We start from the raw sequence: 56,494 nt of genomic DNA, 5'->3' as shown, positions 1-56,494 counted from the left end.
ATGTCGAAGCGGTTCTTCAGCGTCCCGCTCAAGCTCTTGTTGACGCCATAGACGCCGCTGGCATCAATTTCCTGCGCGTTGTGGCTGAGCTGGAATTCGGGGTTCCAGATGCCGGTTGCCTGCGTGTTCCGGTAGGAGAAGGTGTAGGAGGTGCGTCGTGACAGCGCCTCGATCAGCGTGCTGTTGGTGCCGTTGACGCCCCAGAAATCCGGGCGGGTGAAGAACAGGCCACCCGGTCCCGGCTGCGCAGCCCGCAACCCCGTATCCTCGGTGCGCGAGGCGGCAAATTCGAACCGGTGCCCCTCAAGGCTTTCATAGGCGAACTTGCCCACATAGTCGGTCAGGTCGGCGCGGGTGCCGGTCACGGTGTTGCCGTCGCCATCCTTGTAGTCATCGCTGGTGCGGCGGGTGTGGCTCAGCACGTATTCAAACCCGCCTTCGATTCCGTAGATGGTCAGCGACCCTTCGCGGCTGTTGGCATTGCTGTCGGTTGACAGGCGCAGGCGGCCGCCAAAATTGTCACCGGCATCCAGCAGATCGCTCGCGTCCTTGGTCTCGTAGGCGACCGAACCGGCCAGGGCGCCCGCACCGGCATCCGCGGGGGCCAGACCTTTGCTGATCTCGACCTGTTTCAGCACCTCCGGATCCAGCAGCACATTGCCGGTGTGGTGAAAGGCGGATTTGTTCTGCCGCGCGCCGTCGATGGTGACGGAGAGCAGGCTTTCCTCGATCCCGTTCACATAGACCTTCTGCGCGATCGCTGCGCCGCCCCCGGTGGTGACTGCGCTCTCTCCGACAAAGACATCCTTTGTGGAAGAGGGGTTGCGCGCGGCGATTTCCTCTTCGGTGATTTCGTCGTTGCCCAGCAGCGCCTGTGCGTCCGGTGCTTCGACGCGAATGTCGTCGAGCATGAAGGCGTCGGTCAGATCCTGCGCCCCCGCCGCCGATGCAAGCGGTATGGCGGTGCCAAGCAGAAGGGTGGCGATGTTCCTCGAAGTGATGCGATGCATCATGATGTGTCCCTCACGGTTTTGTGGTCGCGGGGGAGGACGTCGGGGGACATCTTGCCTGGCTGATTATTGCACCCTCCCCTTACCCAGAGACGCAGGCGATGGCAACGCATGCGCCAGGGGAACATCGCCGCAAGTGCCAAAGGAAACGCCCGCTCCTGAGCAGGGCGGGCGTTCCTGATTGACAATGCTGAGGGCGTCTTAGCGACGGATGCCCAGCTTCTTGATCAGGTCAAGATAGCGTGCTTCTTCTTTCCCTTTCAGGTAGTCCAGCAATTTGCGGCGCTGGGCGACCATCTTCAGAAGACCACGGCGGCCGTGGTTGTCCTTCTTGTGGGTCTTGAAGTGCTCGGTCAGGGTGTTGATGCGCGAGGTCAGGATTGCAACCTGGACTTCCGGGGAACCGGTGTCGCCGTCTTTGGTTGCGAATTCTTTCATCAAGCGTGTTTTTTCTTCGGCAGTAATCGACATCGGGGTCTCCTTCATAAGATGTGTGTGGATGGCTCTGGCCGGGATGTCGTCCAGCACAGGCCCATGGAGTGCTCCACCCGGGATCACCATGTGATTCCGCAGCGGATGCGGGTGCCTACGGGATTTCACCGCGATTTGCAAAGGAAAAGGACGCGGCCTGCCTGGCAACCCGCGCTGCGAGGCGATCATGTCAGGGACCGGCCCGACACCTGAGATCCTGGGCGGGCGAAAGAAGTTGCCACCAAACGTTCCCGGTCTTGTTGTGACGTCATCGCCAGGCCGGTGACTGGCGGGACAGGGCGATGAACCGGTGCAAGGCGCCATTGGTTGCATGCCGGACCAGATCCCATGGTGAGGCGCTGTGCACCGGCAGTGCGGCTCCGCACAACGCCCTGCGCATCACAAGGCCATGGGCCGACACACGGCGGGGCCAGCCCAGCACCTGTCTTTGGAGCATGCCTGACACTGCGGTGCCGTGCAAACCGGCCCTGTGTTCCGAAGGAAATCCGTCACGGTATCGGAGCCGGCGCGGCGCAGGCCAGAAAGGCCTGCGCCGCGCCGGTCGCTTCGGGCAAAGCCCGAAGCGAAACACCTGTGAAACGGACTGCTGAAAACAGACTGCGCAAGCAGTGCTGAGAAGCGAGCCTGCCGTGGGCATGCCGGCGTTGTCACTCGGGCAGCGGGAGATAGGCGACATCCTCATCGCTGGCCTCGACCAACAGGATATCTTCGGCGCTCAGGTCTTCGGCGCCGGTGAGCCGCATGGCCTCCTCGCCGTCAAGTCGTATGATCCGCTGATCCGGATTGTCCGGGTCGTCGTCGACGTCCACGCTGGGCTCCCCCAGGGCACCATCATAGATCAGCAGCAACTGGTCTTCCGCGCTGTCGAAATCGATCAGGTCGACCTGTCCGCCGGCAATCCAGTCGCCCAACAGGATCTGATCGGCGCCATCTCCCGCTGTAACGACGTCGTAGGCGCCTGCGATCAGCGTATCAGCCCCGTCGCCGCCGTTCAGGAAATCGGCGGTGTCGCCATCATCGGCCCCATTGAGGGTGTCATTGCCTTGCCCACCGAAAAGCACGTCCTGTCCGGCCCCACCAGCCAGGACATCATCCCCGTCGTTGCCATGCAGGGCATCTGCGCCGGCCTGCCCCGTCAGCGTGTCCTGACCGACCCCGCCGTGCAGCGAATCCGCACCGGTTCCGCCGGTCATCCGGTCGTCGCCAAATCCCCCATACAGCGTGTCGTCGCCCTCGCCGCCGTCGAGCGTATCCGTGCCATCTTCGCCGTGCAGCGTATCATCGCCGCTGCCGCCGAGCAGGCTATCGCTGCCCTCGCCGCCAAAGATCTGATCCCGGCCATCGCCACCATCAAGGGAATCGTTGCCGCCATATCCGTGGATCTGGTCGTCCCCGTCGAGCCCCAAGACCGCCTCGTCAGCGGCGGTGCCGGAAAGGTGGTCGAGATCGGACGTCCCGGTCATCACCGCGTTCGCGCCATCATCCTGGGGCGTGTCGGTGTCTGGCTCATCATCGCCGCTTGCGCCGGACAGAAACACATCAGGGGACACGATCGTGCTCCCCCCCGCTTCGCTGCCTGCGTCGGGGGCATTGCTGTCATCTTCGTCATCCTCATCGGATTCGAAGTCGATCATGACCGCGCTGCCAACAGCAACGATCCCGAGAATACTGGCTAACCACAACACTGTACTGGTCCACTTCGTTCCAGCTACGACACCAGTTTCGAGTGTGACACACCCCGTTGCCCATCTCAAAACAAAACAGGAACATGGGTTAACAATCTCCTTATCGCGTGGACTGGTCCGGCCAAAGCAACGGCGTCTGCGCATAGGGAATATAGAGCGGGTGTTTGGGATGGCCGGCTTTGCTCAGGCCCAGGTGGTGCAGAGGGCGGCCCGTGGCACGCAGGCGAGTGGCAACCTCGGGACCTTGATTGCGATGCGCGCCATGGGTGCCCCACGCACAGATCACCATGTCCGCCCAATCCACCCCGGCAAGCAGCACCGACATATTCTCCGGTCCTTCGGGATCGGGGGCCGCACGCATGTCGCGGGGATCGGTGGCGCGATAGGCAAAGATATTGGTGGCCTGAAACCCGCCAAACCCTAAGGCCCGTGCGCGCCTTTCGCAGCGCTCGATGGTGGGGTCGTTCTGCACCTCGGTGGCTTTGGATGGGTTGAGCATCACAAACATCACCTTTTGCCCATGAGGCTCCCAGACGCGTGTCAGGCTGTAGCGATAGGTTTCGCAGTCCGAATAAAGGGCGGTGGAGGGCGCGTCGCCCTTGATGTGATGGCGGGTGATCATGGTGAGGGTTTTGGCGTATCGCTGCGCGCTGCGCAATTCCCTATGGAAATGGCCTGATCTCGCGGTCGCATTGCGGCATTTGTAGGTCAACGCATATGACCCATTGTTTCGCGTGCGAAACAATGGGTCAGCGTTTTTTTCCTATCATTTACATGATGTTAACGGATGTGCCGCGGAGGTGATGCGCCTGCGTGATGGCGTGTCACTCCTGATTGAACACCCGCGATGGATGCAATTCACCTGCCTTGTAGATCCCGACGGCAACCGCTTTGCCCTCAAGCGACGCCCATGCCTCGTCGCCGTACTCCACGTCCGATGCGATCACCATGCCGGGGTTGCCGTTTCTGAGCCGGGTTGCGCCCTGTGGCGTGCATTTCAGTTCCGGCAGATCCGCAAGCCCTTCTTCGAGCGGCCGCAGGAACTGATCGATCTCGGGCGACTTTGCCAGATCGTCAATCTGTTCCAGCGTGACGCCGTCCTCGGCATCAAACGGGCCGGACCAGATCCGACGCAGTTCCTGAACATGGCCGAGGCAACCGAGTTTCTCGCCCAGATCTCGGGCAATGGACCGCACATAGCCGCCCTTGCCGCAGGTCATCTCCAGCACCACGTGGTCCGCGTCGGGGCGGTCCAGCATCACCAATTCCTCAACCCAGAGCGGGCGGGAGGACAGCTCGACCTCTTCGCCATCCCGGGCGAGTTTGTAGGCGCGCTGGCCGTCGACTTTCACGGCTGAAAACTTCGGCGGTACCTGCTGGATTTCGCCAATGAATCCAAGCAACGCCTCTTTGATGTCTTCATCCGAGGGACGCTCGGCAGAGGTTGCAATTACCTCGCCCTCGGCGTCATCTGTGTTGGTCGCGGCCCCCAGCGTCACCGTGAACGTATAGGCTTTCATGGCGTCGGTGATGAAGGGAACGGTCTTGGTGGCCTCGCCCAGAGCGACGGCCAGAACGCCGGTGGCGTCGGGGTCGAGTGTGCCGGCGTGACCGGCCTTCTTGGCGTCAAACGCCCAGCGGACCTTGTTGACCACAGCGGTCGACGTGAGGCCTGCGGGTTTGTCCACCACCAGCCAGCCGGAAATGTCGCGTCCCTTGCGTTTGCGTCCCATGAATGTCCCCAGAAATGTCGGATAAGGCGCGCGAGGTAGCGCAGCGCGGGCAGGCTGTCAATTCTGCAGCGTGCCTGCGTCGTCCTCTGCGAGATCCTCCACCACGCCAACCACAGGCCCCATCATGAACCCCGCATCAGAGCGGTTGAGGTCGGGGGCGTGCAATCGCGAGATATTGCCATCAAAATAGAGCGCCTGCGGCAGGTCTAGATGATCGCGAAACAGGCTGGCAAAGTCGTGGAAGTTCACCGTGTTGCGCGAGATCGCAAAAACCACGCGGCGGCCATCGGCGCTGGTGCCGACCCCGTTGCGGATATAGCGGGAATCGCTGTCTTTCAGAAATCTCGGATGCAGCTCTCCGTCGATAACCAGCATCGGCCCGGATTGGGTGGCGCTGGTGCAGCTGGGCGTGCTGGCCTCGAAGGCAAGCGTTTCGATCACATCGGCGCGGCCTTCGCGCAGGCAGAACACGCCATTGGGCACGAGCCCGAAATTGCCGGGGCCGGGATTGGTGACCAGCCGCATTTCCTCGTTGCCATCCTCGACATAAAGCCCGACCGGGGAGCGATCCGTGTGATACATCCCCGCATTGGTGGCAAAGGTGAGGGTCTTGTTCTCGGCCGCGAGGCGGTCTTCGATGGTGGAGAAATGCCCCATGACCGCGCCGGTGTCATCACGCAGGAACAGGCGCAGGTCTTCGCGGCTGGCATCCACTTCGCACAGGGAATAGCGATTGCCCTGATAGCTCTCGTCGCGGCACTCGACCGCCGCGCCCTGTCCCGCCCAGAGGGCCAGACCCAGAAGCAGGCTCAGCGACCGGCGCACGCGCATCGCTTCAGTCCTCGATGTCGCGGCGCACCGCATCCTGATTGAACAGGCGCCGGGTGTCATCCATCCGATCAAAGGTCTCGTCGATCTGGAACCGCAGGTCCGGGGTGAATTTCAGCCCGGTCTTCTTGCCGATCATGCGCCGCAGTTCGCTCTTGTTGCGGGCGAGCAGTTGCAACACGTCCTCCTGACCCTTGCCGCCCAGGGGCAGCACATAGGCGGTGGCAATCTTCAGATCCGGCGAGGTGCGCACCTCGCCGACGGTGATGGACAGACGGTTCAGGTCCGGGTCGTGAATGTCGCCGCGCGCCAGCACCTCGGAGAGGGTGCGGCGGATCACTTCGCCGACGCGAAGCTGACGCTGGGAGGGGCCGGGGCCGTCGTGGAATTTGTTCTTAGCCATGAGACTCGATCTATGCCGAAAGCCGCCCTTTGCCAAGCGGTCCTCGTCAGGGTAGGAGGAATCCAGCGGATAGTCCAATCAGAGAGTAAAGCCATGACGGATAAACCAGGGATCGTGATCACCGGCGCTTCAGGGCGCATGGGGCAAATGTTGATCAAGACGGTGCTGGAGAGCGACAAGGCGGAGCTTGCCGGCGTGGTGGAACGTCCAGGTCACGATTGGGTCGGTCAGGACATTGGCATCGCCATGGGCGGCGCGGCGCTTGGCGTGGCGGTCACCGACGATGCGCTTGGAGCCTTCTCTGCGGCGCAGGCGGTGATCGATTTCACCGCACCAGAGGCCACTATCGCCTTTTCCAAGCTGGCCGCGCAGGCAGGCTGCGTCCATGTGATTGGCACCACCGGCATGAGTGATGAGCAGATCGCAGCATTGGACCCTGCCGCCCGCGACACCGTGCTGGTGCGTGCGGGCAATATGTCGCTTGGGGTGAACCTTCTGGTGCAATTGACCAAAAAGGTTGCGGCGGCCCTGGATGAGGAATTCGATATTGAGGTCATTGAGGCGCATCACCATCACAAGGTCGATGCGCCCTCAGGTACGGCCTTGATGCTGGGCGAAGCAGCGGCCGAGGGCCGGGGTGTCAAACTATCCGATGTCGCGGACCGGGGCCGGGACGGCATCACCGGGGCGCGCAAGAAAGGCGACATCGGCTTCACCGCCATTCGCGGCGGCGACATTGTGGGCGAACATGATGTGCTGTTTGCGGCGGCTGGCGAACGGATCGTCCTGCGCCATATGGCCACCGACCGTGCGATATTTGCACGTGGCGCGCTCAAGGCCGCGCTTTGGGGACAGGGCAAAGCGGCCGGTGCCTATGATATGATCGACGTGCTTGGCTTGTGAGGATCATGGGCCGCCCTTGCGGGCGGCTGCCTCCGGCGGGGATATTTAGAAGAAGATGAAGGGCTTATCGTTCTTCTAACCTGAATTGTCCCGGCGTGAGCGCCCCTGAGGCGCCAAACTCAAAAATCAATCGCAATGCCTTTTTTCTCCCAATCGCCATAGCGCGCTGGGTCAGGGCCATCGCGGCCTCCCAGTTCGGTTGGCTGGGGGGGGTGCGCCTCACGGGCTTTGCGGCGTTCCTCGGCCTCGGCAAGGGCGCGCTGGGCGGCTGCGGGCAGATCCTTTGCCCGTTGGGATTCGGGGGCGTCACTCATGGGGGCTTCTCCGCAGGGTGGGTTTCTTTATCCTGACACCATGATATACGCCCGCGTCCGCTATGGACAAGCCGATCCCCGATCAGGAGCCATCCGCCATGACCGACCGCCCCACATCTGCCTCTGACGCACGCCGTGCGGCTGTAACGCTTCTTGATAAGGTTCTGGGCGAGGGGCTGTTGCTTGCAGAGTGTCAAGCGCAGGTGCTGGAGCGGCTGGAGCCTGCGGATCGCGCGCGCGCGCAGCGATTGGCGCTGGACGTGTTGCGATCCCTCGAACGCGCGGATCGGGTGTTGGCGAAACATCTGCGCAAGCCCCCCGCGCTTCATGTCAGAAACGCATTGCGTCTGGGAACAGTCGAACTGTGTTCTGGCGGGGCTGCACATGGGGTGGTGAATGATATCGTCAATCTGGTGGCGCGTCATCGCCGTCACGCCCAGCTCAAGGGGCTGGTCAACGCGGTTCTGCGTAAAGTGGCGACAGATGGCCCGACCGAGTGGGTCAAGCTGCGCGTGCCACGATTGCCGAAATGGCTGCGCAGCCCATTGGCGCAAGCCTGGGGCAGTGACGCTATGCTGGCCATCGAGGCTGCGCATTTGAAGGGCGCGCCGCTTGATCTGAGCTTTAAACCAGGCGCAGATCTCTCGGCGTTGGGGGGTAAGCCAATTCCGACAGGTAGTTTGAGATTGGACGACGCGGGGCAGGTCTCGGCGTTGCCGGGCTATGCGCAAGGCGATTGGTGGGTGCAGGACGCAGCCGCAGCCCTGCCTGCCCGTTTGATCCATGCGCAGGCAGGTGAACGGGTGCTTGATCTCTGTGCAGCACCGGGGGGCAAGACGTTGCAGATGGCTGCGGCGGGGGCCGATGTGACAGCGCTTGATATTTCCGAGAGCCGTCTGGCGCGTCTGCAGGAGAACCTGACCCGCACGGGGCTCTCGGCGAATGTGATCGCGGGGGATGTGCTTGCGCAAAAGGGGCAATACGATGCGGTTCTGCTGGATGCGCCCTGTTCCGCGACGGGCACCATCCGCCGCCACCCGGATCTGCCCCACGCCAAGGACGGGGCCGGTTTTGGCGCCTTGATCGAGTTGCAGGCGCAGATGCTGGCGCATGCGTGGACATTGGTGCGGCCCGGCGGGCGGCTGGTCTATTGCACCTGTTCTTTGTTGCCGGATGAGGGCGAGTGCCAGATCGAGGATGCATTGGAGATGTTCCCTGAGGCCCGGATCGGCGACAGGGTTCAGGCACTCGAAGGCATTGAGCCGGCTTGGATCACCGAGGAAGGCGGCCTGCGTCTTCGGCCGGATTATTGGCCCGAGATCGGCGGCATGGACGGGTTCTACATGGCGGAACTCGTCAAGGCCGAGCACTGATCACAACGCTCAGAAATGCCACCGCCTGCGCCCGAAGGGCGCCGGGCCCAACGGGAGCGGATCATCTCTGCATGATCCGGCGACGGGCGGGAGAGTTTGCCGTGATGCCCTACAGAGGGCAGAGAGCGCATGACACCCGGCGGCAGGCGCGTTATCCTCTGGCCAAAACGCCAAAGGCGTGTGAGGCAAGAGTGCATGTCCAGATATGATCGAATGGCCAGTCGCGGCACGCGGCTGCTGAACCATTATACCGCCTGGAAGGCGCGCAAGCAGCCTGCGGCCACGGGGTTTGTGTCCCAGCCGGAGCCGCGCACCATTGGCAGTTTTGCCCGCGGGCGGCAGCTTGTGGCGGGCAACCTGTTGTTTGCGGGCTATCTGGTCGAAAGCGCCACCACCGGGCTCTGGGATGTGGATTCACCTGATTTTGCATTCGAGGCAGAGCGGCAGGGCTGCACCTGGCTGGACGATCTGGCCGCCGTGGGGGACATCAAGGCGCGCAAGAAGGCGCAGCATTGGGTCTGGGGCTGGATCGATGAATTTGGCAATGGCACAGGGCCGGGCTGGTCGCCGGATTTGACCGGGCGGCGGGTGATTCGATGGATCAACCACGCGCTGTTCCTGTTGAGTGGTCAGGACAAGGCTGCCTCTGATGCCTTTTACCGCTCGCTGTCGCAGCAAACCTGGTTCCTCGCACAGCGCTGGAAGGGGGCATCCCCCGGCTTGCCACGGTTCGAGGCGCTGACAGGGCTGATTTACGCCGGGCTTGCGCTCAAGGGCTGCGAGGAACTGGCGGATCCGGCGGTCAAGGCGCTTGCTCAGGATTGCGCGATCCAGATCAATGCCGACGGGGGCCTGCCGACCCGCAACCCCGAAGAGCTGCTGGATGTGTTCACCCTGCTGACCTGGGCGGCGGCGGCGCTGCATGAGGCGGGGCGATCGGTGCCGCGCGAGCATCATGCAGCCCTCGACAGGATCGCGCCGACCCTGCGCGCCCTGCGCCACAGTGATGGCGCATTGGCGCGGTTTCATGGCGGTGGACGCGGACAGGAGGGCTGGCTTGATCATGCGCTGGCGGCTTCGCAAGTGCCTGCGCGCCCCTTTGAAGGCCTTGCGATGGGGTTTGCCCGACTGTCTGCCCGGCGCACCTCGATCATTGTCGATGCCACAGTGCCCCCGGTTGGCAAGGCGTCGTATAATGCGCATGCCTCCACATTGGCGTTTGAGCTGACCTCGGGGCGGCGTCCCTTGATCGTCAGCTGCGGCGCGGGGGAGAATTTCGGTCTGGAGTGGCGTCGGGCCGGGCGGGCGACGCCATCGCATTCGGCGCTCTGTGTCGAGGGGCATTCCAGCGCGCGGCTGGCCTCGCCACAGAAGGGCACCGGCCATGAGTTCCTGATCGAGCCGCCCACCGAGGTGCCGATCGAGCGGGATGACCTGGATGACGGGTATCGTTTCCAGGGCGCCCATGATGGCTATGCCAGACATTTTGGCGTGACGGCGGCCCGCTCGCTGGAATTGTCGGTGGATGGGCGCATGCTCTCGGGCGAGGATATGTTGCTGGCGCTGGATGGCGCGGCCAAGAAACGCTTTGACAAGGCGCTGGATGCGGGCGGCCTGAAGGGCATCGGCTTTGATTTGCGGTTCCATTTGCACCCGGATGTGGACGCAGCCCTTGACTTGGGCGGCGCGGCAGTATCCATGGCGCTCAAGAGTGGGGAAATCTGGGTATTCCGTCACGACGGTCAATGCGATCTGAAGCTGGAAACCAGCGTCTACCTGGAAAAGACCCGCTTGAAGCCGCGTCAATCGCTGCAAATTGTCCTGTCGGGCCGGGCCATTCAATACGCGACCCAGATCCGCTGGACCCTCAGCAAGGCGCAGGAAACGGCCGTGGCCGTGCGCGATCTGGCCCGCGACGAACCCATGGCTTACGAAGAGTGAACCTGAACAAGGATTCTGACACCGATGACCGACCTCCACCCCGTCCGCCGCGCCCTTCTGTCCGTCTCTGACAAAACCGGGCTGATCGAGCTGGGCAAATCCCTCGCTGAGCGCGGGGTTGAACTGCTCTCGACCGGTGGCACTGCAAAAGCGCTGCGTGATGCGGGTCTCTCCGTGAAAGATGTGTCGGAGGTCACCGGCTTCCCGGAAATGATGGACGGTCGTGTGAAGACCCTGCACCCGATGGTGCATGGCGGCCTGCTGGCGCTGCGCGACAATGACGCCCATGTGGCGGCGATGACCGAGCATGGCATCGGCGAGATCGACCTGTTGGTGGTGAACCTTTACCCGTTTGAAGCGGCGCTGAAGCGGGGTGCGGCCTATGACGAGATGATCGAAAACATCGACATCGGCGGCCCGGCGATGATCCGCGCGGCGGCCAAGAACCACGCGTTTGTCAACACCGTGGTGGATGTCGAAGATTACGGCGTACTGCTGGAAGAGCTGGACCAGAATGATGGCCAGACCTCCTTTGCCTTCCGTCAGTGGCTGGCCCAGAACGCCTATGCGCGCACCGCCGCCTATGATGCCGCCGTATCAAACTGGATGGCCGGTGCGATCGGTCTGGAAGCGCCGCGCCGTCGGGCCTTTGCCGGTCAGATCGCCCAGACGCTGCGCTATGGCGAGAACCCGCATCAGGAGGCGGCCTTCTACACCGATGGCACCGAGCGGGCAGGCGTGGCGACCGCGCAGCAGCTGCAGGGCAAGGAACTCTCCTACAACAACATCAATGACACCGATGCGGCTTTTGAACTGGTGAGTGAGTTCGCGCCTGCCGACGGCCCGGCGGTGGCGATCATCAAACACGCCAACCCCTGCGGTGTGGCGCGCGGCACAACCCTGCTGGACGCCTATAACAAGGCGTTCGACTGCGACCGCACCTCTGCCTTTGGCGGTATTGTGGCGCTCAACATGCCGCTTGACGCGGAAACCGCCGAGGCGATCACCCAGATCTTTACCGAAGTGGTGATTGCGCCGGGTGCCTCTGATGAGGCCAAGGCGATCTTTGCGGCGAAGAAAAACCTGCGCCTGCTGATCACTGAGGGTCTGCCCAACCCACAGGACGCAGGCCTGACCACCCGTCAGGTCTCTGGCGGCATGCTGGTGCAGGACAAGGACGTTGGCCACCGCGCCATGGATGACCTCAAGGTGGTGACCGAAAAAGCGCCGACCGATGAGCAAATGGCGGATCTTCTGTTTGCGTGGAAAGTCGCCAAACATGTGAAATCCAACGCGATCGTTTATGTGAAGGACGGCCAGACCGTCGGCGTGGGCGCCGGCCAGATGAGCCGTCTGGACTCGGCCACCATCGCCGGCGTCAAGGCGCAGCGGATGGCGGATGCGATGGAGCTGCCGGAGAGCCTTGCCAAAGGCTCTGCCGTGGCATCCGATGCGTTCTTCCCCTTTGCGGATGGTCTGATGGAAGCGGCGTCCAATGGCGCGACCTGCGTCATTCAGCCCGGCGGGTCGATGCGCGATGACGAGGTCATCAAGGCCGCCAATGAGGCCGGTCTGGCGATGGTCTTCACCGGCATGCGCCACTTCCGTCACTGATCCCGGAGTCTGATCTGATATGCGGAGCTACGCGCTTATTCTCGCAGCCATTTTTGCGCTGATCGTGGACCAGGCGACCAAGATCGCGGTCGTGTTCGGCCTTGATCTGGTGACCCGGCTGCGGATCGACGTGGCTCCGCCGCTCCTGACCTTTCGCTACGGCGAAAACCGGGGCATCAACTTTGGCCTGTTCGATGGCCAGAGCGACGCCAGTCGCTGGATCCTGATCGTGATTTCACTGGTGATCTGCGCAGCGGTGATCCTGTGGGTACGTCGCAGCCATGGCCAAAGCCGGATCATGCAGGTCTGTGCGGGGCTGGTGGTCGGCGGGGCCCTGGGCAATGTGCTGGATCGGGGTCTGTACGGCTATGTGCTTGATTTCCTGAACATGTCCTGTTGCGGTATTCAGAACCCCTTTGTTTTCAATGTTGCGGATGTGTTCATTTTTGCCGGGGCGGCGGGGTTGATCCTGTTCGAAGGCCGCGCGAAAAAGCCCGCGTGACCTCCTGCGCGATTTGCGCTAGAGGTGAGCGAAACGTCGAAGAGGACCGCGCCCCATGCGCTTTGTGACCGCACCTATCATCCTGGGTTCCGTACTGCTGCTGACCGCCTGTGGTGACAAGCCGCTGCATGATCTCGATGCGCGGCGCAACAGCCCTGACGAATTCCTGGTGTTGCCGAGCAAACCACTGGAAGCGCCGGAAAACTATGCCGCATTGCCGGAGCCCACGCCCGGGGGCAGCAATCGGACGGATCGCGACCCCAATGCCGAGGCCATCGTCGCATTGGGCGGGCGCCCGTCCGGCACCGGTATCCCTGCCGGAGACGGGGCGCTGGTGACGGCAGCCAGTCGCTATGGCGTGGAAGGCGACATTCGCGAAAGCCTGTCTGCCGACGATGAGCAACGGCGCAAGCGGGCAAAGATCTTTGCCAACATCAAGCTGTTCCCGGTCGACCGCTACGCGGAAACCTATGAGCGTCAGGCGCTGGACCCGCAGGATGTCAGCACCGCCTATCGCCGTGCCGGGGTCCCGACCCCCTCCGCGCCGCCAGAGGGCGAATAATCCTTCACAATTTCGGCAAACCGGCTTGTGGCTGACGGCAGGCGCCGTAACTTGAGCTTTGGCAGACATATGTGACTCTGCCCCGGGGCACGCACCGCCTGCGCCCGGGTGATGGAATTGGAGGATTGGAACTATGACGTCTATGGCAGCGATTCCGTCCGGGGTTCGGACCTGCTGGCGGGCTGCGCTCTGTGCCCTGATGCTCTCGACGGCAGGTCTTGGTGTGCCTGTGGTGTCCGCACAGGAGATTGCTGCCAGCGACAGCCAGACCAGCGCCGAGAGCGGGGTGGACATGGTGACCACCTTTACGCTGGACAACGGCATGATGGTGGTGGTGGTCGAGGACCACCGCGCCCCGGTGGTGCAGCATATGGTCTGGTACCGCGCGGGCTCGGCGGATGAGCCTGTCGGCCAGAGCGGTGTGGCGCATTTCCTCGAACATCTGCTGTTCAAGGGCACCGATACGCTGGAGCCCGGAGAGTTGTCCGCCACGGTTGCGCGCAATGGTGGCCGCGACAATGCTTTCACCAGCTACGATTACACGGCCTATTTTCAGCGTGTTGCCGCCGACCGGCTAGAGCTGATGATGCAGATGGAAGCGGATCGGATGCGCAATCTGCGCCTGACCGAGACCGACATCGTCACCGAGCGCGAGGTGATCCTGGAAGAGCGCAACCAGCGCACCGACAATGATCCCAGCGCCCTGTTCCGCGAACAGATGCGGGCGGTGCAGTATCTCAACCATCGCTACGGGCAGCCGGTGATTGGCTGGCGCCACGAGATGGAAACCCTGTCGATGGAGGACGCGCTGTCCTACTACGGCACCTACTACGCGCCCAACAATGCGATCCTCGTGGTGTCAGGTGACGTGCAACCGGATGCGGTGCGCGAACTGGCGGACACCTATTATGGCGTGATCCCGGCCAACCCGGAGCTGCCGGAGCGGCTGCGCAGCGAGGAGCCGCCGCAAACCGCGGCGCGGCGTCTGACGTTCGCCGATGCGCGCGTCTCGCAACCCTATGTGCAGCGGTCCTATCTGGCGCCGGAACGCGACAGCGGCAGTCAGGAGAAAGCGGCGGCGCTCTATCTGTTGTCACAGTTGCTGGGCGGTGGCAGCACGTCGTATCTGGCCAATGCCTTGCAGTTCGAACAGCAGGTGGCGGTCTATACGGCGGCCTTCTATTCCGGGGTATCGCTGGATGATACCACATTTGATTTTGTGATCGTGCCCGCCGACGGCGTGACGCTTGAGGACGCCGAGGCCGCGCTCGACCGGACCGTGCAGCAGTTTCTGGCCACCGGTGTCGACAGTCAGCAGCTGGAGCGGATCAAACTGCAACTGCGGGCGTCGGAAATCTATGCCCGCGACGATGTGGACCGCATCGCCAACCGCTACGGTCGCGCCCTTACGTCGGGGCTGACGGTCGAGGATGTGCAGGACTGGCCGCGCGTGCTGCAATCCATCACGGAGGATGAGATTATTGCCGTCGCACGCGAAGTTTTGCGCCCCGAGGCCTCTGTCACCGGTTACCTGATCCAAAGCCAGCAGGAGGCTGACCAATGAGCCGGACCACAACATCCGCCCGTGTGCGCGCCCTTGATCTGCAACCGCTGAAACGTGCCCTTTTGGCGCTGGTGATCGGTGTCGCACTGCTGTTTGCCGCGCAGGTGGCGCGGGCTGAGATCGACATCAAGGAAGTCACCTCGCCCGGCGGGATCAAGGCGTGGCTGGTCGAGGACCACAGCATTCCTTTCTCCGCGCTGGAGCTGCGGTTTCGCGGCGGCACGTCGCTGGATGCGCCCGGCAAACGCGGGGCCGTGCATCTGATGGGCGGCCTGTTGGAAGAGGGAGCAGGAGAGCTGCGCGCGCAGGACTACGCCCGTGCGGTCGAGGCTCTGGCGGCCAATTTTTCCTATGATGCCGACAAGGACATGGTCGCGATCTCCGCCAGTTTCCTGACCGAAAACCGCGATGAGGTGATGGAGCTTCTGCGCCAGACCATTCAGGAGCCACGTTTCGATCAGGATGCGCTGGACCGGGTGCGGGCCCAGGTGCTGGTGGGGCTGCGCTCTGACCAGACCGATCCCAATGCGATTGCCGGCAAGACCTTTGCCAAGCTGGCGTTTGGCGACCACCCCTACGGCAGCAGCGGCAAGGGCACGGTTGAGAGTGTTTCGGAGCTGACGCGGCAGGACATGTTCGCCGCGCATGAGGCGGTGTTTGCCCGTGACAGGCTCTATGTCAGCGCTGTGGGGGATATCACCCCCGAAGAGCTGGGGACGATCCTGGACGATCTTCTGGGGGCACTGCCCGCCGAGGGCGCGCCGATGCCCGGCCCGGCGGAGGTGCTGCTGACCGGTGGCACCACGGTGGTGCCCTTTGCCACGCCGCAGTCGGTGGCGCTTTTTGGTCAAGAGGGTATCGACCGGCACGATCCGGATTTCTTTGCCGCTTATGTGCTGAACCAGATCCTCGGCGGTGGGTCTTTTGAGACGCGCCTGATGCAGGAAGTGCGCACCAAACGCGGCCTCACCTATGGCGCCTACAGCTATCTGGTGCCGCGTGATCTGGCCTCGACCTATATGGGGTCCTTTGCCTCTGCCAATGAGAAGATGGCCGAAGCGGTCGGTGTGGTGCGCGACCAGTGGCAGGCCCTGGTCGAGGGCGGTGTGACCGAAGCGGAACTGCAGGACGCCAAGACCTATCTGACCGGTGCCTACCCCTTGCGGTTCAATGGCAACAGCCAGATCGCCTCGATCCTGGTATCGATGCAGATGGATGATCTGCCCACGGATTATGTGGTCACCCGCAACGACAAGGTCGAGGCGGTGACACTGGAGGATGTGAACCGGGTGGCCAAGGAACTGCTTGATCCCGAGGGGCTGCGGTTTGTTGTGGTCGGAGAGCCCGAGGGGCTGAGGTCCACCGATTAAAACCCGTGGCTCTGCGCCCGTGCTTTGGTCCGGGCGGGCGCCAGTCAATAAACAAAAACGGCGCGGTTCCACATCGGAGCCGCGCCGTTTTTCTGTGTCAGGGGGAATGAGTTACTCGCCGTAGGGAATCCAGACGGTTTTCACCTCGGTCGCCGCCTGCAAGAACCGTTTGGAGTGGTCGCGCGACCAGTCAAAGGCGCAGGCATTGTTGACCCAGGTTCGCTTGAGGTTGCCGGCGGAGGCGGCCTCGATCGTCTTCGACAGGTCGGTGGAGGAGAAGCTCCAGACCGCGTCGATGTCGAGGTGCTTGGCCATGGTGTCGCCGAGATCCTTGTGTGCGCCGGTGAGGATGTTCACCACACCCGCAGGCACGTCAGAGGTCTCAAGCACCTGATAGAGATCCGTGGCCGCCAGCGGGAAGGCCTGGGACGCCGCCAGCACCACCCGGTTGCCCATGGCAATGGCCGGGGCCATGGCAGAGATCAGACCCAGAAGCGGCGCTTCATCGGCACAGAGGATGCCGATGGTGCCCACGGGCTCCTTCATGCCAAGCGCCACGCCCCGGATCGGCACGCCATGCGCCAGCCCGTCGTATTTGTCCGCCCAGGCGGCAGCAGAGAACAGCCGTTGCAGCGAGGCTTCGACCTCCGCGGCACCGTCGCCCTTGCCCGTCATCGCATCGATGCGCGCGGCAAATTCCCCGGCGCGGGCGGCGAGGTTCTCGGCCAGGTAATACAGGATCTGCGCGCGCAGGTGGCCTGTGGTCTTGGCCCAGCCTTTGGCGGCATTGGCGGCTTCGACCGCGTTGCGCACATCCTTGCGGCTGCCTGCGCCCACGTGGCCCAGCAGGTCGCCTTTGGGGCCATACACGGCGCGCGCATAGCCGCTGTCGGGGCGGGCCTGCTTGCCGCCGATGTACATCTTGGCCGTGCGGTCGATACCGGTCGGGGCAGCCCTCTTGTCGCTGCCTTCAAACGCCGCGACAGGTTTCAGCGGATCTGTGTCGCCGATGGGTTTGGTATAGGCCATGAGCCCCTCCACCCCACCTTCGCGGCCAAAGCCGCTTTCGCGCACGCCGCCAAAGGGGGCGGCGGCGTCGAACATGTTGGTGCCATTGACCCAGACCACGCCCGCGACCAGCTTGGGTGCGATATCCAGCGCCAGGTTGACGTTCTCGGTCCAGAGCGTCGCGGCCAGCCCGTAGCGGGTGTTGTTGGCCAGCTCCACCGCCTCGGATGGCGTGCGGAACGTCGTGGAGACCAACACCGGGCCAAAGATCTCTTCCTGCATCAGCGGGTCGGCAGGCGACAGCCCCTCGATCAGGGTGGGCGGGAAGAAGCAGCCCGTGGCCGGCATGTTGATGGCGGACTGGTGCACGGTGCAGTTCTTGGCGGTTGCGACCAGCCGGGTGATTTCGGCATGTTGCACCGGGTCCACCACGGCGCCCACATCGATACATTTGTCGAGCGGGTCGCCCAGCCGCAGCGTTTTCATCCGTGCGCGCAGTTTCTTGTGAAACTGCTCGGCGACGCTTTCCTGCACCAGCAGGCGCGAGCCCGCGCAGCAGACCTGGCCCTGATTGAACCAGATCGCGTCCACCAGACCCTCGATCGCGCTGTCCTGATCGGCGTCGTCAAACACGATGTAGGGGCTCTTGCCGCCCAGCTCTAGGGTTAGGGCCTTGCCGGTGCCCGCGGTGGCTTCGCGGATTTTGCGCCCCACCGAGGTGGAGCCGGTGAAGGCGATCTTGTCCACGTCGGCCTTGACGATCATCTCGCCCACGGCGCCATCGCCGGTGACGATGTTCACGACCCCTTTGGGCAGGCCGGCCTGGCGGCAGATGTCGGCAAACAGCAGCGCGGTCAGCGAGGTGTACTCCGCCGGTTTCAGCACCACCGTGTTGCCCATCGCAAGCGCGGGCGCCACTTTCCAGGCCAGCATCAGCAGCGGGAAATTCCACGGAATGATCTGGCCGCAGACCCCGAGCGGCTCGCGGTCCGTCATTTCCGCGTCCATCAGCTGGGCATGGCCCGCGTGGTGATAGAAATGCCGCTGCACAAGCGGAATGTCGATGTCGCGGCTCTCGCGGATCGGCTTGCCGTTGTCCAGCGTTTCCAGCACCGCAAACAGGCGGCTGTGTTTCTGCAACAGGCGGGCAATGGCATAGAGGTAGGTTGCCCGACCAGAGCCCCCCATCGCGGCCCAGTCATCCTGGGCGGCGCGGGCGGCTTTGACCGCGGCATCCACGTCTTTCTTGGTGGCCTGGGTCAGCTCTGCCAGCACCTCTCCGGTTGCGGGGTTCTTGCTCTCGAACCCTTTGCCCGGGGCGGTGAACTCCCCGTTGATGAAATGGCCGAAGCGGCTGCCCTGGTCGACCAGCCAGGCATAGACATCAGCGGCGCTTTCGGGGGCGGAGCCATATTCCATGGTGTCGAAGATCTCTTTGATTGTCATCGGTTCTTCCTCACGCCATCGGGTGGCGGTAGCCAGCGGAATAGGCGCCGGTCACGTGGTGTTCGAGCTGGCGTTCGATATCGCCAAGCAGGCTGGACGCGCCAAAGCGGAACAGGTCGGGCTGCACCCAGCGCTTGCCCAGCTCTTCTTTCATGAGCGCAAGATAGACCAGCGCATCCTTGGCCTTGGAAATGCCGCCAGCGGGTTTGTAGCCGACATGAAAGCCGGTGCGCTCGTAATAGTCGCGAATGGCGCGGATCATCACCAGAGACACGGGCAGGGTGGCATTCACCCCTTCCTTGCCGGTGGAGGTCTTGATGAAGTCGGCGCCCGCCATCATGCAGATCATCGAGGCCCGGGCGACGTTGCGCAGGGTGCCGAGTTCGCCGGTGGCCAGGATCGCCTTGACGTGGGCGTCACCACAGGCGGCACGAAAGGCTTTCATCTCGTCATAGAGCGCCTGCCAGTTGCCCGAAAGCACATGGCGGCGGGAAATCACGATGTCGATCTCGGTGGCCCCGGCCTTGACGCTTTCCTTGATCTCTTCCAGTCGCAGGTGAAAGGGCGACAGACCGGCCGGAAACCCGGTGGAGACCGCAGCGACCGGAATCTGGGTGCCATGCAGGGCGCGGACCGCGGCCGGGATCATGTCGTGGTAGACGCAGACCGCGCCGGTGGTGATCTCTGGCATGCCAAGCTGCGACAGGATGTCGGCGCGGACCGGTTGGCGAGCCTTGGCACATAGGCGGCGGACCCGCGCTTCGGTGTCATCGCCGGCCAGGGTCGTCAGATCGATGCAGGTGACGGCCTTCAGAAGCCACGCGGCCTGATGGTCCTTCTTGACCGTGCGGCGGCCGGGCAGGCTGGCACAGCGGCGTTCGATGGCGGAGGTATTGGCCTCCAGCCCCAGCGCCCAGTCCAGATCGAGTGCGACACCGGGATTGCGGGGCAGGGCGCTGTCGGAGCCGTGACCGGAGGTCGGTGCAGCGGCTTTGGCGGCAGAGGCTTCTGCGATTTGGCTGTCCATGTGCGGGAGTCCTCAAAAGATTTGCAGATAAAATCGCACGTCCACCCCCGCGATTGCAAGCTTGCGAAGCAGGATCTGCGATAAAATTTGACCAAAAGGACAAAAAAGGGGTTGGTGTGCAGGGTGTTCCGGGGCGCCCGTACGCCGATGTTGATAGGGTCATCGCAGGATCTGCTATGCTCGCGTCACTATCGGCGTGGCAGGAGGCGTGTGGGCGCATCCCGCATCGCCAGCGGACAGGGCCGGACGGCGGCGATGCGCCGAGGGGCCGGTTCCCGTTGCCAGCTGCGTCCGATACGCGTATTCCGGGTGGCAGAATCGTGCGCTCACATGCTAAATCTTGGGTCATGGCTACGATCGACCCCCAAATCAGCGAAAACCCTGTCTCCCAAGCGATAGAGACCCACCGGCCTGTCATTCGCCAGCTGGACGACAGCGCCATCAACCGCATCGCTGCGGGTGAGGTGGTCGAACGCCCGGCCTCCGCCGTCAAGGAGCTGGTGGAGAACGCCATCGACGCCGGGGCGACCCGCATCACGGTCGAGATCGCAGATGGCGGCAAGACGCTGATCCGGGTGACCGACAATGGCTGTGGCATGTCGCCTGAAGATCTGCCGCTTGCCCTGTCGCGTCATGCGACGTCCAAGATCGACGGCTCGGATCTGCTCAATATCCACACATTCGGGTTTCGTGGCGAGGCCCTGCCCAGTTTGGGCGCGGTTGGCCGTCTCACCATCACCAGCCGGGCGGAGGGCCATGACGCGGCCCAACTCCGCGTCGCGGGCGGACATATGGAGCCAGTGAAACCTGCCGCGCTGCGTCAGGGCACCATCGTGGAGCTGCGCGATCTGTTCTTTGCCACGCCTGCACGGCTGAAGTTCATGCGCACCGACCGCGCAGAAACGCAGGCGATTTCCGACACCGTGAAGCGACTGGCGATGGCGGAACCTGCCGTGGGCTTCACCTTGCGGGATGTTTCCGGCGGCGGTGAGGGACGTGTGACATTCCGCGCCGACCCCATGAGCGGCGATCTCTTTGATGCGCTGCATGGCCGGCTTGCGCATGTGATTGGTCGCGAATTTGCAGAGAACGCGCTGAAGATCGACGCGACGCGCGAGGGCATCCGCCTTTATGGCTATGCAGCGCTGCCGACCTATTCGCGCGGGGCTGCGGTGACGCAGTTCCTGTTCGTGAACACCCGGCCGGTGAAGGACAAGATGCTCACCGGCGCGCTGCGGGCGGCCTATATGGATTTCCTCAGCCGCGATCGACATCCGGCGGCAGCCTTGTTCATCGATTGCGATCCGACGCTGGTGGATGTGAACGTCCACCCGGCAAAATCCGAGGTGCGGTTTCGCGATCCCGGACTGGCGCGCGGGCTGATTGTCTCCGCGTTGCGCCATGCGCTGGCGGACGCTGGCCACCGTGCCTCCAGCACTGTGGCGGGGGCGACGTTGGGCGCGATGCGGCCCGAGCAACCCACCGCGACGGGAGCGCCGAGGGTCTATCAGATGGATCGGCCGTCCCTGGGCGCACGCAACAGTTCTTATGCGGCGCAAGCCCCCGGTCAGCCGCCCGCACCGTCCTGGCCTGCGCCGCCACCGGCGGAACCTGCCGGCTTTGCCGAGATGTCCGGCGCCTACAGTGGCCGTCTGGTCGAAGACGCCGCAGCAGAGCCAGAAACGCACCCGGTCGAGGATCTGCCCTTGGGCGCGGCGCGCGGGCAGGTGCATGAAAACTACATCATTGCCCAGACCCGCGACGGTATGGTGATCGTCGACCAACATGCCGCGCATGAACGGCTGGTCTATGAAAAACTCAAACACCAGATGGCCGAGAGTGGCGTTGCCACCCAGGGGCTGCTGATCCCGGAGATTGTCGAGCTCTCGGATGGCGATTGCGCGCGTCTGCTGGACGTGGCCGATGATCTGGCAAAATTCGGCCTCGGGATCGAAGCCTTCGGCGGCAGTGCCGTGGCCGTGCGCGAAACTCCGGCCATTCTGGGCGAGGTCAATGCCGAGGCGATGATCCGCGACATTCTGGATGAACTGGCCGATCAGGGCGACAGCCAGTTGGTACAGGCGCGGTTGGAGGCGATCCTGTCGCGTGTGGCCTGCCATGGCTCGATCCGCTCCGGGCGGCGGATGCGCGGCGAGGAGATGAACGCGCTTCTGCGCGAGATGGAAGAGACGCCTCACTCCGGCCAGTGCAACCATGGCCGCCCAACCTATGTGGAACTCAAACTCGCTGACATCGAACGCCTGTTCGGTCGCAGCTGAAGGAATATCTGATGCAAGGCATGGACTCCGCCATCGCCAATATGGACTCGCTGGGAATGATCCTGCTCGGGGCTGCCGTGGGGGTGGTCCTGCTGTTTGTTCTATTGATCCAGTCGATGCGCAATTCCGCACGGGCGGCGCGCGCCATCGAGCCGCTGACCCAGCAGATGAGCACGCTTGGACAGGTGGCGCAGCAGTTGTCCTCCGGGCAGGAGGCGCTGCGCGGCAATTTGCAGACCGTGTCGGATACCCAGGCCAATGCCCAGTTGCAGATCCTTCAGACCATGGAGGCCCGGCTGGGCGACGTGCAGCAGCGCATGAACGACCGGCTGGCCGAGAATGCCATGAAACAAGCCCGCGCCATGACCGATATGCAGGAGCGCATGACCGAGAGCCTGCACGGCAACGCCAAGCGCACCGCCACCTCGCTGACGCAATTGCAGGAACGGCTCGCGGTGATCGACAAGGCGCAGGACAATATCACCAAACTGTCAGGCGATGTGTTGTCGTTGCAGGACATCCTGTCGAACAAGCAGACCCGCGGGGCGTTCGGAGAAATCCAGCTCAATGACATCGTGTCAAAGGCGCTTCCCAGCGATGCCTATGCGTTTCAGTACACGCTGTCGAACGGCAAGCGGGCGGACTGCCTGATCCATCTGCCCAACCCGCCGGGACCGATCGTGATCGACAGCAAGTTCCCGTTGGAACCCTATGAGGCGCTGCGCAATGCCGAGACGCAGGAGGAGCGGGCGCAGGCGGCGCGGCTTCTGAAGGGCGCGCTGCGCAAGCATATCCGGGACATCTCGGAGAAATACATCCTGGATGGCGAAACCGCCGACGGGGCGCTGCTGTTCCTGCCGTCCGAGGCGGTCTATGCGGAATTGCACGCGAATTTCTCCGACGTGGTGCGCGAGGGGTTCTCGCTCAAGGTCTGGATCGTGTCGCCCACCACCTGCATGGCGACCCTCAACACCATGCGTGCGATCCTGAAAGACGCACGCATGCGCGAACAGGCCGGCGCGATCCGCAAGGAACTGGGCCTGCTGCACAAGGATGTGGAGCGCCTCGGCGACCGGGTCGGCAATCTCGACCGGCATTTCAACCAGGCGCAGAAGGATATCGCCGACATCAAGATCAGCGCCGACAAGGCCGGGCGGCGGGCGCAGCGGCTCGACAACTTTGACTTTGAAGAGCTGAACCCCGAGAGCGTGTCGCAGGTGGTGGCGCTGGAGCGCCCGGGCGAATGATGCGGCTGCCACGTCGCCGGATAGCGCCGGATGCGGCGCTGCTGCGCGAAGCGGAACTGCGGGCGGAAAAGGTCGTTTCGATCCTGCGGATCTTTGTGGCGCTGGGCTTGATGGTGGTGTTCTTCCTTGCGGTCGGGGAACCCCCGGAGGAAATCGCCGATTTCCTGCGCAGGCAGTGGATCTTTGCGGTCCTGTCGATGGTCTTGTATCTGGCCCTCGGGGTGTTCAGCCTGTGGCTGGCCCGCAGCGGACGGTTTCGCCGCTGGATGGTCTGGCCGGTTGTGACGCTCGATTGCCTGTTCATGCTGGTGAATGCCTGGGTGGGGCTGGAGAATGTCTCCATGCCCGGAGCGCTGACATTCCTGTTGCCACCTACATGGCTGGTGCCGGTGGTGCTGGCCTTTGCGGTGCTGCGGTTCAATCCCTACCTTCAGGCCTATTGCGTGGCCCTGATCGTCGGCGGGCTGGGCTATCTGAGCTTTGTCAGCGAGGTGACGGTCTCGCCCGATATCGCCGATCGGGTGAAACACCTGGTGTCGGTGCCGCCCAATATCGTGCGGCTGACGATGATCCTGCTGGCGGGTGTGGTTCTGGTGGTGGCCGCGGCGGCGCTGCGGGATCTGTTGCATCGCGCGCTGATCGAGACGGAGAAACGCCTGCTGCTGACGCGCTATTTGCCAGCACGGCTGGCAGATCGGGTGCAGGGCGAGAACCTGGACGACATGCGTCAGGAACAGCGGCAGGACATGGGGGTGATGTTCGTGGACATTCGCGGCTTTACCTCCTGGGCCGAAGGGCGCGATCCGGCGGAGGTTGGCGCCTTTGTCACGGAGTACCGTACACGCGTCCAGCGCGCCGCGCGCGAGACCGGTGGCATGGTGGACAAGTTCATCGGGGATGGTGCGATGTTGTTGTTTGACGGCGAGGGCGCACCGGACCGGGCATTGAACTGCGCGCGGCGTCTCTCGGATGAAATGCACGATTGGTCCGATGCGCGGCTGCAAGACGGACGCAGCGCCGTGCATGTGGGGATCGGGCTGCATTGGGGTGAGGTGTTTTCCGGCGTGGTCGGTGATGAGGACCGGCTGGAGTACACCGCCCTTGGCGACACGGTGAACATCGCGGCGCGGCTGGAGCAGATGACCAAGACCTGTGAGATGGAGATCATCGTATCGGGCGCGGTGCTTGAGGCGGCAGCGGAGCCCGCGCGCGAGGGCTGGATTGCGCTGGAACCGGCGCCCTTGCGCGGGCGCAGCCAGCCGCTTGCCCTCTTTGGACGTCAGGCGCGCATGCGTGAGGCCGGTATGGCCTGATTTGCTGTAGATCAAGGTCGCGGCCTGCCATGGGTGTCACTGTTGCAGCACCCGATAGCTTCATGGAAGGACGCGCAGGATGGTCGAGATTGCAAGCAACAAGGCGGAACAGGTCGCGCTGATGGCGCGCGAAATCGAGCGTGCGGAACCTGAGCTGCGCGCCTTCATTGCCGATATGAACGAGGACGAGCAGGCGGAGCTTGTGGCTCTGGTCTGGGTGGGGCGCGGTGTATTTGAGGCGGAGGAGTTTGGTCAGGCGGTGGCCACGGCGCGCGCCGAGAAAACCACGCCAACCGAGGATTATCTCCTCGCGACCCCGAACCTTGCCTACGACATCGAGGCGGGATTGGAAGCGCTGGGCGTTGATGTGACAGCCGCCGCCGAGGATGTCATGGGGCGGTAACTAACATAAGAAAGCCCCGCCAGATTTCTCTGACGGGGCTCTTTTTATCTCACCGATCTCAGGAGCGGTGTGACACCACCTGAAGGTGCTGGGCCAGCGCGCCGATGCGCCCCATCCAGCTGTCCACAAGCGCCGGATCACTCGGCGCGGCGCTGACGCCGGGGGCGATCTTGCCGTTCATCGCGGCCTCGATCGCGAAGGACACCGGATAGGACACCAGACGCGCCATGGCGCTGCCGCGCTCGTCGCCCCATGCGTCCATCACATAGGTCTTATGCCATTTGGTCTGGCCGTCTTTTTCCGCCTTGAGGTCCACGCAGAGCACCACGCGGTCCGGCTCGCCCTCGTCATAGGCGTTCTCATCCCAGAACTGGTCGGACATTTCCTTGAGCCGGGCATCGCCTTCGGGGCCTTCAAGCGTCTCAACCTCTTTGAAGACATCCGCCCAGGCCTTGGTCCAGCCATCCAGACGCAGCGTGCCGCGCACGAAGGTTTTGACCTTCCAGTCCTTGTCGAAGTGGTATTGCGCCATGAAGGGCAGGCTGTCGCGGTTGGGATAGACCTCAAAGCTCTCTGGCGTGGCCAGAGGCGCGTCATAGGTGGAGATTGCATCCCAAGGGCGTGCCACGTCCAGGACCTCAAAATCGCGGATCGAGCGGGAGGGGGACCGCAGTGCCTTGAGCACGCCCAGTGGCGACCAGCTGAACTTGTAGCGGAAAGGGTTCGGTGTTTTGGGGATGCCGCCGCAATAAGACAGAAAGCTGATCTCATTGTCGGGGTCGAAGGCGGGAGATTCCGCATATTCGGCGACCAGGGCATGTGCCATCAGGTGATCAATGCCCGGATCAAGCCCGACCTCATTGACCAGCGCGACGCCTGCGTCCTTGGCTTTCTGATCCAGCGCCCGCATCTCTGGCGAGATATAGGAGGAGGACACAAAATGCGCGCCATTGTTGATGGCGAGCTCTGCCAGTTCGACATGCCAGTCGCCGGGCAGCATCGAGACCACCACGTCAGCGGGGCTGAGGAGTTCCGACAGACGCGCGATGGAAAACTTGTGGATGTTGGTGGTGAGGTCGCCAACGGCCTCGGCGGCTTTTTCCGGTGTGCGGTTCCAGACGGCCACGTCGTGACCCGCTTCGAGCAGGCGACGCAGGCCGGGGATGGCGGAGAGGCCAGTGCCGCACCAGTGAATAGTCATAGTTGTTCTCCTTCGTCCGGGCAGGCTGGTTAGCCCGCCACATGTTCGTCAAAGACTGCCTTGGCCCGGCTCCAGACACCCGCATCCAGATCGGACAGGGTCAAGAGGCTGGCCAGCAGCTGGTCTGCATAATCCTCGGAGCTCTCGGCGGGCAGCATCGAGGGCAGGTTGTCGATGGCCATCACATCCAGCACCGGGGCGTTGGCAACACGCAGCACAGGTGCGTCCCACGTGGTGGCACGGGAGTAGACCGGAACCGGATTGTAGTCGCTGTCGGGGTCGCAGGCCACATCGCCAATTGCGGTCAGTTTGCGGTCGGCCTGAAGCGCGTCTTGCGGCACAAAAACGGGTGTGCCGGGGCGGGCAAAGATGCAGTTCAGGAACAGATCGTGGTTCAGGATCTCGGGAAACGGCCCGCCGCTGGCGGTCTCTTTCATATCCCATTTGGTGACTGTGACGCCCATCGCCTCGCAGAGGTCCGCCGCGCCGGTGCCCACGCGCCCCAGGGCGCCGATGACAATGGCGGTGGGACGCTCAGCGCCGGATGCATCCAGCTCCTCTCCCAGATCAGAGAGCAGAGCGTCCTTGTCTTTGTAGACACCAACCGGGCCACAGACTTCACCGCGTTGTTGCGCAGCCCAGGCCTTGAGTGTCACGGCAGCCCCCGCATAACCCGCCCAATAGCCAAAGGCGGCAACCCGGCGTCCGGTTTCGTCCACAAGATATTCCAGATCATACAGCGTCCCGCCACCCTCGCGGAACCGTCGCAAAAGCTCCTTGCCGGAGTGCTGGCCCTTGAAGGCATGGCCGAACATGATGTGGCGATGGGGCAGGGGGGTGCCGTCCTCGGGCAGTTCTTTCAGGCCAAAGATGATCGCGTCGCGCGGCGCGTCGGGCCAGGAGTTTTCTGCCGCAATCTCGCAGCCTGCGTCGATGTAGCCTTGCAGCGGGATGGCGCGGCTGCGGCTCTTTTCGACGGTGACGCGAATGCCTGCGTCCAACAGGGCCTTTGCCCCCGCAGGCGTCAGGCCCACGCGATCCTCGTTCGGGCGTTGCTCGGCCCGGACCCAGAGATGTGTCATAGTCTTGTCCTTCAAAGCATATCTTTGGCGCGTACAGTCTTGACGCTGTCGCGGGCTTCCATCGCGTCCATAAAGGCTCTGATCTTGGGAAAGCGATCAACCTTGACGCCATCCCCCTCGAGCCAGGTGCAGACCACGTAGAGGTAACAATCCGCGAGGCTGAGCGTTTCCCCGAGCACAAATGGGCCGCGCAGGCCGTGGTTGCAGATGTAGTCGCAGGAGGCGGCCATGGTTTCGGGCGCCTTGCGTTTCATGTCCTTGAATGACGCCGGATTGGAGGCCCAGCGGTGGCCCCGCATTTTGTGGGCGTGGTTCACATGCATGGTGGAGGCAAGATAGAACATCACCTCGCGCATGCGGGCCATCAGGACCGGATCGGTGGGGCGCAGCCCCGCATCAGGCGCCAGATCGGCAATATACTCCAACAGCGCACCGGTCTCTGTGAGGATGCCGCCATCGACCACCAATGCCGGCACGCGGCCCTTCGGGTTGATCTGATGATAGGCTTTGGTTGTTTGCTGTTTTTCGGCAAAATCGATCTTGATGGCCTCATAGGTGAGGCCGGCCTCTTCGAGCGCGATGGCGACCGCAATGGAGATGGTGTGGGGCGCGTAGTAAAGTTGCATGGCTGTCTCCTGTGCGGGATCTCAGAGGTGGGTGCGCGCGTATTGCCGGTCCGGCTCTTCCAGATGCGGCACCGCATTAAAGAGAACCGGCGCATAGGTCCCGCCGATATTGTGCAAACGGTGCAGCGAGGTGTTCATGATCGCCAGCGCCATACGCGCGGTTGCGGCCGTATCGAGCCCCAGACACTGACGCATCACCATGGAGATCAGCCCGCCTGATGTGACCACCAATGCAGGGCCTTCACCGTCTGCGATCTCCGCGAGTGCGGCTTTGGTCCGGGATTCAAAGTCGCGCCAGCTTTCTGGCGGCGCGCCGATCTTGTCGGCCTCCCACGCGGCAAAAACCTGTGGGAGATGGGCGACAAATCCTTCACGTTCTTGCGGGATCGGCAGGCCGTGCTGGGCTTCCATCCTCTGTGCGAGGGTGAAATATTCCATCTCGTTGAGGCGGGGGTCGCGGATCAATTGCCCCGCATCAAAGCCCATGGCGCGGGCGGTTTCTTCGTGCCGGGTCAGGGTGCCGCAATAGATGCGGGCGTAGTGGTCCTTGCAGTTGCGCAGATAGTTACCCAGCCATTGGGCCTGCTGATGACCAAGGGCGCTCAGCTTGTCGTAGCTGGCTTCGTCCCGTGCCCCGGTATTGGCCTGGCCGTGGCGGACCAGCGTTATCTCTGACATGCGCGCCCCTTCGATCCTTTTGCAGAACTACTAGGGGAGGGGCGTCCGGGTTAAAAGGGTCAAACTGCATTGGGTGTGAGCGCGCGGTGAGCGATGCGCCGGATGCAGGCAGTCGGAGCTGTCGTACTCAGGCGCGGTCGTAGCCGCGTTTCAACATCCGGTGACGATGGCGATCTGCCGCGACCGAGGCCTCGCGCAGATTGCCGAAGATGTTGATCGTTGAGCACCCCTTGCCCCCTTTGATGCCCCACTCCCGCAAGAGCGAGACCTCGTCAAAGAGGTTCATTGCCAGTTCGATCCGATAGAACCGGGCAGGGCGGGTTTCAGCGTGGCGATAGAGCAGACAGGTGGCCATAGCTCTTTTTACGCCACCCGAATCACCGCTGCAAGAGGCGGGGGCCCTCCCGCCCGTCGCCGGAGGAGAAATCTCCTCCGCTCCCGTTGGGCCCGGCGCCGCGCCTGCGGCGCGGCGTGACCGCTTGCCCGGCAGGGCAAGCGCTCGGCCCAACGCTGCCAAGGGGTTTTGCCGCAGGCAAGGCACCTGCAGGGGCGGGAGCGCCCCCGTCGCGACCAGGGTATCCGTGTCCGGTTTAAACGATCAGCTCCAGCTGACATCGCCCAGGAAAATATAGCCTGCGCCATAGATGGTTTTGATGAGGCGCGGGTTCTTGGGGTCCTCGCGCAATTTTGTGCGCAGGCGCGAGACCCGCACATCCATGGCGCGGTCGAAACTGTCGCCCGCGCCTCCGCCCAGGCGTTCCATCATCTGTGCGCGCGAGATCAGCCGCTTTGGGCTTTCCAGAAACAGACGTAGCACCTCGCCTTCGGCGTGGGAAAAGGCGGTCTCGCCTCCGTTCTCATCCTCAAGCGCGTAGCGGTCGAAATGTGCGGTCCAGCCTGAGAATTGTGCGCGATCCCCGGATGGCGTTTGACCACCACGCGGCGTGTCGCGCAGGCGCACCCGGATGCGCGCGACGACCTCGGCGGGATCAAATGGCTTGGTGATGTAATCATCCGCCCCCAGCTCCAACCCTGTCACCCGATCCTGCACCTGCGCCCGGCCCGATATGATGATGACGCTGGCGCCCTGTTCCAGCGCCAGCCGATGAACCAGCGCCAGCCCGTCGGTGTCGGGCAGTGACAGATCCACCAGACAGACATCCGGCGTCACCCGTTTGAGCGCCGCCTCGAAATCGCGAGCGCGAGAAAAGCTTTGCGTGCGATAGCCCGCATCTTCCAGTGTCTCGGTCAGCAGCTGGCGGATCTCGGGCTCGTCATCGAGGATGGTCACGAGCGGGGATGAGGTGGCATCACGCATGGTCGGCCTTCTGTTGCAGGAGCGCCATCAGGTGGGAGCTTTCAAAGGGTTTGGGCAACAGCGGCGCAGAGGCCAATGCCGCGCGGTAAAGCGGGTCCGTGTGGGGCAGGGAGGTCATCAACACGACCGGTGGCGCGTCTGACCCGAGCCGCGCACAGAGATCGACGCCGGTGGCCTCGCCCTCGAGTTTAATGTCCGACAGGATCAGCGCGATCCCTTCCACATCGGCCAGTAGTGCTATGGCCTCGTCCACGCTGGTGGCCTCAATCACCGAAAAGCCGAGGTCCATCAGCACTTGCCGATAGGTCGCCCGGAGCGCGTCGCTGTCCTCTACCAACAGGGCGATGCCACCCGCTGCCATGGGCGCTGGGCGGTGGGGCAGGCGCAATGTGACCATGGCACCTGACACTGTGTTGCTGATGCGAATGTCACCCCCGGCGGATTTCACCATGTCATAGACCATCGACAGCCCGAGGCCCGAGCCTTCCTGACCTTTGGTGGTGAAAAACGGGTTGAGCGCGTTTTCCAGGGCCGGTTTGGAAAACCCCGGGCCGGTGTCGCTTACGGAAAACTCAATCCATGTTTGGCCGACCAAATGGGCGGCAACCGTGATTTGTCCAGTGGTGCCACAGGCGTCGCGGGCGTTCAGGATCAGGTTCAAAAGCGCATCCTGCAACCGGCCCGGATCCAGAAGGAACCGCCCTTCGCCAGTATTATCTAGCACACTGAGGCCAATGCCCTGCGGCAGTGACGGCGTGGCGAGGATTTTCATCTCCTCCAGCAGCGCGTGCAAATCGGTGGCTTGCGGGCGCAATCCCCGATGGCTGGTCATCTCCGCCATCCGGTCCAGCAGACGTCCCCCACGTCGTGCGGCCGAGAGCGTCGCCTCAACCAGTTCGCCTGCACCGTCGGGCAGGGAAATACGGGCCAGACGGGTCTGCATACCGAGGATAATGGTCAGGAGATTGGAGAAATCATGCGCCAGACCGCTGGTCATCTGTGCTGCAATCTCGCGTTTGCGGGCCTGTTGTAGTGCGACACGGGTCTGGGTTTCCTCGGTCACATCCATCGACAAGATAAAGACACCGCCCTCGTTGTCGGGCGTAAAGGCCACCCGCAGGCGGCGGCTGTCGTGATCTTCGGTGAACTCAAACACCGGGCTTTCGCCTTGATAGGCGGCGTCCAGATGCGGGGCGATGCGGCCATATGCGGCTGGCCCCAGAGCGTCAGCAATATGTTCGCCAAGAATATCGGAAGGGCGCCCGGGAAACACCTTGTTCAGACGCCCGTTGGTGAAGGTGTAATATCCCTCCGGGTCCACATGGGCGATATGCGCGGGCATCATTTCGGTGGTCAGGCGCGTGCGGGCCTCGGTCTGGGTGAGCTGACGCTTGGTTTCCTCCAGCGTGGTGATGGTCGCGGCCAGCTTGCGGTTGGTGGCCGAAAGCTCCTCGGTGTAGCTCATCACCTGATCCGAGAGTTCCTCGGACCGGGTGCGCAGCAATTCCTCAACCCGTTTGGTGCGGGTGATGTCAGTGTAAACCGTGACCCAGCCGCCCTGCGGCAGAGGCGCGCCCTCGATCGAGATCACATGCCCGTTGGCGCGCTGGCGTTCGACATAATGGGGCACAAAGGCGCGGGCCTGATCGACGCGCAACTGGACGAACGATTCGATGTCATCAATGGGGCCGTAGTCGCCCCGCTCCGCAATGAAGCGGATGGTGTCCTCAAAGCTTGCACCGTCCTGCACCAGTTCGGGGGGCAGGGAGAACATTTCCTGAAAACGATGGTTGCAGGCGGCGAGGCGCAAATCACTGTCATAGATCGACATGGCCTGCGCAATCAGGTTGAGACCGGCGTCAATCATCGCCATTCGCTGTGCAGTCGACTGTTTCATTTAAGCTCCCCACGTATGGGCTAGCAGCTTGCGCAGCATTGGCAAAGCGGCTTCTTCCGCCGGTCGGCTCGACCCCAGCGTCGCATTTTCGCGACCTTGTTACAATTCGATAGGTTTCAGAAATCATCGCGAAAAACTTGCTTTGTTACAAAGGTGCAGTCCTAATGCGGACATAAGGATCGCATCCCGCACCTGTGGGAGAAGCGATCAATCCGGTCGGGGAGGACCGGATATGGGAGGAGTAAATACGTGTCTCAGACCGCTGCGCAGACATCGTCTGGCGCCGGGCAGCTTATGTCTGTTCCGGCCCTGCTGGAGAGAAACGCAACTGTCCATGCCAACCGCCCGGCCTACCGGGAAAAGGAGTTTGGCATCTGGCAAAGCTGGACCTGGAGGGAAACCGCCGAGGAAATCGAGGCGCTTGCCTTGGGTCTGTTGAACCTCGGCGTGGCTGAGGGGGATTTTATCGCCATAATCGGGCGCAACCGGCCTTCGCTTTATTGGTCGATGGTTGCGGCGCAAAGTGTTGGTGCGGTGCCGGTGCCTGTCTATCAGGACTCCAGCGCCGAAGAGATGGCCTATGTGCTGGATCATTGCGGTGCGGCCTATGTGATCGCCGGCGATCAGGAGCAGGTCGACAAGGTCATCGAGGTCAAGGACCAGCTGACCAACCTCAAGCACATGATCTACGTGGACCCGAAGGGCCTGCGCAAATACGACCATCACCAGTTGCATCAATATAGCCACGTGCAGGAACAGGGACGTGCCGCGCGCGATGAGTTCAGCGATGATCTGGCGGCGCGCAAGGCCAAGCTCACTTATGATTCCACCTGTGTGATGCTTTATACGTCGGGCACCACCGGGCGGCCCAAGGGCGTGGTGCTCTCCAATCGCAATGTTGTCGAGAGCGCCAAGAATGTGAGCATGTTCGACAAGCTCACCGAAAAAGAAGACATCCTGTCCTATCTGCCGATGGCATGGGTGGGGGATTTCATCTTTTCGCTGGGGCAGTCCTACTGGTGCGGGTTTTGCGTCAATTGCCCCGAGAGCGAAGACACCATGATGACGGATCTGCGCGAGATCGGTCCCACCTATTTCTTTGCGCCGCCGCGCGTGTTTGAGGGTCAACTCACCAATGTGATGATCCGCATGGAAGACGCGGGCAAGCTGAAGCAGAAGATGTTTCATCACTTCCTGGCCCATGCCAAGAAAGTCGGCGGTCTGATCCTAGATGGTAAACCTGTCGGCATGATGGACCGGCTGAAGTATCGCCTTGGGGATCTCTTGGTCTACGGTCCCCTGAAGGATACGCTTGGCTATGGCCGTATCCGTGTCGGCTATACGGCGGGGGAGGCGATCGGGCCGGAGATTTTTGATTTCTACCGCTCGCTGGGGATCAACCTCAAACAGCTCTATGGTCAGACAGAGGCCACGGTGTTCATCACCGTGCAGCCCGATGGTGAAGTGCGCGCCGATACCGTGGGCGTGCCTGCGCCGGATGTGGAGATCAAGATCGACGACAAGGGCGAGATCCATTACCGCTCGCCGGGTACGTTTGTCGAATACTACAAGAACGCGGAATCCACCGCCTCGACCAAGGACGCCGAGGGTTGGGTCGCTACGGGTGATGCGGGCTTTATCGAGGAAAGCTCCGGCCATCTGCGGATCATCGACCGGGCCAAGGATGTTGGCAAAATGGCCAGCGGCGCGATGTTTGCGCCGAAATACGTCGAGAACAAGCTGAAGTTCTATCCGGATATTCTGGAGGCGGTGCTGTTTGGCAATGGCCGCGACCGCTGTGTGGCCTTCATCAACATCGACCTCACGGCGGTGGGCAACTGGGCAGAGCGCAACAACATCGCCTATGCCTCCTATCAGGAGCTGGCCGGTCATCCGCGCGTGCTGGAGACCATCCGGAACCATGTGGAGGCGGTGAATGCCTCGGTGGCGCAGGATGAGATGCTGTCGGGCTGTCAGGTGCATCGCTTTGTGGTGCTGCACAAGGAACTGGACGCAGATGACGGTGAAATGACCCGCACCCGCAAGGTGCGCCGTCGCATCGTCGAGGAGAAATTCGCCGACATTATTGCCGCGCTTTATGATGGCTCAGAGCAGATCTCGACCCGGACCGAGGTCACCTATGAAGACGGCCGCAAAGGCGCGATCAGTGCGACGCTGACCTGCGTGGATGCGAAGGTGCAATCCCCCATGGCACAGCAGGTGGCAGCGGAATGACGGCTTTGACGACGCTCGTGCAGGCAAGCTGCACATCGCCCCGCCCGCCGTCCCATCTGGCGCGAAATCCCAAAGGAGTGGCCCATGCTTGATGCGGCTGAGAGCTATGTGACCGAGGATGGCCGCACCATTGGTGGCGTGGTCATGGAGATGAAGAACATCACCCTGCGGTTTGGCGGCGTGGTGGCGATCAAGGATATCTCCTTTGACATCCGCGAAGGGGAAATCCGCGCGATCATCGGCCCGAATGGTGCCGGGAAATCCTCAATGCTGAATGTGATTTCGGGTTTTTACGTGCCGCAAGAAGGCGAGGTCTGGTTTCATGGGGCCAAACGCCCCCCGATGAAACCCTATGAGGTGGCCCGGCAGGGAATTGCGCGCACGTTCCAGAATATCGCGCTGTTTGACGGGATGAGCGTGCTCGACAACGTGATGACGGGGCGGTTGAACTACATGAAGGCGGGCATGTTTCAGCAGGCTTTCTGGAAAGGCCGCGCCGAGAAAGAAGAGGTCGAGAACCGCGAAGTCGTGGAAAAGATCATCGACTTTCTTGAAATTCAGGCGATCCGCAAAACCCCCGTCGCGCGACTGCCCTACGGTCTGAAGAAACGCGTCGAACTCGCCCGCGCCTTGGCGGCAGAGCCGAAGCTGTTGCTGCTGGACGAGCCGATGGCCGGCATGAATGTCGAGGAAAAAGAGGACATGTCCCGCTTTATTCTCGATGTGAACGACGAGTTCGGCACCACCATTGCCCTGATTGAGCACGACATGGGCGTGGTCATGGACCTGTCTGATCGGGTGGTGGTGATGGATTACGGCAAGAAGATTGGCGATGGCACACCGGATGAGGTGCGCAACAATCAGGACGTCATCGACGCCTATCTGGGGGTGTCCCATGACTGATTTCGCCTGCGCAACAGCAATGAACAAGGAGGCGTACCATGCCTGATCAACTGATCTTTGCCATGGAGGTGACGCTGAACGGGCTGATGGCCGGGGTGCTTTATGCGCTGGTCGCGCTGGGCTTCGTGCTGATCTACAAGGCCTCTGGCATCTTCAACTACGCCCAAGGCGTGATGGCGCTTTTTGCGGCCATGACGCTGGTGGGGATCATGCAGGGGCAGGTGCCGTTCTCGCATATGATCAACGCGGTCTTTGGCGGCCATATCACCCACTTTGGCTGGACGGTTCCGTCCTTCGTGGCGATCCTGATGACCGTTGTGGTGATGGTGGTGCTGGCGTGGCTGGTGCAGGTTCTCGTGATGAAACACCTCGTGGGTCAAGAGCCGATCATCCTCTTTATGGCCACGATCGGGCTTGCGTATTTCCTCGAAGGTGTGGCGGATCTGATGTGGGGGTCCGAGATCAAGACGCTTGATGTGGGCCTGCCACAAGGGATCAACCTCTGGATTGACGAGACGACCTTTGGGATCTTCGGCTACGGTTTCTTTATCGACAATCTCGATATCGTGGCGACGGTCATCGCAGCGCTTCTGGTGACCGGCCTCGTGTTGTTCAGCCAGTACACCAAGCAAGGCCGGGCCATGCGAGCGGTGGCGGATGATCACCAGGCGGCGCTGTCGGTGGGGATTTCGCTGAACTTCATCTGGGTGCTGGTCTGGTCGGTTGCGGGATTTGTCGCGCTGGTTGCCGGCATCATGTGGGGCACAAAATCGGGCGTGCAGTTCTCGCTGTCGCTGATCGCGCTCAAGGCCCTGCCAGTGCTGATGCTGGGTGGTTTCACCTCGATCCCCGGGGCCATTGTGGGCGGGCTGATCATCGGCGTGGGCGAGAAACTCTTTGAGTTCCTCATCGGCCCGATGGTGGGCGGTGCCACCGAGAACTGGTTTGCCTATGTTCTGGCGCTGATTTTCCTCGTGTTCCGCCCACAGGGCCTCTTTGGCGAGAAGATCATTGAACGGGTTTGAGGCGCATATCCTCCCCCCCTCCGGCGGTGTGCAGACTCAGTTCTGCATCCGCTGGAAGGCGGCGATGACCACGGCGGCGAAGACCGTGACCGCGAGCGTCAATGCGATGGTGATATCCCCGATGAGCCGTCCGATGAGGAAGGTCATCAAGCCCGCGGCGCAGAGCCCCACAAGGATGAGCCCCCAGAAGAACGACATGTCATGGCTCTCGGCGGGGTCCGACTGCGGAGCCACCATCGGTGCGGTGCGGCGCGTGGAAGACGGGGCGGCCGGGCGGGGCCGTGGACGCGCCGCTTTCCCTGCCGCGGACCTGCGCGCGCGCGGTCCGGCGGGTTCCACCTCGGCATCCTCGACCATCGACAAAAGCTTTGACCGGGCATCGGCATATTGCGCGTCGGTCAGATCACCTCGTTTCCGTGCAGCATCCAGCTGCCGGAGTCTCTCCAGCATTACGGTCATGTCACCCACTCACTTTTCCCACGCGCACCGTGCGAGGCAGATTGGGGCAAAATGTGGCGAAACGCGGAAATCTGACGAAATGGTTAACGGGGAGGCCCTGTCATGAGCAAGCTGATCGCGGTGCTGAACGTCATTGCGTGGTCCGGATTCTGGGCCTTTGGCTATCTTGCGCTGACGGGCGAGGGCTACACGACCGGGCAGATCACCGTCGCGACTCTGCTGGCGGCGCTGGGGCTGTTCGGGGGCCTCTTCGCCTATCTGAAACTGGTGCGGTTCTCGGAGCGGACGGGCTACGCCAAACCCTCCAACCGGATGACCCGCGCACAGCGGGACGCGGCGCAGTCCAACTGGGGAGAGGTCTGATGCAGAACGATAAATTCAAAGAAGGGAGCCTCTGAGCCATGTTCTACCGTGAAGCCGGGGATTTCAAACTCTCCTATGTCGAGGACAGTCAGACCTTTCCGATCAAATTCGACCGCTACCGCTATTATGCGGTGCTGGCCGTGGCCTTTGGTGTGGTGCCGTTTCTGGTCAATGACTACTGGGTCAATGCGATCCTGTTGCCGTTCCTGATCTACGCGATCGCGGCGATCGGGCTGAACATCCTTGTTGGTTACTGCGGGCAGGTTTCGCTGGGCACCGGGGGGTTCATGGCGGTGGGCGCTTATGCCTGCTACAAGCTGATGACGGCCTTCCCCGAGGTGTCCATGTTCATCCACGTCTTGCTGGCGGGGGGAATCACGGCGCTGGTCTGCGTGCTGTTTGGCTTGCCCAGTTTGCGCATCAAGGGGTTTTACCTCGCGGTGGCAACCCTGGCGGCACAGTTCTTTCTGGTCTGGCTCTTCAACCGGGTGCCGTGGTTCTACAACTACTCGGCCTCTGGCCAGATCAACGCACCGGAACGGGATGTGTTTGGCATTATCATCACCGGCCCCAATGCACCGGCCTGGGCGACCTATATGTTCTGCCTGATTTTCCTGACGTTCTGCGCCATTGTGGCCCGCAACCTGACACGGGGCACCCAGGGGCGCACATGGATGGCGATCCGCGACATGGACATTGCGGCTGAAATCATCGGCGTGAACCCCCTGAAGGCAAAAATGACAGCCTTCGCGGTCTCGGGCTTCTTTGTCGGCATCTCCGGGGCGCTGTTCTTCTCGGTCTATCTCGGCGCGGTCGAGGTCGGTGAGGCCTTTGGCATCAACAAGTCGTTCCTTGTGCTGTTCATGGTGATCATCGGCGGTCTGGGGTCGATCTTTGGCTCTTTTGCAGGGGCTGCATTTCTGGTGTTGCTGCCGGTGATCCTCAAGGTCGTGGGCGTCGACTGGCTGGGCTGGCCCACAGATATCGTGGCGCATTTCCAGCTGGTGATTGTCGGCGGGCTGATCATCACGTTCCTGATCCTGGAGCCACACGGCCTCGCGCAGCTCTGGCGTGTCGCCAAGGAGAAACTGCGGCTCTGGCCGTTCCCGCACTAGCGCGGCGGACCACACGATATTCGCCGGGGGCGGCAAGAGGAGGTCGGCCCCGAACTACAAAAACATCGGAAAAATTCAGGGAGGATGACACCCGATGAAACTGAAACTGACAAGCGTAGCGCTGAGTGCGCTGATTGCCGCAAGCCCGGCCATGGCCGATCTGGTATTCCCGGATCTCAGCTACCGCACCGGCCCCTATGCCGCGGGCGGCATTCCGTTCTCTGACGGCTACAACGACTATTTCACCCTGGTGAACGAGCGTGACGGGGGCATCGGCGGCGTCAAGGCCCGCGTGATCGAATGCGAGACCGGCTATAACACCGAAAAAGGTGTGGAATGCTATGAATCCACCAAGGGCGAAGGCGCGCTGATCTATCAACCGCTCTCCACCGGGATCACCTACCAGCTGATTCCCAAAGTGACCGCAGACGGTATTCCGCTTCACACCATGGGCTACGGCCGGACCTCCGCCGCCAATGGCAAGGTCTTCTCGAACGTCTTCAACTACCCGGCCAACTACTGGGACGGGGCCTCGGGCGTGATCAACTATCTGCTCGAAGAAAATGGGGGCGACCTGAACGGCAAGAAGATCGCGCTGGTCTACCACAACTCCGCCTACGGCAAGGAGCCGATCCGCACGCTGGAGGAGCTTTCCGAAAAGCACGGGTTCGAGCTGAGCCTGCTGCCGGTGGACCATCCGGGGCAGGAGCAAAAGTCGCAGTGGCTTCAGATCCGCCGGGACCGTCCCGATAATGTCGTGATGTGGGGCTGGGGCGTGATGAACCAGGTGGCGATCCAGGAAGCCGCCAACATCCGCTTCCCGATGGAAAACTTCATTGGCGTGTGGTGGTCCGGTGCCGAACATGACGTGATGCCGGCCGGCGACAAGGCGGATGGCTACAAGGCCGTGACCTTCCACAACGTCGGTCGCGACTTCCCGATCTTTGACGACATCCAGACGCATGTGGTCGATAAAGGTCTAGCGGCGGGCGCAGGCGATCAGATCGGCAATGTGCTCTATAACCGTGGCATGTATGCGGCGATGCTCGCCGTGGAGGCGGCCAAAACCGCTCAGGAGATCCACGGCACGGCCGAGATCGACGCCTCGATGATGCGTGACGGGATGGAAGCGCTGTCGATCACGGCTGACAAGATGAACGCCCTTGGCATGCCGAACTTTGGCCCGTCCTTTGACGTAAGCTGTGAAAACCACGGCGGCCCCGGGCTTGTCGGTGTGACCCAGTGGGATGCGGAGAGCCAGACCTGGTCGCTGATCTCCGGGTTCAATCCCACGGATTCCGAGGTGATCGGCGAGCTGATCGAAGAGGATTCCGCCGCCTATGCTGCGGAAAACAACATCGAGGAACGCTGCAACTAAGCGCAAACCCACGCCGGCCCATGGGGCGGCGTGGACCTCAGAACTCATTGGGTGCGGCGCAGGGCTGCCGTACCCGTTTCGTCCCCACCGGACACTGACGAAGGGAATAGGCTTTCGAGATGCTGGACGCGGCCAACACCACAGACGTGCAGGCGGAGACCCTGCTCGAGGTCAACAATATCGAGGTGATCTACAATCACGTGATCCTCGTTCTGAAGGGCGTGAGCCTGAATGTTCCCAAGGGCGGGATTACCGCATTGTTGGGGGGCAACGGCGCGGGCAAGACCACGACGCTGAAGGCGATCTCCAACCTGTTGCATTCGGAGCGCGGCGAGGTGACCAAGGGATCGGTGCGCTATCGCGGCGCTGATGTGCATGAACAGGACCCGGCCGAGCTGGTGAAGAAGGGCGTCATCCAGGTGATGGAAGGCCGCCATTGCTTTGAGCACCTGACGGTCGAAGAGAACCTGCTCACCGGGGCCTATACCCGTGGTGACAGCAGCGCCAAGATCCAGGAGGATCTGGAGCTGGTCTACACTTATTTTCCGCGCCTCAAGGAGCGCCGCAAGAGCCAGGCGGGCTACACCTCGGGTGGGGAGCAGCAGATGGTGGCCATGGGCCGCGCGCTGATGAGCCGCCCGGAGACGATCCTGCTGGATGAGCCCTCGATGGGGCTGGCGCCGCAGCTGGTGGAGCAGATCTTTGAGATCGTGAAGTCGATCAATGAGAACGAGGGCGTGACCTTCCTGCTGGCGGAACAGAACACCAACGTGGCGCTGCGCTATGCCCACTACGGGTACATTCTGGAATCCGGGCGAGTGGTGATGGACGGCCCGGCGGCAGAGCTGCGTGAAAACCCGGATGTGAAGGAATTCTACCTCGGCATGTCCGAAGATGGCCGCAAGAGTTTCCGCGATGTGCGTTCCTATCGCCGTCGGAAAAGGTGGTTGAGCTAAGGCGGGGAGGGACGACATGACCTATTTTGATACATTGGAAACCCGCAGCGCCGATGAACGCGCGGCAGATCTGGCGACGCTCCTGCCAGAACAGATCGCCCGTGCCAAATCCGCGCCCGGTTTTGCCGCCCTGCTCGCGGATGTAGACCCGGCAAAGATCACATCGGTGGAGGCGCTGGTGGCATTGCCGGTGCTGCGCAAAGCGGATTTGAGTGCGGCGCAGGCCGCACAGCCCCCCTTTGGGGGGTTCACCGTCAAGCCTGCGCACGGGTTTGCCCATATCTTTCAATCCCCGGGGCCGATTTATGAACCCGGTGGCGTCGATCACGACTGGTGGCGGATGGGGCGTTTCCTGCATGCGGCGGGCGTCGGGCCGGGCGATGTGGTGCAGAACTGCTTTGGTTATCACCTGACCCCGGCTGGGATGATCTTTGAAAATGGCGCCCGGACCGTGGGGGCTGCGGTTCTGCCTGCTGGCACCGGCCAGACCGAACTGCAGGTCACGGCGGCGCGCGATGTTGGGGCAACCACCTATGCCGGAACGCCCGATTACCTCAAGGTGATCCTGGACAAGGCCGAGGCCATGGGCGTCGAGCTGGGCTTTACGAAGGCGGCGGTTGGCGGTGGTGCATTGTTTCCGAGCCTGCGTCAGGACTATGCGGATCGCGGCATTTCCTGCCTGCAGTGCTATGCCACGGCGGATCTGGGCAATATCGCCTATGAGAGCGCCGCCATGGAGGGCATGATCGTCGATGAACAGGTGATCGTCGAAATCGTCACCCCCGGCACCGGCACCCCGGTTGCACCGGGCGAGGTGGGCGAAGTTGTGGTCACGACGCTGAACCGGGATTACCCGCTGATCCGTTTTGCCACCGGCGATATGAGCGCAGTCCTGCCCGGTCAGAGCCCCTGTGGCCGCACCAATATGCGCATCAAGGGCTGGATGGGCCGTGCGGACCAGACCACCAAGATCAAGGGGATGTTCGTGCGCCCCGAACAGGTGGCCGCGCTGGTCGACAAACACGACGAGATCCTCAAAGCCCGCGTTGTTGCATCGCGCAGTGGTGAAATGGACGTCATGACCGTGCGGATCGAGGCCGATGGCGGCGATGAGATCACCTTTGCCCGCTCGGTCGTGGATCTGCTCAAACTCAGGGGGACCGTGGATATTGTCGCGCCGGGCACGCTGCCCAAGGATGGTCTGGTGATCGAGGATCAGCGCAGCTACGATTGAGTTGTTCCTGCCAAAACATGGAATACTGCGGCCGCCGCTGTCGACATACCGTCGCAGCGGCGGTTTCGTGCTGTCATTTCCGACAAAAATGCTTGAAACCGGGGCGACACAGTTCATAAGCAGGACGAATGACGCAAGCGAGCCAGACTCAGATGCCCGTGCCCCGCCGCAGCATCTCCGCACGTAGCAAGGGCACTCGCGGCTTTGCCGTTCTGGCCTGGGGCGTGGCTCTGGCCTGTCTGTTGCCGATGGTTGCGGTGGCGATCGCCGCCTTTACCGGCGGAATCGACACGATCTCCCATCTCGCCGAAACCGTTCTGCCGCGTTATGCGCGCACGACGGTGTATCTGGTGCTGCTGGTGTCGATCGGCACCTTCTCCATCGGGGTGGGGGCGGCCTGGCTGGTCACCATGACGCGGTTTCCGGGGGTGCGCTTCTTCGAGGTGGCGCTGGTGCTGCCGCTGGCCTTTCCGGCCTATGTGCTTGCCTATGGCTACACTTTTTTGCTGGACCATCCCGGGATCGTGCAATCGACCCTGCGGGACGTGACAGGCTGGGGGCCGCGTGACTACTGGTTCCCCGAGATCCGGTCGCTGGGGGGCGCGGCCTTGATGCTGGTGCTGGTGCTCTATCCCTATGTTTACCTGCTGGCGCGCGCGGCCTTCTTGCAACAGAGCGCCAGTGCATTCCTCGCTGCGCGGGCGCTTGGGCACAGCTCCTGGCGCGCGTTCTGGCGGGTCAGCCTGCCGATGGCGCGTCCTGCCGTGGCCTCCGGCGTGTTGCTGGCGGTGATGGAGACGATTGCGGACTACGGCACCGTTGCCTATTTCGGCGTGCAGACCTTTGCCACGGGCATCTATACCAGCTGGTTCTCGCTGGGGGATCGCGCGGGGGCGGCGCAGCTTGCGCTGTGCTTGCTGGGGTTTGCCCTGCTGCTGGCGGTGGCGGAACGCTCCAGTCGCGGCAGGGCGCGCTATCACCATGCCGGCAAGCAGCAGGCCACGATGGGGCCGGCGCGCCTCAGTGGCGTGACGTCCTGCTTTGCCCTGCTCCTTTGTGCACTGCCAGTGATATTTGGCTTTCTGGTGCCGTTGGTCAGCCTGACGCTGATGGGATTGCAGTCGGAACAGGACCTGTTCAGCCGGCGCTACATCGGCTTTGTCAGCAATTCCCTCACCCTGGCGACCACAGCCGCGCTGATTACGCTGGTGGCGGCCATTGGTCTCGGGTTTTATCAGCGGCTGCGGCCGGGGCGGCCGTCGAGCATGGCGGCCTATTTCTCGCGGCTGGGCTATGCTGTGCCCGGCGGCGTGATCGCCGTGGGTCTGATGGTGCCCTTTGCGGCGTTCGACAATGCGCTGGACGCCTGGATGCAGGCCAGTTTCGGAATCCGGACGGGCCTGCTGGTCACCGGGTCGATCTGGTTGCTGGTGCTGGCCTATGTGGTGCGCTTCATGGCCGCCGCGCTGGGGGCGTATGAGGGCGGGCAGGCAACGGTCCATGCCAATATGGATGCCGCCGCCAGATCGCTGGGACAAAGCCCGCTGGGCATGCTGCGCAGGATTCACCTGCCGATCCTGACGCCGAGCCTGCTGACCGCGCTGCTGATCGTTTTTGTCGATGTGATGAAAGAGCTGCCCGCAACGCTGATCATGCGGCCGTTCAATTTCGATACGCTGGCCGTGCAGGCGCATCGCCTCGCCGCGGATGAGCGGCTGGAGGGGGCCGCGGTCCCGTCTCTGGCCATCATGGCGGTGGGGCTGCTGCCGGTGATCCTGATTTGCCGTCAGGTCGGGCGCAGGCGATAGCGCGCGACAGCTGCTGCGCAACGGGCCCCCTGCCGGCGTTAGGCGCTACACCACCAGGCTTCGATCTGGTCGCGGCTGATCCGGTTCTCCGGTCCCAAGGCAACCAGCAGCGTTTCGTCCGCATCGCACCGCCGTGCTTCGACATGGCGCCCGACGATATGCAGCTCATAGGCGCCACCGGAGGTCAGGACGAACCCTTTCATCCGATACAGGCCTTCCGGCCGGTCCGCGAGCTTGTCGCCGAGCTGGCGGCGGTCAAGGACCTGACGGCTGCGGTGTTGCCAGCTGACATATCCGGGATGGGGCGCGGGGGCAGTGCTGCGGGGCAGTGGTGTAACGTCGAACAACAGGCGGGACAGCGGCATGTCGCTGAGCCGGGTGGGCGCGCGGGCGCCGAGGGCGCGCAACTTGTCCTGCACCTGATCATCCGATCCGTCCGGTAGTTTGCTGATCAGCACGATATCCGCCGCGCGGATCTGCTGAGTCACTTGAGGTTCCAGAAGCGGGTCGGACAACAAATCTTCGATGTTGGTCCCGTCCACCACCGTCACGATACCCGCATAGCTCAGTCGGCTGTCCGCGAGCAGTGCATTGGCAATCGCCACCGGTTCTGCGATGCCGCTGGCTTCGATCAGGATATGGTCCGGTGTCCCGCCGCGCGACAGGAGGTCGTTCACACTCATCAGGAGATCATCGCCGAGCGTGCAGCAGACACAGCCATTCGTCAGGGCGATACTGTCGATCTCGGTCTCTTTGATCAGGGCGGCATCGATATTGACGCTGCCGAAATCATTGACCAACACCGCGAGACGCAGGCCGTGGTCCTCTCCCAACAGGGAGTTGATCAGCGTGGTCTTGCCCGCGCCGAGATATCCACTGACAATCGTGACAGGAACGCGCATCAGGGTTTGCCCCCGCACGTCAGGTGCATCGTAATCGGCATACCGACCGACCTCCCCATTTCAGATTGTGCAAGCTCTTTGCCTTGCTTGGCGCGACTCTATAGGGGCTGTGATCCATCCGGTCCAGACCAACATTGCCCGCGGGCAGAGGGCAGAATATGCGAAACGGCGCTAGGCGCTGATTTATCGCGATAAATATTCGAAAAAATTATTGTGTTCCGGTGTGAACCGGGCGGATTTGCCGGGGTCAGGCGCCTGAGCGCAGCATTTGGCGTGGGGGTGACGGGGCGAATCCCGGATCGGCGACGCATGAAAAAGGCGCAGCCCGTGGCGAACGAGCTGCGCCGGATGGCAGGGCGGATACCGCCAAAACCCGAGGCTGGATTATTTCCAGCCAGCCTCGTTAAAGATCTTCTGGGCAGTGGGAATGTTGGTTGCAACCTCGGACAGGTTCACGTCATCGGCCTTGAACTCACCGAGCTTGGCAACATTCTCCGCCAGCGACACTCCGGGCACGGTCGGGAATTCATCGTTGCCGTTGGAGAAGTACTTCTGCGCCTGGTCGGATGCGAGATACTCCAGAAACTTGATTGCGTTGTCGCGGTTTGGAGCATGGGCTGCAACACCGGCACCGGACAGATTCATATGAGCACCTTCAGCGTCCTGCGCGGGGAAGACCCATCCGATCTTGTCGATATCGCCCGAGACGCCCTTGACGTCTTTGCGCAGGGCGCGGGCAAAGTAGTAGCTGTTGGACACGGCGATTTCGCATTCACCGGAAACCAATCCGCGCAATTGATCGGTGTCACCGCCCTGCGGGCTGCGCGCCATGTTGGAGACCACGCCTTCGGCCCAGTCCTTGGCGGCTTCCTCGCCATGGTTTGTCACGATCGCCGCAAGCAGCGTCTGGTTGTAGGTATTGGTCGACGACCGGATGCAGACCTTGCCTTCGTAGGCCGGGTCGGCAAGGTCGAGATACGTGGCAGGCGGGGTGTCGAGCGAATCCTTGGCGTAGAAGATGATCCGCGCGCGCTGGGAAAACCCGAACCATTGATTGTCGACGTCCTGCAGATTGGACGGAATCTTCTCTTCCAGCACATCGCTGTCGATGGATTGCAGAATGCCGGCGTTCTTGGCACGTGCCAGACGAGAGGTATCAACGGTGATCAGCACGTCGGCGGGGGAATTCGCGCCCTCTGCTTCCATGCGGGCGATCAACTCGTCCGCCTTGCCCTCAATCCGGTTGATGGTGATTCCGGTGGCGTCCTCGAACTCGCTGTAGAGCCGTTCGTCGGTATCGTAGTGGCGCGATGAATAGAGGTTCACCACACCATCGGCGATCGCGGTGGTCGCGAGGCAGCTGGCGGCAAGTGTGGCAAAGATATTGATTCTCATGAGCTTCTATCCCTTTGACTGTCGCTTGGGCACGGACGATCTGGCCGCGCTCCAAAATCCAAGTTCTTTAGTCAATTACTACACTGAGGTCCAAATGTAAGGGGTAACTGATTAATTCTGTCGGAAAAGTTATGAGCGGGCCGAGGGCGGGTGACCTCGCCACATTTCGGCGATCTGACGGCAGACCGCGCATGAGGGCCTACGGGAGGGCGCTGGGGTAAAAAAAGGGGGCCGGAAAAACAAAAAACCGCATCAAAAGATGCGGTTCTTCGGAGCCTCGTGAAAGGCGTCTTGTGCGTTAGGCTCAGCCCTGGCGCGCTTTGAACTTGCGCTGCGTCTTGTTGATGACGTAAACGCGGCCCTTGCGACGCACAACCCGGCAGTCACGGTGCCGGTTCTTCAGCGAGCGGAGCGAGTTCTTGACCTTCATGGCCTCTCTCCTTTTCTGCGGCGCGAACCAGCGCCTGGGTTAGCGGGGCGTCCTGGACCGAGGTCCAAAACAGCGAAATCATGGTGGGCGGTACAAGGATCGAACTTGTGACCCCTTCGATGTCAACGAAGTGCTCTACCGCTGAGCTAACCGCCCATGATGCCAACGTCAAATCGACATGAACACGCTGTTCAGCGCGTCGATCCGCGTCGGTGAAGGGGTCTATAAAAGGAGTCGATTGTGGGCGCAAGAGCTTTTGCCACAGAAATATAAACTCTATGCTGTGATTATCAGGCGGGAAAGCGGAGCTGGTATGTCAGGACAGGCATATTCTATCGAAATGCCCCAGGTGTGGCGATCACCTGTGGTCGTCGCGTCGCCGCACAGCGGTGCATTCTATCCCGATTCTTTTGTGGCGCAGTCGATTCTGGATGCAAAACGCCTGCGCAGCAGCGAGGATGCCTTTGTGGACCGGCTGTTCGCGGCCGCGCCGCAGCTGGGCATGCCGATGCTGACGGCAACCTTGCCGCGGGCCTTTGTGGATCTCAACAGGTCGTGCGAAGAGCTTGATCCGGCGTTGATCGAGGGCGTCACCCGACGCGGCCAGAACCCGCGTGTTGCCTCCGGGCTGGGGGTGATTCCCCGCGTTGTTGCCAACGGGCGGACGATTTATCGCGGCAAAATCCCCCTCGCCGAAGCCCGGGCGCGGATTGATGACTACTGGTACCCTTATCACTGCGCCTTGCAGCGGTTGCTTGATTCCTCTCATGCCCGGTTTGGCGAAACGATTCTGGTGGATTGCCATTCCATGCCGCATGAGGCGGTGGAGGGGATCTCTGCAAAACCGTCGAAGCGGCCCGAAGTCGTGCTGGGGGATCGGTTCGGGGCCGCGGCGGACGGCTGGGTCATCGATGCGGTCGAGGCGGCCTTCTCTCGCGCGGGGTTCCGGGTGGCGCGCAATTCGCCCTTTGCCGGAGCGTATATTACCCAGACCTATGGACGCCCCTCGCGCCGGCAGCATGCGATTCAGGTCGAAATCGATCGCTCGCTCTATATGGATGAGGTCGCCATCGTCCCCAATGCGCGCTTTGCGCAGGTGCGGGCCCAGTTGACGCAGGCCATTCGCGACCTGTCTGCGCTGGGATCAGAAGAGCGGCCCCTGGCAGCAGAGTGAAGGCATCGCATCCACGATGCTAGCGCAGGGCGCGCCCCTTGAGAATCGCGTCCTTCCCGAAGCGTTTGCGGATTTCATCCGCTGCGCGCTCGGCGGTTGCACGTTTTCCGGCATCCGGATCCAGCAGATCCGCGGTGAGGTCTGCCTGTGACTCGGGCACCAGATCGCTGATGCCACAGCCAAGCAGTCGGAAGGGGCCCTGCGAAATGGTCTGGTCCAAGAGTCCGCGCGCGGTGCGATAGATCAGATCGGCGATTTGCGTCGGGCTGTGCAGAGAGTGTCGCCGCGTCAGGGTGGAATGATTGGCGCGTTTGAGTTTCAGCGTTACCACCCGGCCCGCCAGCCCCTTGGCCTTGGCGCGATCAGAGACCTGCTCGGCCAAACGCCAGAGATGTCCATCGAGCACATCGAGATGCATCGTATCCTCAAAGAAGGTGGTTTCCTTTGATATCGACTTTACCGGCGTGCGCGCGGAGACTTTGCGCCGGTCTTCACCGCGGGCCAGGTGCCAGAGCCGATCCCCCATGCTGCCGAATCTGTCATGCAGGTCGCGACGGTCCCATCGCAGCAGGTCGGAAAAGGCGCGGATGCCGGCTCTGTCCAGCGCGGCCTGTGCCGCGGGACCTATGCCCCAGATCAGGCGCACCGGTTTGTCATGCAGGAAAGCGGCTGTTTCCGCCTTGCCGATCACAGAGAACCCCCGGGGCTTGTCGAGATCGGAGGCGACCTTTGCGAGGAACTTGTTGTGGCTGAGGCCGATGGAGCCGGTAACGCCCAGCTCATCCTTCATCCGTTTGACAAGCCGGGCCAGCATGACAGCCGGGGGCGCGCCATGCAGCCGCTCCGTTCCGGACAGGTCCATAAAGGCTTCGTCCAGCGACAAGGGTTCCACCTCTGGCGTCAGCTCATCCATCATCGCGCGAATGGCGCGACTGGTTTGGGCATAGACCTCCATCCTGGGTTTGATGACGACGGCATCGGGGCACAGCTGCAAGGCCTGAAACATCGGCATGGCGGAGCGCACCCCGCGAATGCGCGCGACGTAACAGGCGGTGGAGACAACGCCACGATGCCCGCCGCCGATGATGACCGGTTTGTCCGCCAGCTCCGGATTGTCGCGTTTTTCGACACTGGCGTAGAATGCATCGCAATCCATATGGGCGATGGACAGGCTGAACAGTTCCTCATGTTCCGTAACACGCGGACTGCGGCAGGCCGGACAACGCCGATGCCCCGGGCGCCTGGAAACGGCGGAGAAGCTGTGCAGGCAGTCGCGGCAGAGGGCTGGCATGGCGTGCTCGACAAAAGCGCAGAAACAGGGTGTGCGCCGCGCCCGATCCGGGTAGCGTGTTGCCGGAACAGGCAGAGTGCGGCCGCGCAGGAACAGGATATACCATGACCTTCAAGGGAGCGAAACTGGCGCTGTTTCTGGGGCCGGAGCTGCTTGTGATCCTGCGCGATGACAAGGTGGACATCCCGTTTCCGGGTCATTGGGATCTGCCGGGCGGCGGCCGCGAGGCCGGCGAGTCCCCTGCCGAGTGCGCACTGCGGGAAACCGCCGAGGAGGTTGGCCTGCATCTGTCCGAAGCAGACCTTGGCTATGGTCGGTGCTATCCGCGACCGGATGGCGACAGCTGGTTCTTTGCCGCGCATATCGCGGTGCGCAGAGTGGATGAGGTGCAGCTTGGGGATGAGGGGCAGCGGTGGGCGCTGATGTCCCCGCAGGCCTACTGCGCGCACCCCTTGGGCATACCGCAGTTCAAGCAGCGTCTGCGCGATTACCTGGAACCACAGGATGCGCTGCGCTGAACCGGGACGCCATGATGCCAGAATTGTCCTTTTGAAAGAAAGGCCCCCGCACAGTGGCGGGGGAAGGTGACGTTTCTCAGGAAGAGGTAAACGTCAGGGGAGTGTCTCATCCCCAGAATCGCCCATGAGGGCCTGTTTGGCAAAGCTTCTCCGGGCGGGTGCCCCCATTTCGCCGTGTCGGCTGTGCTTTCCGGGTCACGGCTCAGGAATTCATTTTTTGAAATTTATCGCCGAGGGCGCCTGAATTCCCGTTTGATCTCCAAAGCTTGGCTTTCTCTTACACGGTGGTTTTACGGTGCCACGCAAGTACCGCGCGTTTGGCACCGGATTGCCTGCTTTTTAGGCAGGGTTTGTCGTGGGAGAGGTCCTCCCCCAGGGCCGCGACCTGTGGCTGGCCGCGGTTCCATACTAGTTGGGGGATTTTGCTTGCGGGCTGTTCATCTCCCGCAGGATGTCTTCGGCGGCGGCGCGGGGCGCGCTGGCCTGCCAGATGGGTCGGCCAACAACGATGTGGTCGACGCCGGATGCCAGGGCCTGCGCCGGTGTGGTGACGCGTTTCTGATCGCCCAGATCGGCCCCCACCGGGCGCACCCCCGGGGTCACGATCAATTTGCCTTCGGCTTCGGGCAGGGCGCGGATCAGGGCAGCTTCTTGCGGGCTTGCGATGACGCCATCTGCGCCGGCGGCCAGTGCATTGCCCGCGCGTTCCTGCACCAGATCCTTGATCTCGCCAGGCTTGATAAGAGCGCCATCAAGGTCCTCGCGATCAAGTGAGGTCAGAATGGTCACGGCAAGGATTTTCAGGTCCTTGCCTGCGGCCCCTTCCTTGGCGGCGCGCACGACGTAGGGATCGCCATGCACGGTCAGGAAATCGAGATCGAACTGTGCCAGGCCATGCACGGCGTTTTCCACCGTCGCACCGATGTCAAACAGCTTCATGTCGAGAAAGATCTTCTTGCCGTGTTCCTGCTTCAGCTCGTTTGCCAGCGCCAGACCGCCCCCGGTCAGCATGCCCAGCCCGATCTTGTAGAAGGAAACAGCGTCGCCAAGCTGTTCGGCCAGCTTTAGCCCGGCAATCGCATTGGGCACGTCCATGGCAACGATCAGACGGTCATCGGCAGCGGGGGTGGTCATTGGCATCTCTCCGGTCTGGGCTGGGTTGCGCCTTCCTACTGCCTGTGGCCCCGGTGGAAAAGGGCGTATGCGGGATTTTTGCCGGGCTTGATCGTTGTCAAGGTTCGTCAACCTTTGGCATGTTAGGCAAGTACTTGAAGATGGGGCGCGAATGCCCACATCTTTGATCGAGGCCCACACCGATCCTGTGCCGCCAAGCGGGCGGGGTCATGCGCGGGGCGCTTATGAAGAGGAGAAGAAGATGGACTTGAACAAGTTCACTGAACGGGCGCGTGGCTTTGTCCAGGCCGCCCAGACCATCGCATTGCGCGAGGGTCACCAACGGCTGACGCCGGAACATATTCTCAAGGCACTGCTGGACGACGACCAGGGTATGGCGGCGAACCTGATCACTCATGCGGGTGGCAATATGGCGCGTGTCAGCGAGGCCGTGGAAACGGCCATTGGCAAGTTGCCAAAGGTCTCGGGCGACGCTGGCCAGATCTACCTGGATGGGCAGACCGCCAAGGTGCTGGATGAGGCGACCAAGGTTGCCGAGAAGGCTGGCGACAGCTTTGTGCCGGTCGAACGCCTGCTGACTGCACTGGCGCTGGTGAAATCCAAGGCCAAGGATGCGTTGGACGCAGGCGGTGTGTCTGCGCAAAAGCTGAATGAGGCGATCAACGATGTGCGCAAGGGCCGCACGGCGGATACCGCGAATGCCGAAGACACCTATGAGGCGCTGAAGAAATACACGCTCGACCTGACGGAGCGCGCCCGCGAAGGCAAGATCGACCCGATTATTGGCCGCGACGATGAAATCCGCCGCGCCATGCAGGTGCTGTCGCGCCGGACCAAGAACAACCCCGTCATGATTGGTGAGCCGGGCGTCGGGAAAACCGCGATTGCCGAAGGCATGGCCCTGCGCATCGTGAACGGCGACGTGCCGGAGAGCCTCAAGGACAAACGCCTGCTGGCGCTTGATATGGGCGCGCTCATCGCGGGTGCGAAGTATCGCGGCGAGTTTGAGGAACGTCTCAAGGGAATTCTCAACGAAGTCACCGATGCGGCGGGTGAAATCATCCTGTTCATCGACGAGATGCACACGCTTGTGGGCGCGGGCAAATCCGATGGCGCGATGGATGCGGCAAACCTCATCAAACCGGCGCTGGCGCGGGGAGAATTGCACTGTATCGGTGCGACCACGCTCGACGAATACCGCAAGTACGTGGAAAAGGACGCAGCCCTTGCGCGCCGCTTCCAGCCCGTCATGGTGACCGAACCGACGGTGGAAGACACGATCTCCATCCTGCGTGGCATCAAGGAAAAATACGAGCTGCACCACGGTGTGCGCATCGCGGATGCGGCGCTGGTATCGGCGGCGACGCTGTCGAACCGCTACATCACTGATCGATTCCTGCCGGACAAGGCGATCGACCTTGTGGATGAGGCAGCCTCGCGCCTGCGCATGGAGGTGGACTCCAAGCCCGAAGAGCTGGACGCGCTTGATCGTCAGATCCTGCAAATGCAGATCGAGGAAGAGGCGCTGAAACTCGAGGATGATGCGGCATCGAAGGACCGTCTGGACCATCTCCAGAAGGAACTGGCGGATCTGCAGGAGCGCTCCAGCGAGATGACGGCGCAATGGCAGGCCGAACGCGACAAGCTCGCCTCGGCGCGTGACTTGAAGGAGCAGCTCGACAAGGCGCGGGCGGAACTGGACATCGCCAAGCGCGAAGGCAACCTCGCCAAGGCGGGTGAGCTCTCTTATGGCGTCATTCCGGGATTGGAAAAGCAGCTCTCGGAAGCGGAACAGAAAGAAGAGCAGGGCCTGATGGTCGAGGAAGCGGTGCGGCCTGAACAGATCGCAGCCGTGGTCGAGCGCTGGACCGGTATTCCCACCTCCAAGATGTTGGAGGGCGAGCGTGAGAAGCTCTTGCGGATGGAAGATGGCCTGCACAAGCGCGTCATCGGCCAGAATGCGGCCGTGACGGCTGTGGCAAACGCGGTGCGCCGGGCGCGTGCGGGGCTCAATGATGAGAACCGTCCGCTGGGGTCGTTCCTGTTCCTCGGGCCGACCGGCGTGGGGAAAACCGAGCTCACCAAGGCTGTGGCCGAGTTCCTCTTTGACGATGACAGCGCCATGGTGCGCATCGATATGTCGGAGTTCATGGAGAAACACGCGGTCGCACGTCTGATCGGCGCGCCTCCGGGTTATGTCGGCTATGACGAGGGCGGCGTGCTGACCGAGGCCGTGCGGCGCAGGCCCTATCAGGTGGTGTTGTTCGACGAGGTCGAAAAAGCGCATCCAGATGTGTTCAACGTGCTCTTGCAGGTGCTGGACGATGGGATGCTGACGGATGGTCAGGGTCGGACCGTGGATTTCAAGCAGACGCTGATTATCCTGACGTCGAACCTCGGTGCACAGGCATTGAGCCAGTTGCCCGATGGTGCGGATGCGGCGGATGCCAAGCGCGACGTGATGGACGCGGTGCGGGCGCATTTCCGGCCCGAATTCCTGAACCGTCTCGATGAGACTGTTATCTTTGATCGCCTCGCGCGGCAGGACATGGACGGTATCGTCGAAATCCAGTTGCGACGTCTGGCCAAACGTCTGGCGCAGCGCAAGATCACGCTTGAGCTCGATGACGGTGCCAAGACATGGCTCGCGGATGAGGGCTATGACCCTGTGTTTGGTGCGCGTCCGCTCAAGCGCGTGATTCAGCGTGCCTTGCAGAACCCGCTGGCCGAGGCCTTGTTGGCCGGAGACATCAAGGATGGTGAGACCGTTCCTGTTTCCGCGGGCGCTGAGGGGCTGGTGATCGGGGATCGTGTCGGCAGCTCTGACCGGCCGAGACCGGATGATGCCGTGGTGCATTGACCGCCCTTATAGAATGACCATGGGTCGCCCCGCGGGGCGGCCCTTTTTTGCAAATATGAGGTCTCGTGATCGGCGGTGCGGCAAACGTCATCCGCCTGTCATGGATCAACGTGTTATAGCTGAGTGCAGCCAGGTCCGCGTGGGCCGCGCAATTTGAGTACGGAAAGGACGTGCGATGGGTTTTGCGATGAATGCGGTGTCGATCCTCGCGGTGGTGTTTATCTGTTTGATCGGCGTCGTTGCGCTCGTGGGGCTGGCAATGTTCGTCGCCGATCGCACCCAGACGCAGGATGCCATTCGGCGCAACTATCCGGTCCTTGGGCGCTTTCGCCATCTGTTCAGCACTTTGGGAGAGTTCTTCCGTCAGTACTTCTTTGCGATGGACCGTGAGGAGCTGCCCTTCAACCGGGCCCAGCGGGAATGGATCGCGCGCGCCTGTGCCGGGGTGACAAATACGGTTGCCTTCGGCTCCACCCGCAACACATCCGTGCCGGGCACGCCGATCTTTGTGAACGCGCCCTTTCCACCGCTGGACGATCAGTCCGCCTCGACCGAGCCGATGCTGATCGGCCCCACCGCGCGCGTCCCTTATAATGCACCATCGTTCTTCAATATCTCGGGCATGAGCTACGGGGCCTTGTCGCGCCCCGCTGTGACGGCCCTCAGTCGCGGCGCGCGCGAGGCAGGTGTCTGGCTCAATACGGGCGAGGGCGGCCTCAGCCCGTTTCACCTTGATGGGGGCTGCGACATCGTTTTTCAGATCGGGACCGCCAAATACGGGGTCCGCGATGCGGCGGGCAATCTCAGCGATACGCGCCTGAAGGACATCGCCGAGATCCCGCAGGTGAGGATGTTCGAACTGAAGCTCGCGCAGGGTGCAAAGCCCGGCAAGGGGGGCATCCTGCCAGCGGCCAAGGTCAATGCCGAGATTGCCGAAATTCGTGGCATCACCGAGGGCGAAGCGAGCATTTCCCCCAATCGTCACCTAGATATCGAGAGTTATGACGAACTCTTGGATATGGTGGCGCGGGTCCGTGAGATCACAGGCAAACCCGTCGGCATCAAAACCGTCGCAGGCTCCGAAGTCGCCCTGCGCGAGATGTTCCTGAACTTCGCCGCACGTCCCGATGATGTGCCGGATTTCATCACCATCGACGGTGGCGAAGGTGGCACCGGGGCGGCGCCGATGCCGCTGATCGATCTTGTGGGCATGTCCGTGCGCGAGGCGCTGCCGATGGTGTGCAATCTGCGCGACGAGTATGGTTTCAAGGACCGCATTCGCCTCATCTCCAGCGGCAAGCTGGTCAATCCGGGCGATGTGGCCTGGGCGCTGGCGGCGGGCGCGGATTTTGTGACCTCTGCACGGGGCTTCATGTTCTCTTTGGGCTGCATTCAGGCGCTCAAATGCAATCGCAACACCTGCCCGACCGGCATCACCACCCACGACCCGCGCTTTCAGCAGGGGCTTGTGGTCGAAGATAAATACCTGAAAGTCGCCCGCTATGCCCGCGAGGTCATTCACGAGGTGGAGACCATCGCCCATTCGGTCGGTGTGGATGAGCCGCGCAAGATGCGCCGTCGTCACATGCGCATCGTGCAGGAGGATGGCTCCTCGCGGCCGATGAATGAGATCCTGCCAAGTTACAGTGCTGTCGCGGAGATGTGAGAGGATATGTTTTTGCTCTGAGGCCTTGGGGCGTTACCTCATGGGACAACCCGACTTGAAGGAGCGCACATATGGCCCACCGCTGGCAGAACGACCTGACCCACAGCGACATCACGCCCGAACCCCTGTTCTGGAACCGGCGCAAGATCCTCGCCGGGCTTGGCGGTGTGGGACTTGGCAGTATTGGGGCGGGGCTTGCACAGGCCGAGACGGAGAGCCTTGATCCCAACACATGGGAAGAGGTCACCACCTATTGTAACTTCTATGAGTTCGGCACCGGCAAGACCGATCCCGCCACATATGCAGGCCAGATGACGACGTCCCCCTGGGAGGTCGAGATCGACGGTATGGTCGATAACCCCGGCACCTATGGGTTTGAGCAGATCCTGTCGGAAATGACGCTCGAGGAACGGATCTACCGGTTCCGCTGTGTCGAGGCCTGGTCCATGGTGATCCCATGGCAGGGGTTTGAGCTGGCCGACCTGCTGAATGTGGCCGGTGTGCAGGAAAGCGCGAAATACGTTGCCTTTGAAACGCTCCTGCGTCCGGATGAAATGCCGGGCACCCGCTACCCGGTTCTGGATTGGCCTTACCGCGAGGGCCTGCGGCTGGACGAGGCGATGCATCCGCTGACCCTGATGGCGACGGGGATCTTCGGAAAGCCACTGCCAAACCAGAACGGCGCTCCGTTGCGTCTAGTGGTGCCGTGGAAATACGGCTTCAAGTCGATCAAATCGGTGGTGAAGATCACCCTCACGGATCAAGAGCCGCCCACCAGCTGGAATATGGCCAATGCGCGCGAATACGGTTTTTACAGCAATGTGAACCCGGAGGTGGATCACCCGCGTTGGAGCCAGGCCACAGAGCGTCGCATCGGTGGCGGGTTGTTCTCGCGTCGTCAGCCGACCCTGATGTTCAATGGCTACGATAAGGAGGTCGCATCCCTCTATGATGGTCTGGATCTGACAAAGAACTTCTGATGGATCTTGCGACACTGAATTCCACACTGCGCCGGGTGCCGTCGTGGCTCATATATATATGTGGGCTGGCACCGGCGGTCTGGCTGTTCTGGCAGGGCCTTACGGGCGGGCTTGGCGTGGAACCGATCAAGGCGCTGGAGCATCGCTACGGCGAGTTGGCGCTTCAGTTCTTTATTGCCTCTCTTGCCGTGACACCGCTGCGGCGCTTCTTGGGGGTGAACCTCGTGATGCATCGCCGGGCCTTGGGGCTTTTGTGCTTTGCCTATGTTGTCTGTCACCTGCTGGTGTGGCTGCTGCTGGACGTGCAGATTCCGAGCCAGATCTTCGCTGACATCGCCAAGCGTCCCTATATCACGGTCGGTATGGCCGCCTTTGTGCTGCTCATCCCATTGGCGGTGACCTCAAACACGGCCTCAATTCGCAAACTCGGGCCGCGATGGCGCAAGCTCCACCGACTCGCCTACCCGGCAGCCCTCTTGGCTGCACTGCACTTTGTGTTGCTCGCGAAAGGGTTTCAGATCGAACCACTGCTTTATTTGGGCGGAATCAGTCTCCTTTTGCTGCTCAGGTTGAAACTCCCGGTCCCACGACGGGCCTGAGCGCGCGGAATCTCCTCGCCCCGTTTCCCGATTCCACGTTCAGGGTCTGATTTGTGCACGAGAAGGTTGGGATCTCGTGCGGGATCAGGGGAAGTGGAGACGTCTCGTAGAAGTTTATCTCTATGAAAACATGTTGTTTTGTTGGATGTGGGTGAAAAAATGACAGTTTTGCAAAAAAGGGGTTGCGGGCATCTGAGGTTATGCTTAGAACCCCCTTCACCGGCGGCGCTGAGGCGCTACGGGGCGCGGC

General features: G+C 62.2%; 51 protein-coding genes and 1 tRNA gene (1 of these 52 cut by a window edge). 28 read left to right on the top strand and 24 right to left on the bottom strand.

Features of this window, described 5'->3' with window-relative positions; all coding sequences use genetic code 11:
- The 7 genes from MHM97_RS19115 to rbfA form a co-directional block, all read right to left on the bottom strand.
- On the bottom strand, positions 1–1,013 hold the 5' portion of the coding sequence (locus MHM97_RS19115; RefSeq protein WP_239324501.1) for a TonB-dependent receptor domain-containing protein. It extends 958 nt beyond the left edge of the window; the window shows 1,013 of its 1,971 coding nt (coding positions 1–1,013); its start codon is at positions 1,011–1,013; the stop codon falls past the left edge of the window.
- A 198-nt stretch (positions 1,014–1,211) separates the two neighbouring features.
- Positions 1,212–1,481: a 30S ribosomal protein S15 gene (gene rpsO, locus MHM97_RS19110; protein ID WP_239324499.1), complete on the bottom strand. Its 270-nt coding sequence runs from the start codon at positions 1,479–1,481 to the stop codon at positions 1,212–1,214.
- A gap of 668 nt (positions 1,482–2,149) precedes the next feature.
- Positions 2,150–3,136 (bottom strand): calcium-binding protein, encoded by a 987-nt coding sequence (locus MHM97_RS19105; RefSeq protein WP_255729992.1) that lies wholly within the window; start codon positions 3,134–3,136, stop codon positions 2,150–2,152.
- 151 nt (positions 3,137–3,287) lie between these two features.
- Positions 3,288–3,809, bottom strand: a complete 522-nt coding sequence (locus MHM97_RS19100) for a DUF1643 domain-containing protein (RefSeq protein ID WP_239324492.1) — start codon at positions 3,807–3,809, stop codon at positions 3,288–3,290.
- 202 nt (positions 3,810–4,011) lie between these two features.
- Positions 4,012–4,920: a tRNA pseudouridine(55) synthase TruB gene (gene truB, locus MHM97_RS19095; RefSeq protein ID WP_239324491.1), complete on the bottom strand. Its 909-nt coding sequence runs from the start codon at positions 4,918–4,920 to the stop codon at positions 4,012–4,014.
- A 57-nt stretch (positions 4,921–4,977) separates the two neighbouring features.
- On the bottom strand, positions 4,978–5,751 hold the full coding sequence (locus MHM97_RS19090) for a phosphodiester glycosidase family protein (RefSeq protein WP_239324490.1): 774 nt from the start codon (positions 5,749–5,751) through the stop codon (positions 4,978–4,980).
- Positions 5,752–5,755: 4 nt separating this feature from the next.
- A complete protein-coding gene (gene rbfA / locus MHM97_RS19085) occupies positions 5,756–6,151 on the bottom strand; it encodes a 30S ribosome-binding factor RbfA (RefSeq protein ID WP_239324489.1) in 396 nt (131 codons plus the stop codon).
- Between the two features lie 93 nt (positions 6,152–6,244).
- Between rbfA and dapB the strand changes: the two genes are divergently transcribed.
- Positions 6,245–7,054 carry a 4-hydroxy-tetrahydrodipicolinate reductase gene (gene dapB / locus MHM97_RS19080; protein WP_239324488.1) on the top strand — a complete coding sequence of 270 codons (810 nt, stop codon included), beginning with the start codon at positions 6,245–6,247 and terminating at the stop codon, positions 7,052–7,054.
- 119 nt (positions 7,055–7,173) lie between these two features.
- On the opposite strand, the gene MHM97_RS19075 is transcribed toward dapB, so the two are convergent.
- Positions 7,174–7,368 (bottom strand): DUF1674 domain-containing protein, encoded by a 195-nt coding sequence (locus MHM97_RS19075; protein WP_239324487.1) that lies wholly within the window; start codon positions 7,366–7,368, stop codon positions 7,174–7,176.
- Positions 7,369–7,466: 98 nt separating this feature from the next.
- Between MHM97_RS19075 and MHM97_RS19070 the strand changes: the two genes are divergently transcribed.
- The 7 genes from MHM97_RS19070 (at position 7,467) to MHM97_RS19040 (ending at position 16,294) form a co-directional block, all read left to right on the top strand.
- On the top strand, positions 7,467–8,741 hold the full coding sequence (locus MHM97_RS19070; protein WP_239324486.1) for an RsmB/NOP family class I SAM-dependent RNA methyltransferase: 1,275 nt from the start codon (positions 7,467–7,469) through the stop codon (positions 8,739–8,741).
- A gap of 195 nt (positions 8,742–8,936) precedes the next feature.
- Complete coding sequence (locus MHM97_RS19065; protein WP_239324485.1) at positions 8,937–10,682, top strand: heparinase II/III family protein; 1,746 nt, start codon at positions 8,937–8,939, stop codon at positions 10,680–10,682.
- A gap of 24 nt (positions 10,683–10,706) precedes the next feature.
- Positions 10,707–12,296 (top strand): bifunctional phosphoribosylaminoimidazolecarboxamide formyltransferase/IMP cyclohydrolase, encoded by a 1,590-nt coding sequence (gene purH, locus MHM97_RS19060; protein WP_239324473.1) that lies wholly within the window; start codon positions 10,707–10,709, stop codon positions 12,294–12,296.
- 19 nt (positions 12,297–12,315) lie between these two features.
- Positions 12,316–12,798, top strand: a complete 483-nt coding sequence (lspA, locus tag MHM97_RS19055) for a signal peptidase II (protein WP_239324471.1) — start codon at positions 12,316–12,318, stop codon at positions 12,796–12,798.
- 55 nt (positions 12,799–12,853) lie between these two features.
- Positions 12,854–13,360 carry a DUF3035 domain-containing protein gene (locus MHM97_RS19050; RefSeq protein WP_239324469.1) on the top strand — a complete coding sequence of 169 codons (507 nt, stop codon included), beginning with the start codon at positions 12,854–12,856 and terminating at the stop codon, positions 13,358–13,360.
- 133 nt (positions 13,361–13,493) lie between these two features.
- On the top strand, positions 13,494–14,924 hold the full coding sequence (locus MHM97_RS19045) for a M16 family metallopeptidase (RefSeq protein ID WP_239324467.1): 1,431 nt from the start codon (positions 13,494–13,496) through the stop codon (positions 14,922–14,924).
- Positions 14,921–16,294 (top strand): M16 family metallopeptidase, encoded by a 1,374-nt coding sequence (locus MHM97_RS19040; RefSeq protein WP_239324457.1) that lies wholly within the window; start codon positions 14,921–14,923, stop codon positions 16,292–16,294. The genes MHM97_RS19045 and MHM97_RS19040 overlap by 4 nt, the downstream gene beginning before the upstream one ends.
- A 111-nt stretch (positions 16,295–16,405) precedes the next feature.
- Here the strand turns inward: MHM97_RS19040 and MHM97_RS19035 are convergent, their stop codons facing one another.
- Together MHM97_RS19035 and deoC are read right to left on the bottom strand one after the other, a co-directional pair.
- Positions 16,406–18,748: an aldehyde dehydrogenase family protein gene (locus tag MHM97_RS19035; protein ID WP_239324454.1), complete on the bottom strand. Its 2,343-nt coding sequence runs from the start codon at positions 18,746–18,748 to the stop codon at positions 16,406–16,408.
- A 10-nt stretch (positions 18,749–18,758) separates the two neighbouring features.
- The gene (gene deoC / locus MHM97_RS19030) at positions 18,759–19,775 is read right to left on the bottom strand and encodes a deoxyribose-phosphate aldolase (RefSeq protein ID WP_239324452.1); all 1,017 of its coding nucleotides are present in this window, start codon (positions 19,773–19,775) and stop codon (positions 18,759–18,761) included.
- Positions 19,776–20,122: 347 nt separating this feature from the next.
- Here deoC and mutL point away from each other — a divergent pair, with 347 nt between their 5' ends.
- The 4 genes from mutL (at position 20,123) to MHM97_RS19010 (ending at position 25,017) form a co-directional block, all read left to right on the top strand.
- The gene (gene mutL, locus MHM97_RS19025) at positions 20,123–22,054 is read left to right on the top strand and encodes a DNA mismatch repair endonuclease MutL (protein WP_239324450.1); all 1,932 of its coding nucleotides are present in this window, start codon (positions 20,123–20,125) and stop codon (positions 22,052–22,054) included.
- Positions 22,055–22,065: 11 nt separating this feature from the next.
- The gene (locus tag MHM97_RS19020; RefSeq protein ID WP_239324448.1) at positions 22,066–23,301 is read left to right on the top strand and encodes a DNA recombination protein RmuC; all 1,236 of its coding nucleotides are present in this window, start codon (positions 22,066–22,068) and stop codon (positions 23,299–23,301) included.
- Complete coding sequence (locus MHM97_RS19015; protein WP_239324446.1) at positions 23,298–24,614, top strand: adenylate/guanylate cyclase domain-containing protein; 1,317 nt, start codon at positions 23,298–23,300, stop codon at positions 24,612–24,614. Before MHM97_RS19020 ends, MHM97_RS19015 begins: the two co-directional genes overlap by 4 nt.
- A gap of 79 nt (positions 24,615–24,693) precedes the next feature.
- Entirely contained in the window at positions 24,694–25,017 is a 324-nt protein-coding gene (locus MHM97_RS19010; RefSeq protein ID WP_009177776.1) for a DUF3775 domain-containing protein, read from the top strand.
- Between the two features lie 58 nt (positions 25,018–25,075).
- Here MHM97_RS19010 and MHM97_RS19005 read toward each other — a convergent pair whose 3' ends face one another.
- The 7 genes from MHM97_RS19005 to MHM97_RS18975 form a co-directional block, all read right to left on the bottom strand.
- On the bottom strand, positions 25,076–26,218 hold the full coding sequence (locus MHM97_RS19005; protein ID WP_239324444.1) for a saccharopine dehydrogenase family protein: 1,143 nt from the start codon (positions 26,216–26,218) through the stop codon (positions 25,076–25,078).
- 29 nt (positions 26,219–26,247) lie between these two features.
- Positions 26,248–27,300: a saccharopine dehydrogenase gene (locus tag MHM97_RS19000; RefSeq protein WP_239324442.1), complete on the bottom strand. Its 1,053-nt coding sequence runs from the start codon at positions 27,298–27,300 to the stop codon at positions 26,248–26,250.
- An 11-nt stretch (positions 27,301–27,311) separates the two neighbouring features.
- Positions 27,312–27,926: a glutathione S-transferase family protein gene (locus MHM97_RS18995; protein ID WP_239324440.1), complete on the bottom strand. Its 615-nt coding sequence runs from the start codon at positions 27,924–27,926 to the stop codon at positions 27,312–27,314.
- Between the two features lie 21 nt (positions 27,927–27,947).
- Positions 27,948–28,604 (bottom strand): histidine phosphatase family protein, encoded by a 657-nt coding sequence (locus MHM97_RS18990; protein ID WP_239324437.1) that lies wholly within the window; start codon positions 28,602–28,604, stop codon positions 27,948–27,950.
- A 127-nt stretch (positions 28,605–28,731) separates the two neighbouring features.
- Entirely contained in the window at positions 28,732–28,959 is a 228-nt protein-coding gene (locus MHM97_RS18985; RefSeq protein ID WP_239324435.1) for a WGR domain-containing protein, read from the bottom strand.
- 243 nt (positions 28,960–29,202) lie between these two features.
- The gene (locus MHM97_RS18980; protein WP_239324433.1) at positions 29,203–29,922 is read right to left on the bottom strand and encodes a response regulator transcription factor; all 720 of its coding nucleotides are present in this window, start codon (positions 29,920–29,922) and stop codon (positions 29,203–29,205) included.
- The gene (locus tag MHM97_RS18975) at positions 29,915–31,819 is read right to left on the bottom strand and encodes a hybrid sensor histidine kinase/response regulator (protein WP_239324431.1); all 1,905 of its coding nucleotides are present in this window, start codon (positions 31,817–31,819) and stop codon (positions 29,915–29,917) included. The genes MHM97_RS18980 and MHM97_RS18975 overlap by 8 nt, the downstream gene beginning before the upstream one ends.
- Positions 31,820–32,113: 294 nt before the next feature.
- On the opposite strand from MHM97_RS18975, the gene MHM97_RS18970 reads away from it, so the two are divergent.
- From MHM97_RS18970 to MHM97_RS18960, 3 genes are all read left to right on the top strand, one after another.
- A complete protein-coding gene (locus MHM97_RS18970) occupies positions 32,114–34,054 on the top strand; it encodes an AMP-binding protein (RefSeq protein ID WP_239324639.1) in 1,941 nt (646 codons plus the stop codon).
- An 84-nt stretch (positions 34,055–34,138) separates the two neighbouring features.
- Positions 34,139–34,957 (top strand): ABC transporter ATP-binding protein, encoded by an 819-nt coding sequence (locus tag MHM97_RS18965; RefSeq protein WP_005659446.1) that lies wholly within the window; start codon positions 34,139–34,141, stop codon positions 34,955–34,957.
- Between the two features lie 38 nt (positions 34,958–34,995).
- Positions 34,996–35,982, top strand: a complete 987-nt coding sequence (locus MHM97_RS18960) for a branched-chain amino acid ABC transporter permease (protein ID WP_239324430.1) — start codon at positions 34,996–34,998, stop codon at positions 35,980–35,982.
- Positions 35,983–36,018: 36 nt separating this feature from the next.
- Here MHM97_RS18960 and MHM97_RS18955 read toward each other — a convergent pair whose 3' ends face one another.
- Entirely contained in the window at positions 36,019–36,441 is a 423-nt protein-coding gene (locus MHM97_RS18955) for an SHOCT domain-containing protein (RefSeq protein ID WP_239324428.1), read from the bottom strand.
- A gap of 102 nt (positions 36,442–36,543) precedes the next feature.
- On the opposite strand from MHM97_RS18955, the gene MHM97_RS18950 reads away from it, so the two are divergent.
- The 7 genes from MHM97_RS18950 to MHM97_RS18925 all read left to right on the top strand — a co-directional run bounded on the left by MHM97_RS18950 (position 36,544) and on the right by MHM97_RS18925 (position 43,295).
- A complete protein-coding gene (locus tag MHM97_RS18950; protein WP_239324426.1) occupies positions 36,544–36,804 on the top strand; it encodes a hypothetical protein in 261 nt (86 codons plus the stop codon).
- Between the two features lie 38 nt (positions 36,805–36,842).
- Positions 36,843–37,919, top strand: a complete 1,077-nt coding sequence (locus tag MHM97_RS18945; RefSeq protein ID WP_239324424.1) for a branched-chain amino acid ABC transporter permease — start codon at positions 36,843–36,845, stop codon at positions 37,917–37,919.
- Positions 37,920–38,013: 94 nt separating this feature from the next.
- Positions 38,014–39,297 (top strand): ABC transporter substrate-binding protein, encoded by a 1,284-nt coding sequence (locus MHM97_RS18940; RefSeq protein ID WP_239324414.1) that lies wholly within the window; start codon positions 38,014–38,016, stop codon positions 39,295–39,297.
- Between the two features lie 119 nt (positions 39,298–39,416).
- Positions 39,417–40,253: an ABC transporter ATP-binding protein gene (locus tag MHM97_RS18935; RefSeq protein WP_239324412.1), complete on the top strand. Its 837-nt coding sequence runs from the start codon at positions 39,417–39,419 to the stop codon at positions 40,251–40,253.
- 16 nt (positions 40,254–40,269) lie between these two features.
- Positions 40,270–41,487: a phenylacetate--CoA ligase family protein gene (locus tag MHM97_RS18930; protein WP_239324410.1), complete on the top strand. Its 1,218-nt coding sequence runs from the start codon at positions 40,270–40,272 to the stop codon at positions 41,485–41,487.
- Between the two features lie 17 nt (positions 41,488–41,504).
- Positions 41,505–41,606 (top strand): hypothetical protein, encoded by a 102-nt coding sequence (locus MHM97_RS22910; RefSeq protein WP_370645766.1) that lies wholly within the window; start codon positions 41,505–41,507, stop codon positions 41,604–41,606.
- Between the two features lie 33 nt (positions 41,607–41,639).
- The gene (locus tag MHM97_RS18925; protein ID WP_239324637.1) at positions 41,640–43,295 is read left to right on the top strand and encodes an ABC transporter permease; all 1,656 of its coding nucleotides are present in this window, start codon (positions 41,640–41,642) and stop codon (positions 43,293–43,295) included.
- Between the two features lie 38 nt (positions 43,296–43,333).
- Here the strand turns inward: MHM97_RS18925 and MHM97_RS18920 are convergent, their stop codons facing one another.
- The 4 genes from MHM97_RS18920 to MHM97_RS18905 all read right to left on the bottom strand — a co-directional run bounded on the left by MHM97_RS18920 (position 43,334) and on the right by MHM97_RS18905 (position 46,178).
- Complete coding sequence (locus MHM97_RS18920; RefSeq protein WP_239324408.1) at positions 43,334–44,197, bottom strand: CobW family GTP-binding protein; 864 nt, start codon at positions 44,195–44,197, stop codon at positions 43,334–43,336.
- 384 nt (positions 44,198–44,581) lie between these two features.
- Entirely contained in the window at positions 44,582–45,592 is a 1,011-nt protein-coding gene (locus MHM97_RS18915; RefSeq protein WP_239324406.1) for an extracellular solute-binding protein, read from the bottom strand.
- A 304-nt stretch (positions 45,593–45,896) separates the two neighbouring features.
- Entirely contained in the window at positions 45,897–46,022 is a 126-nt protein-coding gene (gene ykgO / locus MHM97_RS18910) for a type B 50S ribosomal protein L36 (protein WP_005648635.1), read from the bottom strand.
- 81 nt (positions 46,023–46,103) lie between these two features.
- Positions 46,104–46,178, bottom strand: a tRNA-Val gene (locus MHM97_RS18905).
- A gap of 157 nt (positions 46,179–46,335) precedes the next feature.
- On the opposite strand from MHM97_RS18905, the gene MHM97_RS18900 reads away from it, so the two are divergent.
- Positions 46,336–47,196 carry an N-formylglutamate amidohydrolase gene (locus tag MHM97_RS18900; RefSeq protein WP_239324404.1) on the top strand — a complete coding sequence of 287 codons (861 nt, stop codon included), beginning with the start codon at positions 46,336–46,338 and terminating at the stop codon, positions 47,194–47,196.
- Positions 47,197–47,215: 19 nt separating this feature from the next.
- On the opposite strand, the gene MHM97_RS18895 is transcribed toward MHM97_RS18900, so the two are convergent.
- Positions 47,216–48,487, bottom strand: coding sequence for a DNA polymerase IV (locus MHM97_RS18895; RefSeq protein ID WP_239324402.1), 1,272 nt, complete (start codon positions 48,485–48,487; stop codon positions 47,216–47,218).
- A 104-nt stretch (positions 48,488–48,591) separates the two neighbouring features.
- Here MHM97_RS18895 and MHM97_RS18890 point away from each other — a divergent pair, with 104 nt between their 5' ends.
- On the top strand, positions 48,592–49,005 hold the full coding sequence (locus MHM97_RS18890; protein WP_239324400.1) for an NUDIX hydrolase: 414 nt from the start codon (positions 48,592–48,594) through the stop codon (positions 49,003–49,005).
- Positions 49,006–49,413: 408 nt separating this feature from the next.
- Here MHM97_RS18890 and pyrF read toward each other — a convergent pair whose 3' ends face one another.
- Complete coding sequence (gene pyrF / locus MHM97_RS18885) at positions 49,414–50,139, bottom strand: orotidine-5'-phosphate decarboxylase (protein ID WP_239324398.1); 726 nt, start codon at positions 50,137–50,139, stop codon at positions 49,414–49,416.
- A gap of 241 nt (positions 50,140–50,380) precedes the next feature.
- Here pyrF and clpB point away from each other — a divergent pair, with 241 nt between their 5' ends.
- The 4 genes from clpB (at position 50,381) to msrQ (ending at position 56,244) form a co-directional block, all read left to right on the top strand.
- A complete protein-coding gene (gene clpB, locus MHM97_RS18880) occupies positions 50,381–52,999 on the top strand; it encodes an ATP-dependent chaperone ClpB (RefSeq protein WP_239324396.1) in 2,619 nt (872 codons plus the stop codon).
- A gap of 175 nt (positions 53,000–53,174) precedes the next feature.
- Positions 53,175–54,665 (top strand): FMN-binding glutamate synthase family protein, encoded by a 1,491-nt coding sequence (locus MHM97_RS18875; RefSeq protein ID WP_239324394.1) that lies wholly within the window; start codon positions 53,175–53,177, stop codon positions 54,663–54,665.
- A 71-nt stretch (positions 54,666–54,736) separates the two neighbouring features.
- Entirely contained in the window at positions 54,737–55,645 is a 909-nt protein-coding gene (msrP, locus tag MHM97_RS18870) for a protein-methionine-sulfoxide reductase catalytic subunit MsrP (protein ID WP_239324393.1), read from the top strand.
- On the top strand, positions 55,645–56,244 hold the full coding sequence (msrQ, locus tag MHM97_RS18865; RefSeq protein WP_239324392.1) for a protein-methionine-sulfoxide reductase heme-binding subunit MsrQ: 600 nt from the start codon (positions 55,645–55,647) through the stop codon (positions 56,242–56,244). The genes msrP and msrQ overlap by 1 nt, the downstream gene beginning before the upstream one ends.
- The last annotated feature ends 250 nt before the right edge of the window (positions 56,245–56,494 follow it).

This window comes from Epibacterium sp. Ofav1-8 (assembly GCF_022348185.1).
In the GTDB taxonomy this organism is placed as follows: Bacteria; Pseudomonadota; Alphaproteobacteria; order Rhodobacterales; family Rhodobacteraceae; genus Epibacterium.
This window is presented reverse-complemented; position numbering and strand designations above follow the sequence as displayed.

Coding starts and splice junctions, on each gene's coding strand:
- rbfA (WP_239324489.1), bottom strand. CDS start 6,151: ATGGCTAAGAACAAATTCCACGACGGCCCCGGCCCCTCCCAGCGTCAG.
- MHM97_RS19045 (WP_239324467.1), top strand. CDS start 13,494: ATGACGTCTATGGCAGCGATTCCGTCCGGGGTTCGGACCTGCTGGCGG.
- MHM97_RS19065 (WP_239324485.1), top strand. CDS start 8,937: ATGTCCAGATATGATCGAATGGCCAGTCGCGGCACGCGGCTGCTGAAC.
- MHM97_RS18965 (WP_005659446.1), top strand. CDS start 34,139: ATGCTTGATGCGGCTGAGAGCTATGTGACCGAGGATGGCCGCACCATT.
- MHM97_RS18945 (WP_239324424.1), top strand. CDS start 36,843: ATGTTCTACCGTGAAGCCGGGGATTTCAAACTCTCCTATGTCGAGGAC.
- MHM97_RS19020 (WP_239324448.1), top strand. CDS start 22,066: ATGCAAGGCATGGACTCCGCCATCGCCAATATGGACTCGCTGGGAATG.
- deoC (WP_239324452.1), bottom strand. CDS start 19,775: ATGGACAGCCAAATCGCAGAAGCCTCTGCCGCCAAAGCCGCTGCACCG.
- MHM97_RS18980 (WP_239324433.1), bottom strand. CDS start 29,922: ATGCGTGATGCCACCTCATCCCCGCTCGTGACCATCCTCGATGACGAG.
- MHM97_RS18895 (WP_239324402.1), bottom strand. CDS start 48,487: ATGCCAGCCCTCTGCCGCGACTGCCTGCACAGCTTCTCCGCCGTTTCC.
- MHM97_RS18935 (WP_239324412.1), top strand. CDS start 39,417: ATGCTGGACGCGGCCAACACCACAGACGTGCAGGCGGAGACCCTGCTC.
- MHM97_RS19000 (WP_239324442.1), bottom strand. CDS start 27,300: ATGACACATCTCTGGGTCCGGGCCGAGCAACGCCCGAACGAGGATCGC.
- MHM97_RS18875 (WP_239324394.1), top strand. CDS start 53,175: ATGGGTTTTGCGATGAATGCGGTGTCGATCCTCGCGGTGGTGTTTATC.
- MHM97_RS18985 (WP_239324435.1), bottom strand. CDS start 28,959: ATGGCCACCTGTCTGCTCTATCGCCACGCTGAAACCCGCCCTGCCCGG.
- MHM97_RS19035 (WP_239324454.1), bottom strand. CDS start 18,748: ATGACAATCAAAGAGATCTTCGACACCATGGAATATGGCTCCGCCCCC.
- MHM97_RS18975 (WP_239324431.1), bottom strand. CDS start 31,819: ATGAAACAGTCGACTGCACAGCGAATGGCGATGATTGACGCCGGTCTC.
- MHM97_RS18990 (WP_239324437.1), bottom strand. CDS start 28,604: ATGTCAGAGATAACGCTGGTCCGCCACGGCCAGGCCAATACCGGGGCA.
- MHM97_RS18955 (WP_239324428.1), bottom strand. CDS start 36,441: ATGACCGTAATGCTGGAGAGACTCCGGCAGCTGGATGCTGCACGGAAA.
- MHM97_RS19090 (WP_239324490.1), bottom strand. CDS start 5,751: ATGCGCGTGCGCCGGTCGCTGAGCCTGCTTCTGGGTCTGGCCCTCTGG.
- MHM97_RS18890 (WP_239324400.1), top strand. CDS start 48,592: ATGACCTTCAAGGGAGCGAAACTGGCGCTGTTTCTGGGGCCGGAGCTG.
- MHM97_RS18960 (WP_239324430.1), top strand. CDS start 34,996: ATGCCTGATCAACTGATCTTTGCCATGGAGGTGACGCTGAACGGGCTG.
- msrP (WP_239324393.1), top strand. CDS start 54,737: ATGGCCCACCGCTGGCAGAACGACCTGACCCACAGCGACATCACGCCC.
- MHM97_RS18930 (WP_239324410.1), top strand. CDS start 40,270: ATGACCTATTTTGATACATTGGAAACCCGCAGCGCCGATGAACGCGCG.
- MHM97_RS19100 (WP_239324492.1), bottom strand. CDS start 3,809: ATGATCACCCGCCATCACATCAAGGGCGACGCGCCCTCCACCGCCCTT.
- MHM97_RS19105 (WP_255729992.1), bottom strand. CDS start 3,136: ATGATCGACTTCGAATCCGATGAGGATGACGAAGATGACAGCAATGCC.
- MHM97_RS18970 (WP_239324639.1), top strand. CDS start 32,114: ATGTCTGTTCCGGCCCTGCTGGAGAGAAACGCAACTGTCCATGCCAAC.
- purH (WP_239324473.1), top strand. CDS start 10,707: ATGACCGACCTCCACCCCGTCCGCCGCGCCCTTCTGTCCGTCTCTGAC.
- msrQ (WP_239324392.1), top strand. CDS start 55,645: ATGGATCTTGCGACACTGAATTCCACACTGCGCCGGGTGCCGTCGTGG.
- MHM97_RS19015 (WP_239324446.1), top strand. CDS start 23,298: ATGATGCGGCTGCCACGTCGCCGGATAGCGCCGGATGCGGCGCTGCTG.
- lspA (WP_239324471.1), top strand. CDS start 12,316: ATGCGGAGCTACGCGCTTATTCTCGCAGCCATTTTTGCGCTGATCGTG.
- MHM97_RS18940 (WP_239324414.1), top strand. CDS start 38,014: ATGAAACTGAAACTGACAAGCGTAGCGCTGAGTGCGCTGATTGCCGCA.
- clpB (WP_239324396.1), top strand. CDS start 50,381: ATGGACTTGAACAAGTTCACTGAACGGGCGCGTGGCTTTGTCCAGGCC.
- MHM97_RS18915 (WP_239324406.1), bottom strand. CDS start 45,592: ATGAGAATCAATATCTTTGCCACACTTGCCGCCAGCTGCCTCGCGACC.
- MHM97_RS19070 (WP_239324486.1), top strand. CDS start 7,467: ATGACCGACCGCCCCACATCTGCCTCTGACGCACGCCGTGCGGCTGTA.
- rpsO (WP_239324499.1), bottom strand. CDS start 1,481: ATGTCGATTACTGCCGAAGAAAAAACACGCTTGATGAAAGAATTCGCA.
- truB (WP_239324491.1), bottom strand. CDS start 4,920: ATGGGACGCAAACGCAAGGGACGCGACATTTCCGGCTGGCTGGTGGTG.
- MHM97_RS19005 (WP_239324444.1), bottom strand. CDS start 26,218: ATGACTATTCACTGGTGCGGCACTGGCCTCTCCGCCATCCCCGGCCTG.
- MHM97_RS18995 (WP_239324440.1), bottom strand. CDS start 27,926: ATGCAACTTTACTACGCGCCCCACACCATCTCCATTGCGGTCGCCATC.
- MHM97_RS18920 (WP_239324408.1), bottom strand. CDS start 44,197: ATGCGCGTTCCTGTCACGATTGTCAGTGGATATCTCGGCGCGGGCAAG.
- MHM97_RS18925 (WP_239324637.1), top strand. CDS start 41,640: ATGCCCGTGCCCCGCCGCAGCATCTCCGCACGTAGCAAGGGCACTCGC.
- pyrF (WP_239324398.1), bottom strand. CDS start 50,139: ATGACCACCCCCGCTGCCGATGACCGTCTGATCGTTGCCATGGACGTG.
- MHM97_RS19010 (WP_009177776.1), top strand. CDS start 24,694: ATGGTCGAGATTGCAAGCAACAAGGCGGAACAGGTCGCGCTGATGGCG.
- MHM97_RS19050 (WP_239324469.1), top strand. CDS start 12,854: ATGCGCTTTGTGACCGCACCTATCATCCTGGGTTCCGTACTGCTGCTG.
- MHM97_RS19040 (WP_239324457.1), top strand. CDS start 14,921: ATGAGCCGGACCACAACATCCGCCCGTGTGCGCGCCCTTGATCTGCAA.
- MHM97_RS19075 (WP_239324487.1), bottom strand. CDS start 7,368: ATGAGTGACGCCCCCGAATCCCAACGGGCAAAGGATCTGCCCGCAGCC.
- dapB (WP_239324488.1), top strand. CDS start 6,245: ATGACGGATAAACCAGGGATCGTGATCACCGGCGCTTCAGGGCGCATG.
- MHM97_RS18900 (WP_239324404.1), top strand. CDS start 46,336: ATGTCAGGACAGGCATATTCTATCGAAATGCCCCAGGTGTGGCGATCA.
- MHM97_RS22910 (WP_370645766.1), top strand. CDS start 41,505: ATGGAATACTGCGGCCGCCGCTGTCGACATACCGTCGCAGCGGCGGTT.
- mutL (WP_239324450.1), top strand. CDS start 20,123: ATGGCTACGATCGACCCCCAAATCAGCGAAAACCCTGTCTCCCAAGCG.
- MHM97_RS18950 (WP_239324426.1), top strand. CDS start 36,544: ATGAGCAAGCTGATCGCGGTGCTGAACGTCATTGCGTGGTCCGGATTC.
- ykgO (WP_005648635.1), bottom strand. CDS start 46,022: ATGAAGGTCAAGAACTCGCTCCGCTCGCTGAAGAACCGGCACCGTGAC.